The 57,060-nt window shown below is 59.3% G+C and carries 54 protein-coding genes, 1 tRNA gene, 1 other RNA gene and 1 pseudogene (2 of these 57 running past the window's edge); 23 read left to right on the plus strand and 34 right to left on the minus strand.

The features are described 5' to 3' along the window. Nucleotides 1-24, plus strand: the 3' portion of a protein-coding gene (locus CLAC_RS09090; RefSeq protein WP_053412646.1) for a hypothetical protein. It extends 288 nt beyond the left edge of the window; the window shows 24 of its 312 coding nt (coding positions 289-312); its start codon lies off the left edge, out of view; it ends in the stop codon at nt 22-24. Between the two features lie 1,021 nt (nt 25-1,045). Here CLAC_RS09090 and CLAC_RS13180 read toward each other — a convergent pair. The 6 genes from CLAC_RS13180 to CLAC_RS09100 form a co-directional block, all read right to left on the minus strand. Next, nucleotides 1,046-1,777 (minus strand): SDR family NAD(P)-dependent oxidoreductase, encoded by a 732-nt coding sequence (locus tag CLAC_RS13180; RefSeq protein ID WP_082313293.1) that lies wholly within the window; start codon nt 1,775-1,777, stop codon nt 1,046-1,048. Beyond that, nucleotides 1,770-3,422, minus strand: coding sequence for an ABC transporter ATP-binding protein (locus CLAC_RS09095; protein ID WP_082313295.1), 1,653 nt, complete (start codon nt 3,420-3,422; stop codon nt 1,770-1,772). The genes CLAC_RS13180 and CLAC_RS09095 overlap by 8 nt, the downstream gene beginning before the upstream one ends. Before the next feature lie 580 nt (nt 3,423-4,002). Continuing rightward, nucleotides 4,003-4,908 (minus strand): alpha/beta hydrolase, encoded by a 906-nt coding sequence (locus tag CLAC_RS13185; protein ID WP_425388822.1) that lies wholly within the window; start codon nt 4,906-4,908, stop codon nt 4,003-4,005. Nucleotides 4,909-4,969: 61 nt separating this feature from the next. Then, on the minus strand, nt 4,970-5,797 hold the full coding sequence (locus CLAC_RS12680) for an HTTM domain-containing protein (RefSeq protein ID WP_156324816.1): 828 nt from the start codon (nt 5,795-5,797) through the stop codon (nt 4,970-4,972). 544 nt (nt 5,798-6,341) lie between these two features. Beyond that, nucleotides 6,342-7,763 (minus strand): phytoene desaturase family protein, encoded by a 1,422-nt coding sequence (locus CLAC_RS12435; RefSeq protein WP_082313298.1) that lies wholly within the window; start codon nt 7,761-7,763, stop codon nt 6,342-6,344. A gap of 129 nt (nt 7,764-7,892) precedes the next feature. Continuing rightward, nucleotides 7,893-8,087, minus strand: coding sequence for a hypothetical protein (locus tag CLAC_RS09100; protein ID WP_245621851.1), 195 nt, complete (start codon nt 8,085-8,087; stop codon nt 7,893-7,895). A gap of 183 nt (nt 8,088-8,270) precedes the next feature. Here CLAC_RS09100 and CLAC_RS13055 point away from each other — a divergent pair, with 183 nt between their 5' ends. From CLAC_RS13055 to CLAC_RS09115, 3 genes are all read left to right on the plus strand, one after another. Next, nucleotides 8,271-8,399, plus strand: coding sequence for a hypothetical protein (locus tag CLAC_RS13055; RefSeq protein WP_281175538.1), 129 nt, complete (start codon nt 8,271-8,273; stop codon nt 8,397-8,399). A gap of 70 nt (nt 8,400-8,469) precedes the next feature. Next, nucleotides 8,470-9,626 (plus strand): IS3 family transposase gene (locus CLAC_RS09110; protein ID WP_425388796.1). Its coding sequence is split into 2 segments (ribosomal slippage): nt 8,470-8,746 and nt 8,746-9,626, totalling 1,158 coding nucleotides; the frame shifts between segments, so codons are not numbered across the junction. Nucleotides 9,627-9,751: 125 nt separating this feature from the next. Further along, on the plus strand, nt 9,752-10,042 hold the full coding sequence (locus tag CLAC_RS09115) for a hypothetical protein (protein ID WP_156324818.1): 291 nt from the start codon (nt 9,752-9,754) through the stop codon (nt 10,040-10,042). A 468-nt stretch (nt 10,043-10,510) separates the two neighbouring features. Here CLAC_RS09115 and CLAC_RS09120 read toward each other — a convergent pair whose 3' ends face one another. Both CLAC_RS09120 and CLAC_RS13190 read right to left on the minus strand, forming a co-directional pair. Beyond that, a complete protein-coding gene (locus tag CLAC_RS09120; RefSeq protein ID WP_156324819.1) occupies nt 10,511-10,915 on the minus strand; it encodes a hypothetical protein in 405 nt (134 codons plus the stop codon). 68 nt (nt 10,916-10,983) lie between these two features. Then, a complete protein-coding gene (locus tag CLAC_RS13190) occupies nt 10,984-11,337 on the minus strand; it encodes a pentapeptide repeat-containing protein (protein WP_082313300.1) in 354 nt (117 codons plus the stop codon). A gap of 839 nt (nt 11,338-12,176) precedes the next feature. Here CLAC_RS13190 and CLAC_RS09125 point away from each other — a divergent pair. After that, complete coding sequence (locus CLAC_RS09125; protein ID WP_053412640.1) at nt 12,177-12,941, plus strand: relaxase domain-containing protein; 765 nt, start codon at nt 12,177-12,179, stop codon at nt 12,939-12,941. Nucleotides 12,942-13,060: 119 nt separating this feature from the next. Here CLAC_RS09125 and CLAC_RS13195 read toward each other — a convergent pair. The 3 genes and pseudogenes from CLAC_RS13195 to CLAC_RS09135 all read right to left on the minus strand — a co-directional run. Continuing rightward, nucleotides 13,061-13,288: pseudogene (locus CLAC_RS13195) on the minus strand (terminase gpP N-terminus-related DNA-binding protein); the annotation flags it as partial. Nucleotides 13,289-13,488: 200 nt separating this feature from the next. Continuing rightward, a tRNA-Met gene (locus CLAC_RS09130) sits at nt 13,489-13,562 on the minus strand. Between the two features lie 146 nt (nt 13,563-13,708). After that, nucleotides 13,709-16,699 (minus strand): UPF0182 family protein, encoded by a 2,991-nt coding sequence (locus CLAC_RS09135; RefSeq protein ID WP_053412650.1) that lies wholly within the window; start codon nt 16,697-16,699, stop codon nt 13,709-13,711. 146 nt (nt 16,700-16,845) lie between these two features. Here CLAC_RS09135 and CLAC_RS09140 point away from each other — a divergent pair, with 146 nt between their 5' ends. From CLAC_RS09140 to CLAC_RS09150, 3 genes are all read left to right on the plus strand, one after another. Beyond that, on the plus strand, nt 16,846-17,412 hold the full coding sequence (locus tag CLAC_RS09140; RefSeq protein WP_053412651.1) for a PPA1309 family protein: 567 nt from the start codon (nt 16,846-16,848) through the stop codon (nt 17,410-17,412). A gap of 165 nt (nt 17,413-17,577) precedes the next feature. Continuing rightward, a complete protein-coding gene (locus CLAC_RS09145) occupies nt 17,578-18,417 on the plus strand; it encodes a GDSL-type esterase/lipase family protein (protein WP_053412652.1) in 840 nt (279 codons plus the stop codon). A 168-nt stretch (nt 18,418-18,585) separates the two neighbouring features. Next, nucleotides 18,586-19,173, plus strand: coding sequence for a DUF3887 domain-containing protein (locus CLAC_RS09150; RefSeq protein WP_053412653.1), 588 nt, complete (start codon nt 18,586-18,588; stop codon nt 19,171-19,173). Nucleotides 19,174-19,278: 105 nt separating this feature from the next. Here the strand turns inward: CLAC_RS09150 and ssrA are convergent. Both ssrA and smpB read right to left on the minus strand, forming a co-directional pair. Continuing rightward, nucleotides 19,279-19,662, minus strand: a transfer-messenger RNA (tmRNA) gene (gene ssrA / locus CLAC_RS12450). Nucleotides 19,663-19,766: 104 nt separating this feature from the next. Continuing rightward, nucleotides 19,767-20,270, minus strand: a complete 504-nt coding sequence (smpB, locus tag CLAC_RS09155; protein WP_053412654.1) for an SsrA-binding protein SmpB — start codon at nt 20,268-20,270, stop codon at nt 19,767-19,769. 168 nt (nt 20,271-20,438) lie between these two features. On the opposite strand from smpB, the gene CLAC_RS09160 reads away from it, so the two are divergent. The 3 genes from CLAC_RS09160 to CLAC_RS09170 all read left to right on the plus strand — a co-directional run bounded on the left by CLAC_RS09160 (nt 20,439) and on the right by CLAC_RS09170 (nt 23,987). Beyond that, nucleotides 20,439-22,097: an AbgT family transporter gene (locus CLAC_RS09160; RefSeq protein ID WP_053412655.1), complete on the plus strand. Its 1,659-nt coding sequence runs from the start codon at nt 20,439-20,441 to the stop codon at nt 22,095-22,097. A 169-nt stretch (nt 22,098-22,266) separates the two neighbouring features. Further along, nucleotides 22,267-23,031 carry an alpha/beta hydrolase family protein gene (locus CLAC_RS09165; protein ID WP_053412656.1) on the plus strand — a complete coding sequence of 255 codons (765 nt, stop codon included), beginning with the start codon at nt 22,267-22,269 and terminating at the stop codon, nt 23,029-23,031. A 23-nt stretch (nt 23,032-23,054) separates the two neighbouring features. Next, complete coding sequence (locus tag CLAC_RS09170; RefSeq protein WP_245621853.1) at nt 23,055-23,987, plus strand: cation diffusion facilitator family transporter; 933 nt, start codon at nt 23,055-23,057, stop codon at nt 23,985-23,987. A gap of 21 nt (nt 23,988-24,008) precedes the next feature. Here the strand turns inward: CLAC_RS09170 and CLAC_RS09175 are convergent, their stop codons facing one another. From CLAC_RS09175 to CLAC_RS09185, 3 genes are all read right to left on the minus strand, one after another. After that, on the minus strand, nt 24,009-25,703 hold the full coding sequence (locus CLAC_RS09175) for an AMP-binding protein (protein WP_053412658.1): 1,695 nt from the start codon (nt 25,701-25,703) through the stop codon (nt 24,009-24,011). Nucleotides 25,704-26,063: 360 nt separating this feature from the next. Further along, on the minus strand, nt 26,064-27,872 hold the full coding sequence (locus CLAC_RS09180; protein ID WP_053412659.1) for an ABC-F family ATP-binding cassette domain-containing protein: 1,809 nt from the start codon (nt 27,870-27,872) through the stop codon (nt 26,064-26,066). Continuing rightward, complete coding sequence (locus tag CLAC_RS09185; protein ID WP_082313302.1) at nt 27,856-28,410, minus strand: NUDIX hydrolase; 555 nt, start codon at nt 28,408-28,410, stop codon at nt 27,856-27,858. Before CLAC_RS09185 ends, CLAC_RS09180 begins: the two co-directional genes overlap by 17 nt. Nucleotides 28,411-28,554: 144 nt before the next feature. On the opposite strand from CLAC_RS09185, the gene CLAC_RS09190 reads away from it, so the two are divergent. After that, nucleotides 28,555-30,573, plus strand: a complete 2,019-nt coding sequence (locus CLAC_RS09190) for an acyltransferase family protein (RefSeq protein ID WP_053412660.1) — start codon at nt 28,555-28,557, stop codon at nt 30,571-30,573. Here CLAC_RS09190 and rsmA read toward each other — a convergent pair. The 4 genes from rsmA to metG form a co-directional block, all read right to left on the minus strand. Then, complete coding sequence (rsmA, locus tag CLAC_RS09195; RefSeq protein WP_053412661.1) at nt 30,570-31,451, minus strand: 16S rRNA (adenine(1518)-N(6)/adenine(1519)-N(6))-dimethyltransferase RsmA; 882 nt, start codon at nt 31,449-31,451, stop codon at nt 30,570-30,572. The two genes, CLAC_RS09190 and rsmA, sit on opposite strands and share 4 nt — an antisense overlap. Nucleotides 31,452-31,480: 29 nt before the next feature. Further along, complete coding sequence (locus tag CLAC_RS13060) at nt 31,481-32,620, minus strand: resuscitation-promoting factor (protein WP_053413380.1); 1,140 nt, start codon at nt 32,618-32,620, stop codon at nt 31,481-31,483. A 219-nt stretch (nt 32,621-32,839) separates the two neighbouring features. Beyond that, on the minus strand, nt 32,840-33,670 hold the full coding sequence (locus tag CLAC_RS09205) for a TatD family hydrolase (RefSeq protein ID WP_053412662.1): 831 nt from the start codon (nt 33,668-33,670) through the stop codon (nt 32,840-32,842). Between the two features lie 24 nt (nt 33,671-33,694). Then, nucleotides 33,695-35,527, minus strand: a complete 1,833-nt coding sequence (gene metG, locus CLAC_RS09210) for a methionine--tRNA ligase (protein ID WP_053412663.1) — start codon at nt 35,525-35,527, stop codon at nt 33,695-33,697. A 58-nt stretch (nt 35,528-35,585) separates the two neighbouring features. Between metG and CLAC_RS09215 the strand changes: the two genes are divergently transcribed. Then, a complete protein-coding gene (locus CLAC_RS09215) occupies nt 35,586-36,809 on the plus strand; it encodes an aminodeoxychorismate synthase component I (protein ID WP_053412664.1) in 1,224 nt (407 codons plus the stop codon). Nucleotides 36,810-36,821: 12 nt separating this feature from the next. Here the strand turns inward: CLAC_RS09215 and CLAC_RS09220 are convergent, their stop codons facing one another. Together CLAC_RS09220 and rsmI are read right to left on the minus strand one after the other, a co-directional pair. Beyond that, entirely contained in the window at nt 36,822-38,528 is a 1,707-nt protein-coding gene (locus CLAC_RS09220) for a BCCT family transporter (RefSeq protein ID WP_082313304.1), read from the minus strand. Between the two features lie 138 nt (nt 38,529-38,666). After that, a complete protein-coding gene (gene rsmI, locus CLAC_RS09225) occupies nt 38,667-39,551 on the minus strand; it encodes a 16S rRNA (cytidine(1402)-2'-O)-methyltransferase (protein ID WP_053412665.1) in 885 nt (294 codons plus the stop codon). 25 nt (nt 39,552-39,576) lie between these two features. Here rsmI and CLAC_RS09230 point away from each other — a divergent pair, with 25 nt between their 5' ends. After that, nucleotides 39,577-41,112, plus strand: coding sequence for a dolichyl-phosphate-mannose--protein mannosyltransferase (locus CLAC_RS09230; protein ID WP_245621854.1), 1,536 nt, complete (start codon nt 39,577-39,579; stop codon nt 41,110-41,112). Nucleotides 41,113-41,138: 26 nt separating this feature from the next. Here CLAC_RS09230 and CLAC_RS09235 read toward each other — a convergent pair whose 3' ends face one another. The 6 genes from CLAC_RS09235 to CLAC_RS09260 all read right to left on the minus strand — a co-directional run bounded on the left by CLAC_RS09235 (nt 41,139) and on the right by CLAC_RS09260 (nt 46,720). Further along, nucleotides 41,139-41,891, minus strand: coding sequence for a zf-HC2 domain-containing protein (locus CLAC_RS09235; RefSeq protein ID WP_053412667.1), 753 nt, complete (start codon nt 41,889-41,891; stop codon nt 41,139-41,141). Nucleotides 41,892-41,913: 22 nt separating this feature from the next. Next, complete coding sequence (locus CLAC_RS09240) at nt 41,914-42,318, minus strand: DoxX family protein (RefSeq protein ID WP_053413382.1); 405 nt, start codon at nt 42,316-42,318, stop codon at nt 41,914-41,916. 187 nt (nt 42,319-42,505) lie between these two features. Next, nucleotides 42,506-43,675: a divisome protein SepX/GlpR gene (sepX, locus tag CLAC_RS09245; protein ID WP_053412668.1), complete on the minus strand. Its 1,170-nt coding sequence runs from the start codon at nt 43,673-43,675 to the stop codon at nt 42,506-42,508. Nucleotides 43,676-43,832: 157 nt separating this feature from the next. After that, on the minus strand, nt 43,833-44,465 hold the full coding sequence (locus CLAC_RS09250) for a GNAT family N-acetyltransferase (protein ID WP_053412669.1): 633 nt from the start codon (nt 44,463-44,465) through the stop codon (nt 43,833-43,835). 17 nt (nt 44,466-44,482) lie between these two features. Then, nucleotides 44,483-45,754: a molybdotransferase-like divisome protein Glp gene (gene glp, locus CLAC_RS09255; protein WP_053412670.1), complete on the minus strand. Its 1,272-nt coding sequence runs from the start codon at nt 45,752-45,754 to the stop codon at nt 44,483-44,485. Between the two features lie 18 nt (nt 45,755-45,772). Then, nucleotides 45,773-46,720: a UTP--glucose-1-phosphate uridylyltransferase gene (locus CLAC_RS09260; RefSeq protein ID WP_053412671.1), complete on the minus strand. Its 948-nt coding sequence runs from the start codon at nt 46,718-46,720 to the stop codon at nt 45,773-45,775. A 138-nt stretch (nt 46,721-46,858) separates the two neighbouring features. Between CLAC_RS09260 and CLAC_RS09265 the strand changes: the two genes are divergently transcribed. The 3 genes from CLAC_RS09265 (at nt 46,859) to mscL (ending at nt 48,935) form a co-directional block, all read left to right on the plus strand. Further along, entirely contained in the window at nt 46,859-47,467 is a 609-nt protein-coding gene (locus tag CLAC_RS09265) for a 5-formyltetrahydrofolate cyclo-ligase (RefSeq protein WP_053412672.1), read from the plus strand. A 181-nt stretch (nt 47,468-47,648) separates the two neighbouring features. Next, entirely contained in the window at nt 47,649-48,263 is a 615-nt protein-coding gene (locus CLAC_RS09270; protein ID WP_053412673.1) for an SAF domain-containing protein, read from the plus strand. Nucleotides 48,264-48,518: 255 nt separating this feature from the next. Beyond that, entirely contained in the window at nt 48,519-48,935 is a 417-nt protein-coding gene (gene mscL, locus CLAC_RS09275) for a large-conductance mechanosensitive channel protein MscL (RefSeq protein WP_053412674.1), read from the plus strand. Between the two features lie 326 nt (nt 48,936-49,261). Here mscL and CLAC_RS09280 read toward each other — a convergent pair whose 3' ends face one another. The 6 genes from CLAC_RS09280 to CLAC_RS09305 form a co-directional block, all read right to left on the minus strand. After that, complete coding sequence (locus CLAC_RS09280; protein ID WP_425388823.1) at nt 49,262-49,759, minus strand: MogA/MoaB family molybdenum cofactor biosynthesis protein; 498 nt, start codon at nt 49,757-49,759, stop codon at nt 49,262-49,264. Between the two features lie 82 nt (nt 49,760-49,841). Then, nucleotides 49,842-51,134: a S1C family serine protease gene (locus CLAC_RS09285; protein ID WP_053412676.1), complete on the minus strand. Its 1,293-nt coding sequence runs from the start codon at nt 51,132-51,134 to the stop codon at nt 49,842-49,844. 71 nt (nt 51,135-51,205) lie between these two features. After that, complete coding sequence (locus CLAC_RS09290) at nt 51,206-52,648, minus strand: sensor histidine kinase (RefSeq protein ID WP_245622037.1); 1,443 nt, start codon at nt 52,646-52,648, stop codon at nt 51,206-51,208. A 134-nt stretch (nt 52,649-52,782) separates the two neighbouring features. Beyond that, nucleotides 52,783-53,475, minus strand: a complete 693-nt coding sequence (locus tag CLAC_RS09295) for a response regulator transcription factor (protein WP_082313561.1) — start codon at nt 53,473-53,475, stop codon at nt 52,783-52,785. A 201-nt stretch (nt 53,476-53,676) separates the two neighbouring features. After that, complete coding sequence (rpmF, locus tag CLAC_RS09300) at nt 53,677-53,850, minus strand: 50S ribosomal protein L32 (protein ID WP_053412678.1); 174 nt, start codon at nt 53,848-53,850, stop codon at nt 53,677-53,679. Between the two features lie 20 nt (nt 53,851-53,870). Continuing rightward, nucleotides 53,871-54,137: a type B 50S ribosomal protein L31 gene (locus tag CLAC_RS09305; protein WP_053412679.1), complete on the minus strand. Its 267-nt coding sequence runs from the start codon at nt 54,135-54,137 to the stop codon at nt 53,871-53,873. Between the two features lie 444 nt (nt 54,138-54,581). On the opposite strand from CLAC_RS09305, the gene rpmB reads away from it, so the two are divergent. The 6 genes from rpmB to CLAC_RS09335 all read left to right on the plus strand — a co-directional run. Further along, nucleotides 54,582-54,818, plus strand: a complete 237-nt coding sequence (rpmB, locus tag CLAC_RS09310; protein WP_053412680.1) for a 50S ribosomal protein L28 — start codon at nt 54,582-54,584, stop codon at nt 54,816-54,818. Between the two features lie 2 nt (nt 54,819-54,820). Further along, complete coding sequence (gene rpmG, locus CLAC_RS09315) at nt 54,821-54,985, plus strand: 50S ribosomal protein L33 (RefSeq protein WP_005511413.1); 165 nt, start codon at nt 54,821-54,823, stop codon at nt 54,983-54,985. A 3-nt stretch (nt 54,986-54,988) separates the two neighbouring features. Then, on the plus strand, nt 54,989-55,294 hold the full coding sequence (gene rpsN / locus CLAC_RS09320; RefSeq protein WP_053412681.1) for a 30S ribosomal protein S14: 306 nt from the start codon (nt 54,989-54,991) through the stop codon (nt 55,292-55,294). A 14-nt stretch (nt 55,295-55,308) separates the two neighbouring features. Next, on the plus strand, nt 55,309-55,560 hold the full coding sequence (gene rpsR, locus CLAC_RS09325; RefSeq protein WP_053412682.1) for a 30S ribosomal protein S18: 252 nt from the start codon (nt 55,309-55,311) through the stop codon (nt 55,558-55,560). A gap of 151 nt (nt 55,561-55,711) precedes the next feature. Next, nucleotides 55,712-56,647, plus strand: coding sequence for an AEC family transporter (locus tag CLAC_RS09330; RefSeq protein WP_053412683.1), 936 nt, complete (start codon nt 55,712-55,714; stop codon nt 56,645-56,647). Nucleotides 56,648-56,704: 57 nt separating this feature from the next. Then, nucleotides 56,705-57,060, plus strand: the 5' portion of a protein-coding gene (locus CLAC_RS09335; RefSeq protein WP_053412684.1) for a TIGR03089 family protein. It continues 376 nt past the right edge of the window; the window shows 356 of its 732 coding nt (coding positions 1-356); the start codon lies at nt 56,705-56,707; the stop codon falls past the right edge of the window.

Here is a 57,060-nt window from a genome sequence, read left to right on the forward strand (position 1 = left end):
ATCCGTCTATCCACGACTGGCTAAAGGCCAGCCCACATGCCTGCCCGCGGGCATACCGGCAATATTGCCCAGGCATAAGAAAAGCGGGGTCAGACGTAGCCATTAAGCAAATCACTATCCATTTGGCCAGCTAATGGGTCTGATATACTAACCTGCGGTTTCGCCCAAAGCTTCGGTTATTCGAGCTTTGGTGCGACTTCTGCGTCGACGTGCGGGTTATTTGCCACCGCACGCGATGGCTCGCCTGCACGTCAAACTGGCGTTGGAGAGTTTGTCGACACGGGAGGTTCATTATGCATCAGCATGAACAACCCGGCAGAGAAAGAAAAAACTCTGCAGTCAGATACGGGTGGCAATTCGTATCACTGACTAGCAGAGTTCTCTATATCTTTGCCGTTTTGGTCGAGCACCACAGCTGGATTGCTGAGATGCTTCACCAGCTTGGCAGTTAATGCCAAGCGTTAGTCCTAGTGGTTGCCGCCGCTAGGGCTAACTTTTTGACTAGGGAGAGCATGACACGTCCCTTTGTCAACGAGGCCATGCTAACACAATCAATGCCAAATTGAGATATTTTTTAACAACCGGGGGCAAATCTAGCATGACCTAGATCGCTTGCGCTCTAGGTCATGCGAGTACAGAGAGGAGAGGAGCAGTCATTTCGATGGCGCTGGTCGTGTCAGGCAATCGCTAGCGGTAGCTGCGAGCGTCAGGACAGGACAATCACACGGGCACGGAAGTCGCGGCCGAGGCATAACGATTAATCATCATGATTGATATTCAACAACTCATCATGCTTGTCTCGCTGATACCGAGTGAGGAATTCTTCCGGAATCCTCATACCCTTAATGTATTCAGAGAATCTAGTTCTTCCTCGGGCACGTGGGTTTGAGCACAGACTTTCCCATGCCAAGAATAGGGTTACTCTTGCCTCAGAGGCACACTTGTAAAATAGCTAAGCGCGCTCTGACTAGACTCCTCCTGAGTTTGTTGAGCCCATCGATATGGAACAAGTCCTGTGTCCTTTCCCATCCGGGAAATTACTCTGCTAAAACAAACCACCGGACACATTCAGTATATCTCCGCTCACCCAGCGATTATCTTTCCCCAGCAATGAATAAATAGCATCGGCGACATCATCAGGGTTCGCTACTCTTCCTAGGGGCGTAGCCAAGCATAATTCGTCTATAACCCCTCCATCTGGCGCCTGTGCCGTAAACCCCTCCGTCAGAGTCGGCCCCGGACGAACCACGTTCACCCTAACCCCAGCCGGGCCAAGCTCACGAGCTAAGACTCGAGAAAAAGATTCGAGCGCAGCTTTGGAAGCCGCATAGGTGCTCATCCCTTCCTGACACACAGCAACATTCGGAGAAGACACCATGACGATAGCCCCATCCGCTCCCAAGGAAGGACCGAGTCGAGAGCAAAGAATGAAAGGACTAACTAGGTTAATATTCAAGGGCGCCATCCAGTCTTGGACGGTCAGTTCCGACGCCTGAGTTGGAGTAAAAGTCGTGGTAGCACAGTGGATAATTCCGTGAAGGGGCCTCTTCTGCGACAACACATCCGCTAACTGGCACGTTTGTTCAGTGTCCGTCAAATCACACTGGTATGGGTATACGCTCCCATCGAATTGAGAGGCCTCCATTTGAATGTTAGAGGCCGCTTCATCTGAGGAAAGCCATGTGTAGGATACGTCATATCCCTCTCTTAATAATCGGGACACAACTGCCCGACCGATACCCCTGGTTGCACCGGTAACGAGAACGTGTTTACGCATTTGAAGACTTCCTACTATTCGGTGAATTTTCGACGATTCTGCCGTCGACAACTACTAAAGTGCGTTCTGCTAGATTCACGATGTTTGCATCGTGGGAGGTAAAGATGACCGTAGAATCGGTCTCCAAGAGCCTGCTCATCGATAACTCTGCTGACGCTGAATCAAGAGCGGATGTCGGTTCATCCACAAGGATGACCGGTGCATTTTGAAGAACAGCCCGGATAATGGCAACTCGCTGCCGCTCCCCGCCCGACAAACCACTGTTACCTGATCCTACTGACCTACTTAGTCCATCAACGCTGGCGAAATTCTCCAGCCCGAACTGACCTAGCATTGCGATAAGTGTTTCGTCATCGAAGCTCTCCCCTGTCCCGAGGATCAGGTTCTCTCTGAGAGTGCCCGAGAGTAAGTCAGGCTCTTGTTCAACATACGTAACCATAGCCCGAAGATCCCTCCTGTTCCAGTCTTCGAGGTCTTTCCCTCCAATACGGATATGACCGGCCGAGACGTCGTAAAACTTCAGAAGAAGACTGAGTATGCTGGTTTTTCCGGAGCCAGAAGCTCCTGTGAGTGCCACTTTCTCGCCTGATTTAACCGTTACGGTTGCATTATCTAAGATAGTTCTTTTTTCTCGGACATACGAGACCGCGTCAAACTCGATAGTTCCTAGAGGGGTGGGCCCAGTGCACAGAGACGAACTGCTCTCGGTTGAATCTTCAACTTCGAGCCTAAGAAGCTGGTTAATTCTGTCCAGCGCTCCTCTAGCCTCAAAGAAAGCTCCAAGGGACTGAGATACCTGCACGATAGGGGCAAGCATCAGAAAAAGCGCGGTAACGAAGACAGTAAGTGCTTCTCCCGACAAATCACCGTTGCTCAATCTAATAGACCCGAACAGAACGACCGCGAGAAGTGCCATGTAGGACGCTACAGTACTCAAGGGCTCAAGAACGGCTTCTACAAAACTCATCCTTCTCCGGTTTCGGTAGGCATGGTCGATCTCAGCCGACAAGTTGCCAATGACCTTCGTCTCTACTCGAAAAGCCTTAATAGTTCGAATTGCCGATAGGGCCGACTGCAGGATTTCACCGAGCGCTGCAAGATGATCCTGAACCTTCGACGAGAGGTTTTGCAAAGAACTTGAGATAGACACAATAATCGCTAGGGCTACCAGCAACACTGCAATAACGACCAAGAGCAATTTCCAATCCACCACCGCCATATAAATGAGAGCACCGATGATGACAGTGAAGCCCCCGACGAAATCAGTGAGGGTGGAAGAAAAAGCAGTACTGACGATGGATGTGTCTGAAGTTACCCGTGTAGTAAAGCTACCTGATCCCCCTTTTTCAAGCTCTCTCACCCTCAGGTAAAGAAGGTGATTCGTGATTTTTTTGCGCATATCACGGACTGTTCGATCCGCAGCGATGGAGACCACGTACATTGTGGCAGCTGTCAAAACGGATGTACCCAGAACAGTTAACAGCAACAGCATGAGAGGTTGCTGGAGCTCTCCGCTACTCACTCCGGATATCAACTGGCCGACAAGTGCGGGTTGGAAAAGAGTAACAGCGGTAGATAACAATGATAGGAGTATCCCTAGAGTAATCAGTCCAGCATTGTTTCGCAGAAGGTTAAAGGCTGTCATTGCGTCAATTTTCTCAGTTCAGGCTCTTGCCGAGGAATGGGGTTAATGTGGTGCGTCAGCAATTCCGTTTCGGACCGCGAAACGGTAGTAAAAGACAGGATCCTCATCTTGCGCGTAACCTGCAGCGCGAACCAGCATCACCTCATACTCAGATGTGTGGGGAGAAATTTCGTCGGCATTGACTACCATAAAATTGGCAATCGCCTGACGTCCTGCTTGAATGACATTGCAATCTGTCCTAGAAAGAGTGGGACTGGCTAAGCTCTCTAAGGTGGAAAAGATATCGATGATACCTTTAGATCTCCGAGACGCCCCAGAATAAAAAGGAGACAACCACGCTGGACCGTCATCGTTGCGAGATGTAACTACCTCTTTCCAAGGGGAGAACTCATTCCCTTCCCGAACCCTGTAGAAGAGATGATCGTCATAGACTCCCGGATTGGGTGCAAAGAAAGCCCAGTTGGGCATAAATATAGTTGAGCTCAATCGAAATAGAAGGCCCCTACTCCGATGGTTTCCTCCTGGATGCTGTCCGAGAAAAGTTAGCGTAAACCAAGACCCGAACACGACCTCAATAACGTTACGCAGCATGAATGGAACCACCGTTCACTATTTGGGAAATCCGATTCACTGCGTCCTTGTCAAGGACAATCGTGTCATGAGACGTCTCGCCAAGAATAGTCATATCCGCAGGGGAACAAATGTACTCGGCAAAAAGTTCCTTTTGTCTAACATCCCCCACAGACCGTGCGGAGGCGACCACATGGACTTTTGCTGATGGCTGAGGCGCACGAATTACGGTACCATCAAAGAGCAACTTCGCTAGCGTAGTAAATTCTCGTCTCGTAGCACGTACACAGCGGCTACTCCGACGCTCCCTCCTTACGGCATCAACATGGGGATGACGTCGCCCGTCAAGAGCGCGTGGACCTATCGATGCGTCTAAAAGCTCCCCCCCAAATGGGCTTAGAAGATGACGTCTGTTCAGTTCCTCCACACCGAGCATCACCCCCAACATACGTTTTGGATCTCTCCTAGCCTCATGTAGATGTGAAGGCTCAATAAGTAAAGCATTACACCAGCTGGGTTCCTCTAGACCCATTAACGCTAGGTACGCTAGCAACCCACCAAATGAATGTCCTACGACAGTAACCCAATGATACTGCTCATGCAGCCACCGAATAATCTCGGCCAACTCATCCACCGACTGAGTGACAGAGTAGGGAGCATCTGTGCAAAATCGAGAAGCTCCATACCCGGGCCTATCGTATCTAATCACCGTCCTGCCTGTGAGCTCCGATATCTCTTCCCCAAGTCGAACAAGCGACACTGATGAATTTCCCATTCCATGAACCAAAAGAATACAGCCCTGGGAATCATCGACGCCCGCCCGCTTATACACCGCAACCTCATTACGCGCACAAGTCTTCCGCATATGACGAGGCCAATTCCTAGAGAATCGATCCGCGTAGAACGCCCCAAACATCTCTCCCGCTTTGAGAGCCCCGAGCGCACCACCTGTAATGAGAGCGGTTTTTCTATAGAAATCAGTCACTAAATCGTCCTTTAAGCCGATTGGTGGAATTCATAACAGCTGGATAGGTGGAGGTAAACACTATAAAAAATCGACCCAAGCCCATAAGAGGAACATTTGCCGCATGAAAAGCAAACATCGAAGCAAGAGCCACTTTCCTCATCCCCCGATGCAGGAGTAAAAACGGGAAAAGCATTTCCACCACCACTGTGGAATAGGTAAGCGACTCTGACAATCGGGGATTTCGTCGCAGAAAACGGTAGAAAATTCGGTTCCCATAAACTTCGGTGCGGACCACCCGTTCAACCGCAGTACCATTGCGCCATTCTCTCCCCAGTGACTTGACTGCACCGGCAACAAAGTAACTGAATGCCGTCTGCGCTGCAATGAAATCAACAGCCAGATCCCGGTTCTTCCCACCATCTATCCGGCCTAAAGCCGATGAGGCTAAGATAATAGCTGAATACTGTTCTGCACCGTCGCTACCGTTGATCGTATACCGGTTTCCTAACAGGTAAGATAGTGCACTCACTGAACTTGCTACCAGTCTGGTATTGTTACCAGTCGGTAGCAAAAGCACTACTGACGCACCGATGCGTGCTGTAGCAAGACAACGGACAAAAATCTCTCGTACCCCAGCGTCGGAAATTCCACCCCCAGAGTTAAAAAGATACTTGGTGTAATCCCAATCATTAATCCCCCCGAACCGTCGCTCTTTCGGAGATATTCCTTCCAACGTTGCGAGAAGCTGGGAAAATGCCGAAGCCCTTTCAGCAAATTCAAGAGGGGCCTGCAGAGGCTTTTGTACAACCCTCTGCAGGCCTTTCAACGCGTCAATCATTTTTAGTTAGTACCTAGACAGCCACCAGGGTTTCTACACGGTCAGATGCAGCAGGCTCGGCGCCGCGTACAGTACGCTTAGTAGCACGCATGATACGGACGGTAATCCGAACAGTCACAGTTGGTGTACAGGTCATCGGAGCGGATCCCATAGAGAGAAATCCGTCATAGTTGGCGGGGATCAAGCCTCGGTCTTGAGCAGAATTAACTGCAGTAGCGAGCATACTGACTACCTTCCATTCTTAGGGGGCGTGTGATTTGAGAGCACTTCTTTACATAAAATGCCCGTAGTGAACTATCCCACTTCTGTGGGTGCTAGAACCATATCACGGTTCGAATACGGTCGCAGGACTATATCCACATTTTCTCATCACGTAGAGTTGCGAACTCCCTTTTGCTGGTACTTATGCGCAGCTATGGGATATACTCCCCCTCATTCCGATCCGTGTTCTCAAGTTAGTGGGAAGAAAAGGGGTGTTCACCTGCATATTTATCTAGACCCGCATGGCAGAAATTTTCAATCATCCGATATTCGCAAGCCTGGACTACCTTATCTGCATAAGAGCCTCTTCGGCAGCCCACCATCCAGGCATGCCATGCACCCCTGCCCCCGGTGGGGTTGCAGCAGATGCCAAATAAAGTCCTTTTCCCAAGCGGTGTGGATGCACAGAGAATGTCGGACGAGCTAGTGATTGCATACCTCCCATAGCACCACCAGCAATGTCACCGCCAATGAGATTTGGATTCCACCTTTCTAACGCTGCGGGGCTCGTGTCATGGGTCTCCAGAATTACATCCCTGAATCCAGGGGCAAAGCGTTCGATTTGACGAATGATTTTGTTGCGGACCTCGCCAGGGAACCTCTCGATGTATGCATGGGGAACATGAGCGTATGTCCACAGTGTCATTCCCCGTGAAGGATCGGCGACATATTGCTGACAAACCATAACGAATGGTTTCTCCGGCATTCTTCCTCTCGCAGCTTCTTCTTCAGCACGAGAAATTTCTTCTACGGTACCTCCGACATGGACGGTGCCAGCTTTTGCCACTCGAGGATCACTCCACGGGATAGGTTCACTTAGCTTAAAGTCTACTTTGTAAGTGGCAATTCCATATTTCCAGCGCTTCAAACCCAACTTCTTCTTATGAGGGAGGTTAACGCCTTGCATTTCAAGTACTTGCCTCGGGGTTAAATTTAATATAGTGGCATCGGCGCGGGGAATATCACGCAAATCAGTGATTTCACAGTTGGTATGAATACGTCCTTCATGGGAAAGGATAACAGCGACCAAGGCGTCAACGATTTTTTGAGACCCCCCTTCTGCGACAGGCCAACCCCGAGTCATACCAAGGGATCCAAAAACTATTCCGAATGCACCGGTGAACGTCCTTCTAGGAGAATCAATGGCGTGAACTGCACTGCCGGCTAGGAGAGCACGTGCCTTTGCGGTAGAAAAATAAACCTTGCCAAGCAAACTCGCAGACAAAAGTGCAGGCGGCCCAAATTGCGCCATACGTACAGGGTGCGGTGGCCAGCCTAGAACTGGTCTCAACAAATTAGCTAAGTGTTCATTGATATGGTCAACAAAGGGAGAATGTAACCGAACCCAAGCTGGGGCATCAGCGCCTAGTAGTTCGGCAGTTTCAGCAAGCGAATTGGTGAGTAATCCAGATTCTCCATCTTCGAAGGGATGAGCCATTTCATAGGGAGCGTTGTGCCATCGTAATCCATACTCTTCAAGTCGAAGCGCTTGGAAAGCTGGACTTACAACACCAAACGGGTGGCTGGCAGCACCCATATCAACAACAGTATCTGTAAATATTCCTGAACTTGATGTCGCCGCTCCCCCAGGTTTTTCTGCGCGCTCATAAACCTCAACGTCCCACCCCTCAAGTGCCAGTCTTGCAGCAGCAGTGAGCCCATTTGGGCCAGCTCCAACAACAACAGCTTTAGGCTGGTAAAACATTGGCTTTTCTCAATTCTGCACCATAATCAGCGCGTTCACAGAGGTTCACTTCGAGGGGCTTTAGCTTCTCTAATAACTTTACCGAGGATGAAGGCCGGTATTTACCATAGAGACACGTTTTACGCTGCATTAAAAGAGGTAGATGTCGCGGTCGTTGACGTCGAAGCAGTTGAGCAGGTCTCCCCAGAGCTGTTGGTCGTGACTTGACTCGGTCGCAGGCCGGTTTTCCGCCTTCCACTGCTTAATGTGGTCAAGCCACCGGAGTTTGAACTCGGTGAGGTTGTGGCGAATGGTAGCGCGGTCAAAAACAGTCGTAGGGGCCATAACCATCAAGCATATAAGCCCACACACTAGCCGCCCGCCAAGCAAGAGCTTTAAGCCACTTTCCTACTCGGGACGGCTGTATATCGCCTACGGCATACACACTCTTATTCTCAGAAAAATGCAGCACACAGGCTGTGCACACCCTCCCGATAGGATAAGCCCCAGCCCCAGAAAGGAGAAGTAATGTATGTAATCATTGTCCTGGCTGCACTGGTGTGCGCCGCCGTCCTGGCCGTCCAGACCATCCGCCGCGAACAGCCACAAGAACGTATGCGCGTCGCCGTGATTGGAGGCGGAACTGGCCCGGGCTGAAAAAACTAGACCATCTGGCTTGAGAGTGTCTTCCGTGACAGCCCCGGTTGGGGCAGGAAGACTGGAGAGCATGAAGAAGTTCTCGAAGCACACACCCGAACAAATCGTGGTGAAGCTCGACAAGGCCAGGTCCTTGAAGGAATCTGGCAGCACCGTGGCAGAGGTTTGCCGTGAGCTTGGCATCAGTGAGGCAACGTATCACCGGTGGCAGAGACAGTACGGCGACATGACTCGCAGTGAAGCACGGCGGTTCAAGGAGCTGCAGGAAGAAAACGAGAAGCTCAAGCGGTTGCTTGGGGAGGCTGAACTCGAAAAGTCGCTGCTTAGGGAGTTAGCAGAGGGAAAATTCTGACCCCGGAACGCAAGTACAAAGCGATTGACCATGCCCTATCGTTGGGGTACTCAGTGCGCTTGGCATGCCGCGTTGTCGGGGTTTCCCGCGGGGCGTACTACAACGCCCGACGCCACACAACCGGGCCTTCTGCCACCGACAAGCACGCCTCGTTGCGCAGCTGGTTGGTGACCTTCGCTGCATCCCATCGTCGCTGGGGCTACCGCCGCGCGTGGGTTAAGGCTCGTGAGGCCGGGTTTGACTGCGGCCGCGATGTCGTGCGCCGCATATGGCGCCAGGAGGGTCTGCGGGTGTTTCCACGCAAGGCTCCCAAGCGGCGGTGTCTGCCCCTATCCACCCCTCGGGTTGAGCCAGCTGCGTGTCCCGGTGATGTGTGGGCATTGGACTTCCAGTTCGACACTGACTACCACGGTAAGACGTTTAAGATCTGCAACGTCATCGATGAGTTCACACGTGAGCACGTGGGATTCGAGGTCGGGCGGTCTATTACCGCCGTGTCAGTCATTGAACTGTTGAGCAATCTTGCTGCCTCCAGAGGTGGCCGTCCGCGAGTGTTGCGCATGGATAACGGCCCTGAGTTCATCAGCCACGAGCTGAACAAGTGGGCGGCCAAGGAGGGTACTGTTGAGGCGTTCATACCACCAAGACGGCCATGGCACAACGGATTCGTGGAGTCGTTTCACAACCGCCTCCGCGATGAGCTACTCGAAGACGAGATGTTCGACGACCCGGCCCACGCCAGCCACTGCCTCAGGTTGTGGTCGAAGCGCTACAATACGTGTCATCCGCACTCAAGCTTGGGCTTTGTCCCGCCAGCGCAGTACGCCAAACAATGGCACCTAACCCAGGGAGGCCCTCAAGCCGCCCGGTCCTAGATTTCAGCCCGCTCCAGACTGAAGTTCCCTACTCAGTTTGGACCGTCGCAACGAATGGTAGTCCAGTTCCGGTATCCATTGTGCGATCGTGGGGTCATGATTTCCCCTGTACTAGGTATCTAAATGTGGCAACAGGAGACGAAATCTTTCTATGCGCTTCAATGAAGAAAATCGCAGGAAAGCTCTACAATCCGGCACTTGCTCACTTCATTGTGCTGAAGCGGTTCGGAGCTACGGGAGATATTGTTGATTTAACTCAAGTCATTGAATCAACAGGTGAGTTTCCTCTCCGCGAGGCACAGAATCCAAACACTGAATACGCGGAAAAGATCGCCAGTATGAAGCGTGTGGAGGAATTAATTGGAAAGCCTGTGACAGATTCTGATTTCAACCGGGGCGAGGATAGCTGCACCTAACACCTAAAACAATCGTGGCTGTTCTAACGGGTTAACAGGCCTACGCGCGGCACGAGCGTAGGCCTGTTCATTCCACCCCCCCCTGCCAACGCCGCACGAACATCACGCGAGCGCTGCACCCGAGACCGATTCTGAGTGTCCAACCCTGGGCGCTGGCCACGTGCTCGACCGGTCAGCGAAGCGTATCGCGCATTTGCCTCCCGCGTCGACGCGATTACATGGCGCGAGTCAATACGGACACACAACGGTTCATTGCAACGATGGTCTGCTACGACCTCAGAATCTGAAATATCTGTGCCAGACAGCATCAGCGCGAAACGATGCGCTGACACCGAATACTGCCGACCATCAACACGAAAATTAATCCGACCATAGCCATCAGGCGAAGAAATCGCTCCCGTGAAAATCCAACATCCATCAGGAGACGGACTTTTCACCACCTTTCTCCAAAACGACTCAACGACACGATTAGGAATTGTTGCTGGCAGCCGAGTCATTGGCATCCGGCTCCGCGCCTGCAACCCCATCAGAGTTGGACTCCTCTACCTCAGTATCGTCGTCTGCCTCATCATCGCTGTCCGGTTTCTGCTCAGTTTCCGCTTTGCGGGCGTGCGGTGAACCAACGAGATCAAGCGCCTCATTAATCCGGCGCATGGGAACAGTGAAGTCCTTCGCCAGCTTTCCCTTTTTCTCTCCCTCGCCCAGCAACTTATCAAGCGCCAGCCCAAATGACTCAAGCGCGTCGTCCAACGCTTCTAACGCGATGAATGCGTCAGTACGCGCTGACCGCATACGGGCAAGACGGTCGGCTTCTTCCTTTTGAAGCTCGCGCGCACGACGGCGGGCTTGTGCTCTTCTGTCTTTAGTCACCATGCCCAAAGAAAAACACCGCGCAGAAACAAAGTTAAGACGCTACCCCCCACAACAAGCGCTAACACTCACTAATTTCCATCTGGACGGTGTATATCAACGGAGGATGTGGCCAGTCCTATGCTGTTTCTGAACTGCTCAGGTTCAGCATAAACCGGTAGAAGACAAGCGTCGAAAAACTTCGCTCCATCAAGTACCGCGCCCCGAAAATCAACCTCGCTAAGGAATGCGCCTTCAAAGTCTGCATCAATTAGGTTCGCATTCCTCATGTTAGACCACGCCAGCATTGCTCCTCGGAAGGAGCATCCCTGGCACTGGGAGCCTTCAAAATCAGCGGCGGATAAATCATAGTTTGAGAAATCTTTACCCCTCAGGTCTTTTCCTCGTAATTCTCGACGAGAGGATTCTGACATTTCTCTGTACATCGAGCACCTACTTCAGCTGAGGAGAATTGACTACCCAGTCAGGACAGCGTCCCTGTACCCATGGGCAGTATGTTGTTACAACACCATATGGTCGCCCATCGGTGACCTTGTTGAATCCAACTACTGCCAGAACATCCCGAGTCTCCAGTTTGCGGCATTTCCTGGTCGGCCCCCATCCCTCACATCGAATATGATCCATCGGCAATCGGTATTCGACTCTATCTCCGCCGTTAAAGGTTTCAATCTTGGGAGCATACTGGGTAACTACTCGCGGTGCATTAGCACTAAGCCCGTGTTTTGACTGAATCTTTGACCGAGCACGTTCACGCATCACTACTCGTCGGCCATTCTTGTCGTCCCACTCTCCGACAATCCGATAGCCGTCTCCCCCGCCTGACATAAAGGCTGTTCTAGCACCACGTAGAAGTAATTCCGAACTTAACGAATCTTCTGAGACCGGCAGTCCTTCAATGCTTCCAAAATCCGTTACCTCCGAAGATGCCTCAGCGATCGGAGCATGAACCATCATTGCGCCGAATGCGACCAAAGCAATGATGCCTAGTCTTTTCCTCATTTGAGCACTTTCTCTCGTGTACTAACTTCGAAGATCTGTGCTTAAGCATATCCACCAAGTCACTATCAGTACATGCCTTACCGTTCTTGTGGTGTTTTTCACATTGCTCCTAAAGAGCAACACACCTCTGGCAGATATACATCTGCGACTTCTTGTGGGTGACCTGCGTGAACATAGGCGGGTGCCGAAACGCCCAAGGTCGTCATCGTTCGGAAGGCAAAAGTAGGTCTTAACTTTTCGCCGCATCATTCCTAACCTCTGGCCCATGATGTCGATTCGAGTGGTCAATGCAGGCGATGGGTACGCCTATCTGCTGCGCAATGTGGCAACCTCCGACGTCGACACCTCCGTCGGAACTCGACTCGGTGACTACTACCAGGAAACCGGAACCCCACCCGGGCGGTGGTTCGGCCGAGGAATCGCCGGACTGCATTCAACGGTCGTCACTGACGGCTCTGTCGTGGACAAGGAGCACATGGCGGCCCTCTACGGTGAGGGGCTACACCCGGAGGCAGATGCGAAAATCGCTGCCGGTGCCGCCATTGCTGATGTCCAGTTGGGCCGAGCGTATCCGATTTACAATGGCGGCGACGAGGTCCTGGCTGAGATCGCCAAGCGCGAAAAGCAGTTCCGCTATGAGCACGGTCGGCGCCCTGACACCGACGAGCGCAACACCATCGCCGTTGACGCCGCCAGGGCTCAGTACGCGGCAGCAACCGGATTTGATCACGCGTCGCCACGGGAGATTTTGGCGTGGGTCAATGAGAAAAAGAACTCAGTGCGGCAGGCAACCGCTGGCTTTGACCTGACATTTTCCCCAGCAAAATCCATCAGCGTGCTGTGGGCACTTGGCGATGAGGACACCCGGAAAACGATTGAATCGGTCCATGCCAAGTGCGTCAACGACACATTGGACTGGGTTGATAAGACGGCTCTTCGCACTCGGTGTGAGCTAACCCGGGATGACGCTGACGTCTTTTTTACAAGTTCCAGCTCCTTTTCCAAAACAGCCTTGTCAACAAGCAGTTGAGCCATTTGCTTTTTCAATTCTGCAGGATCATCGGCTAATGATTTCTCGAATGCTGCTCGGGTGGGCATGCGAGTGTGCTCTTTGCGTTCTCTTTTCGACATCAAACCCCATTTTCCCTCTTCACGGTGGCGTTGTGCCCAAGAATAGACACTCATCTTTGAGCGCAGCCCGCATTCCACAGCAATGTCAGCTGGCCTCCAACCAGCGTTGAAGAGCTCAACAGCACGAAGCTTGACCTCAAACGGGTAGCGGGTCAATGTATTTGACTGTTTGCGGGGGTCGACCAGGTTTGGCGGGTTCACGCAACCATTTGTACAGCGTCCATCGCCCTGGATAACCAAGTTCACGGACGGCCTTGGTCACCGATTGAGTGCGCTTGTAAACCTGCAGAGCTCTGCGTCGCTGCTCCTTGGTGTATGAGCGGTTCATGATGGAATCCTCCAAGATTCCGTCCGCATCCCCTTTTGTCCTTTAACCCTCCCCCGTCGCGTTCCTCAGACGCAAGAAACCCCCGATTCGCTTTCGCGAACCGAGGGTTCCAACTTAGTGGCGGGGGCAGGATTCGAACCTACGACCTCTGGGTTATGAGCCCAGCGAGCTACCGAGCTGCTCCACCCCGCGTCAACTGCCTAGCACTCTTTCGAGCACTTACAGCGGGTGCTGGCCGCTTCCGACCAACGAGAAGAAACTTTAACACGACTTGCCGAAAAAACACCAATCCCCAGCTCATAAGCGGTTTTGCTACGAACTGGGGATCAATGACAGACCTACTGCCCGTTGGACTTCTGGTAATCGGCAGCAGCCTTATCCAGCTCCGCCAGCGCCTGCCCCTGGGCAGCGTAGTCCCCGGACTTCTGGGCGTCGGAAAGCTTCTTTAGAGCGTCGGAGATGCGGCCGGCGGCCTGGTCGCGTGCGACGACATCGACCTTGCGCTCCTCCGCGGGGGCAGCCTGCTCAGAGTCCTTGGAGTCGGCAGGCTTGTTCTCGTCCGTCTTCTTATCCGCGCCCGCGTCCTCCTCACCACGAACCTTGGTCACGGCGGCCGGATCGATGCCGACCTGGCGCAGCGCCTCGGCGACCGTAGCGCCGTAGCCAACCTGGCCTCGATAGGAAACGAGGATACGAAGCAACTTAGGGAAGGCTGTCGCCTGCTCCTTGCGCTCGGTGTATACCGGCTCAACGTAGAGGATCTCTCCGTCGCCGACGGGGAGCGTCAGCAGGTTACCGTTGGTGACCTTGTTGGTGCCCTCCAGCAGCGTGCGATCCTGGGCGACCTTGTCCGCACTCATCATGGTGTCCTGCGCCTGGCGCGGACCCATTGTCTGGGTATTCGTCGGCAGCGCCCGGATGGTGATCTGGCCGTAGGTCTCCGGATCGGAGGACACGGCCATATGAGCGGTGAGGAACTCGCGCTCGAGGCCTCGGTAGGCGGAAATCAGCTGGAAGCTGGGCTTACCTGTCTTCGGGTCAGATGCCACGACGTAGTACGGCGGCTGCGAGAGCTTCTGCGACTCGGGTGCGGTCGGGTCGGACGGGACAGACCAGAAGGAGTCGTTCGCGAAGAAGACGCCCGGGTCATCCACGTGGTACTTCGCCATGAGTTCGCGCTGAACCTTGAACAAATCCTCCGGGTAGCGCAGGTGCTCACTCAGCTCCTTGGAGATTTCCTTCTTCGGCTTGACGACGCCCGGGTAGACGCCCTCCCAAGCCTTGAGCACGGGGTCGGACTCATCGAATTCATAGAGCTCCACGGTGCCGTCGTAGGCATCGACAGTGGCCTTCACCGAGTTGCGGATGTAGGCGACCTCACTGTTCGGAAGCGGGCGCGGGGTACCGTCCGGGTTCACCGAGTCCTGGGTCGTCTGCTGCAGGCTCATACGCTGCGAGTACGGCATCTTGCTCAGGGTGGTGTAGCCATCGACAATCCACTTCATGCGGCCATCGACCACGGCCGGGTAGGTCTTGGTGTCAGTGGTCAGCCAGGGGGCGACCTTCTGCACACGGTCGCGGGGATCACGGTTGTAGACGATCTTGGATTCCGGACCGATGCGGTCGGACAGCAGGATGTTCAGCTCCTGGTAGCGGGTCGCGAACATCGCACGAGCAAAGATATTGCCCACACCCACGCCGCCGGTGCCGTCATAGGTGAAGTTACGGCCATCGGCGTCGTACTCGGAGTCCTTGCCGTCACCATTGCCGCCGACGATGGCGTAATCGGCGTCGGAGTTGGCGATTACGGGACCGAAGTAGATGCGCGGCTGCTTCAGGTTCAGGTTCATACCGTTCGGATCCTCGGACTCGAACAGGTCCGCCACCGTGTAGAGCGGGTAACCGCCGCGGGTGGAGCCGGACTCGGAGGCAACCTCATCGACGCGGTTCGCGGGGGCGGCGACGAATCCGTTGCCGTGCGTGTACACGGTGTGCCGGTTAATCCAGTCGTTCTGGTTGCCTTGAAGCGTGCGGGGGTTGAGCTCGCGGGCCGCGACGACGAAGTCGCGGGTCTGGCCGTCGACCTCGTAGCGGTCAATCGCCAGCGGGTCGGAGAAACCGTAGAAGTTCTTCAGCTGGCGCTGCTGCGTGAAAGTACGAGGAAGGACCTCCGGATCCAGGATGCGGATGTTATTCAGGGTCGCACTGTCACGGGAGATGGAGTTAGCGCCCTCCTCCGCGGCTTTCTTGTCGCCCTCCTTTTCCACGGGCACGCCCCAGTCGCGCTCGATGGCCACCTTGTCGTCGGTCAGACCGTAGTGGTAGCGAGTCGACTCGATGTTGCGAGCGATGTACTCGCGCTCCTTGGTCGCGCGGTTCGGATTGACGGAGAACTGCTCGACCGCCAGCGGCCAGGCAACACCAATAAGTCCCGCAGAAACCAGCATCAGCACGGTAGCGAACGCGGGGATAGAGAGGTTGCGCAGGAATATTGCCGCGAAGAAGGCAGCAGCCACGACAATCGCGATGACCAGCAGCGTGATCTTCGCCGGCAGCAGGGCGTTGATGTCGGTGTAGGAACCGCCGGTGAATGTCTGCTGCTTGTTGTTGAGCAGCTCGTAGCGATCGAGCCAATAGGACGCAGCCTTGAGCAGCATGAACACGCCGGCCCAGGAGGCCAGCTGCGCCCGGGCGGCACCCGAGACGCGGGTCTTCTCACCCGTCATCGGATTGCCCGCGCGGATACCGCCGAGGAAGTAATGTGTCACCAGCGAGATGAGAAACGCAACGACGACGATCAGAACAAGGGTCGAAACAATGAAGGACCATAGTGGCAGCTGGAAGGCGTAGAAGCCCAGATCTTTGCCGTATTGCGGGTCAGCCTTACCGAAGGACTGCCGGTTCAAGAAGAGCTGTACGATTTGCCAATTGCCCTGCCCAACCAGTCCACCGAGGATTCCGAAAATCAGCGGCAACACGACGAGGACCGACTTAGATCCTGACTCCGCCATCCGTCGATAAGCAGCCTGCGGACTGCGCGGGTCCATCATTCCCAGGTCTGCGGGTCGAGCGCGCCATGCAAACCACATCGATGCGAAGGTCAACGCCGCGGTGATTAGCCCCACGACGATGAAGAGGATGATCCTCGTGACCCAGGTCGTCGCGAAAACGCTGCGGAATCCGACCTCTCCGAACCACTGGAAGTCCGCGTAGAGGTTGACCAGGATTGGGATAACAAAGCTGAGGACGGCGATTGCCATAATTGTTATGGCAAGCCATCCGGGGCGGCCATTGCCCGCCTTGGGCGGCCGGGTCGCGTTGAAAGACAACGTCTCTCCTATTCAATTGGGTGACGCAAGCTGGGGATAACGAGCGTTCAACCGGGGAGTCGATTTTGGGTTGTTCCTCATCTACTCTAAATAAAGTTTTTGAGAATTGACTATGACCTTCGGTCACCCCCTGAAAGTAGGCACATATGGGCACACTCGATCACACCACCCAGCAGGCTCTCAACCGCGCAGTCCGAGAGACCGTCGAGTATGTCCACGCCGAGGGATGGGACCGCTCCCCTAGCCTGTTCGCACTGGTCCCCACCGCCGCGCTTGCCGACGCCCTGGATTCCGACGTCCTGGATAGTTCGCCGCTAACGGTAATTGCACAGGATCCTCTCCCCGAAGGCATCGACGGCGGAAGCCCCGAACTGGCAGACTTTATTGCCCGCACGAGCTGGCCCAGCGGTGTCGTCGGCGCGGTACTTGCGCAAGAAGTACTCATCGTCTCGCCGGAACACGAAGAGATTATCGACGGCGCATCGCTGGACGAAATTAGGGCACATGCCAACGGGAGGGTGGCGCGGCAAGCTCGCCTTTTCACGGGAGTAATTTCAGACGGTCCGAACCTCACACTGATTCAGCCGCGCCCCACAGAAGCTGAGCTCGAAGCCGCTGGCCCCTTTGCGGAAGATGATATTGAGCTGAGAGACGGCGCAGGCCTTGCTAGCGGTGTAACCCATGCGCTTTATGGGACATTTGATGCGAATTAGCACTATTGGGGCTAAGGTTGTGAGTTAACGCCGGTTGACATTGCTGGCAAAACCGAGTTGTATAACAGAGTGATAAAGACGCGCCGACTAAGCGTCTTCTTAGTATTTAGTGCAGACCCCGCTCCGAGGAACGCACTCTGAGTCTTTTCAAGAGGTTTATAAATAATGCAGAAGAACGTTGTTCGTCGCGCCACAGTACCGGTTGCCGCCGCAGCAGCCATGGTCACTTCCCTTCTCTCCGGAGGCGTCGCCAACGCACTGCCGGCAGGCAAGTACGTGGCCTTCGGAGACTCTTTCCCGGCAAACCCAGGCCAGATGGATCCGGCAGTCCCGGGTCGCGGCGGCTGCCCGGTCTCTTCCTCGAATATCGGCAAGCACGTTGCCGAACAGGCCGGACTGGAGCTGCACGACTACTCTTGCAACGGAACCACCGTCTTCATTCCAAACCAGCCGCAAAAGTCCGTCATCGGCCAGGTCGACAATGCGATTGCACAGGGCTCCCTAGGCCCCGACACCCAACTGGCCACCTTCTTTGTCGGCGCAAATGACACTATGCAGGCTTCCATCCTGCCGGTTCCACTGCAGGATGACCTCTACGTCAAGAACCTGACCGAAGCAATCCGCAAGGCACAGGCAGTTGCACCACAGGCCCGCATCATGGTCATTGGCTACCCGGCCTTCACCTCTGCAGATGAGACTCACTACGCCTGCCCAATTAACGCCAACGGGTTTGCGCCCCACATTCCTGCCAGCCTGCTGCACACCGTCGAGATGAACCTCCAGAATCGCCAGCAGCGTGCCGCTGCCGAGACCGGCGTCGGCTTTGTCAACCTGAAGGAAGTTTCTCACATCGATGTCGCAATGTGTGGCAAAGACGGCGAGCGCCAGGTCTCCGCAATCCTGGATTCCGACACCGCTTCCTACAACATGACCAACCACCCAACCTTCCACGGTTCCCAGGTCATGGGTACCACCATCGCCAACGTTTACAAGAGCACTTTCTAATCACGGGCTCTAGCTCCGCACCCTTTCCGAAATTACGCCATCAGCCTGATTGCCGGTGGCGTTTTTGCGTGCTTGTAAGCCGATTGCCGAGCCACTACCCGACAAGCACCAACCCCAGAGTGTCAACTATTAGTTGACGCTAGCGTCAACCCGTGGTTGACTGCAGGCATGGATCCATTGACAACTATCCGCCACCGCCTTCAGGCGGTAAACATCGCCGAATACGAACTAGAGGATGCCGTTGCCCATGCGCGCTCGGCAGGCCATTCGTGGGCAGACATTGGCAGAGCCCTCAATATCTCCCGCCAGGCAGCCTTCAAGCGATTCGGCAGTGTCCACGACCCTATTTCAGGAGAGGTTATGACAGCAGCCCCGACGCCGCATATTGCCAAACTTGGCGAGAAGTTTTTGCGCCACATCATCAACGGAGAAGAAGCTGACACCATGGGCATGATTCTGCCTAAGCTTCGCAAGAATCTACCTTGGTCTACCATTTCCGAGGTCTGGAAGGACGTACTGACCGAAACTGGCGAGTTCGAATCCTTCGAAGACACTCAGGTCACCAGCCTGAAGGGAACCCGGAGCCACGAACCGCTTTACTCGAAGCTCCAGTCCAAGATCCTCGGTACCTGCGTCGTCATCTCAACACTCAAGCACGAAGCCGGAGAGTGGATGGCTCGAGTGGCATTCGACAGGAATGGAAATGTCATCGGCTTACTCATCCTACCGACCGATGCCACAGATTTTCCCTTCTAATCCCCACCCCAGGAAAAGGCATATCGGCTAATCCGCCCAGCCTTCAACAAAAACACGAGCGCGCAGACTAGAAAATCCCTGGTCAAACGACCAGGGATTTTCCAATTGTGGAGCTGCCGGGAATTGAACCCGGGTCCACCGCCAACTTGCCAGGGCTTCTCCGTGCGCAGTTCGCGCATTCGCCTCTACTCGGCCCTTCGGCTCAGGCAAACATGTCCGAATGACGGGCCCAGCCACAAGTAAGAAGATCCCCTGTGAGCCTTGCGGCACACTCACCGGGCGAGCCCTTTTTAGTCGATGCCAGGGTCCGGGCCAAAGGGCAGACCCGGTCTGACAGACACGCTAGTCGCTATTAGGCAGCGAGAGCGTAGTCGCGCTGAGTGTTCTCGGCGCTTAATCAGTTGCTACGACGCTTCAAACGGTGGTCTCTAGCCTGCACCGGCACGCTTCCCCTGGCTCACTGCACGGTGTCGAAACCATATCAGCCCCTTGCAGTTTCCCTCGGGCGCGGGATTGTGCTCTCACCCGATGGATTTCTTAGCGTATCGCTTGCCGACGGTCCCAGTCAAAAGGCCACGCAAGTCGCTCCGCCTCTACCCCTTGATCCCCTTGACGCGGCGGCCCAGCTCTCGGGTTGCCTCACGCTCCTCGGTGCGACGCTTGATGTCCTGACGCTTGTCGTAGTCCTGCTTACCGCGGGCGAGCGCGAGTTCAACCTTCAGCCGGCCATCGGTGAAGTAGAGCTTCATAGGCACAAGTGTGTTGTTGCCGTCTCTCACCTTGCCCCACAGGGAGTCAATCTCACGGCGATGCAGCAGGAGTTTCCGGCTCCGCCGGGGCGAGTGGTTCGTCCACGATCCGTACGAATATTCCGGGATGTGAAGGCCTCGCAGCCACACTTCACCATCGTCGATTGTGGCGAAGGCGTCGTTAAGCGATGCCTTGCCCTCGCGCAGGGCCTTGACCTCGGTGCCGACGAGGACCACGCCGCACTCGTAGGTGTCGAGAATGTTGTAGTCATGGCGGGCACGCCGATTAGTGGCCACCACCGAATTGTTGGCGCTGACCTTTTCCTTTTTCGACTTCTTCTTGCCCATAACGTCGCTAACTCTAGCTAAGAACGCGCCGGCGAAACAAACATCCGCAGGCAAAGTTCGGAGGCTGACGGGAAATCCACAAAGCAGCCGATTCACAGCGTTCCTTTGTGACTTACTTAACTTTCCCCTACTCTTTTAGCCACAACTAACAAAAAGGGGTTTAGAGAAATGTCCACATCAACCACCGCGACCGACGCAGATCAAAACCGGCCGAGTCCACCGCATCAGTCGCCCAAAGGATTCCTCGCAACGCTGGAGCGCATCGGCAACGCGCTGCCGAACCCGTTCTGGCTCTTCGTCATCCTGGCGGGTGTTGTCATCGTCTCCTCCTGGATCGGCGCCGCGGCGGGCATGCAGGCAAAGGACCCGTCCTCGGGAGAGATGATCAAGGTCGAAAACCTTGCCACCTCCGAGTACCTGCAAAAGATGATCTCCGAGGCAGTCACGAACTTCACTGAGTTCGCGCCCGTAGGCCTGATTTTGGTCTGCATGCTGGGTGTGGCAATTGCGGAGTACTCGGGCTTCATCGGCTCGGCAATCCGCGCGGCAATCGCGAAGGTGCACTCCCCCGTCCTGCTGACGTTCATTGTCGCGCTCGCGGGTGTCACCGGCTCTATCGCGTCCGACGCCGTCTACGTCATCCTCATCCCGCTGGGCGCAGCCTCTTTCGCGGCGGTCGGCAGGAACCCAATTGTGGGCGCGATGGTCGCCTTCGCGGCGTCTTCCGCGGGCTTCAACTCCTCCCTGGTGCTGAACATCACTGACGTGCTGCTGGCGGGCATCTCCACTCACGCCGCACAGTTCGTCGACCCCGAATACGTGGTCTCACCGCTGGCGAACTACTTCTTCACCATGGCCTCAGCCATTGTCTTGGCGCTGATTATCACGGCCGTAACGGAGCTCTTCATCACCAAGCACGTCGAGAAGACTATCCACGACGATCACATCGACCATGAGGCAGCCGAGTTCACCAAGCCCGGCGGGAGCGAGAAAGAAGCCACCGAAAACGCCAAAGATGCCGAGCGCAGCTTCGGAAAAGAATCTTCCACCGGACGCGACAAGCTAAGGCTCTCCAACGATGAGCGCCGCGGCCTGCGATTCGGCAACACTGCCGCGGTCCTCTTCCTCGCCGCCTGGTTCGCCGCCCTGTTCATTCCGGGCTCGCCACTGCGCGGTGAGGGCGACGGCATCCTGAACTCGGTCCTGCTTACCGACGTCGTTGTCTCCATTGCCCTTTTCTTCGCCGTGACCGGCATCGCCTACGGCCTGGGCGCGAAGACCATCACGTCCTCAGCGGACGTGCCGGCCTTCATGGAGCGCGGCCTGGGCACCCTGACCACGATGATGGTTCTCTTCTTCGCAGTCGCGCAGTTCACGGCCTACTTCAAGTGGTCTAATATCGGCCAGTGGACCGCCATTAAAGGTGCGGAATTTTTAACCAAGGCGGACCTGCCGCCGCTGCTGCTCTTCGCCGCCTTCGTGCTGATGGTCGCGGTACTGAACCTGCTGATCACGTCGGGGTCCGCGCAGTGGGCTCTGATGGCGCCGGTCGTGGTGCCGATGCTGATGTACGTCCAGGTCACCCCGGAGGTCTCCCAGCAGCTGTTCCGTATCGGAGATTCCCCGACGAACATCATCACGCCGATGTCGCCGTACTTCGCGCTGGCACTGACCTTCCTGCAGAAGTACTACAAGCCGGCGGGTGTCGGCACCCTGATGTCCCTGGCAATTCCGTACTCGATCTGCATGCTGGTCGGCTGGTTCCTGTTCTTCGTCGTCTGGTACCTTGCGGGAATTCCGCTCGGTCCGGGAGCGCCGGTGCGCTAATTTAAGGTGCGCTAGCTCACACAGGAGTACTCAATGCGGGATTGGTCGATTTTTCGGCCAATCCCTCACTTGTCTGTACCGATCACGCTTAGTATTGCCTACGGTCACCCAGACACCGGGGCGAAAATACAGAGCGAAATTTTTTCACACAAAGAGGCGCTAGAAGTCAATGCCAACGAAACATCTGACCTTTGCGGGATCCACCGGCGAAACCCTCGCCGCTTCCATCGATCTGCCGGAGGGGAAGCCCCGCGCGTGGGCGCTTTTCGGGCACTGTTTTACTTGCAACCGTATGGTTCCGGGAGCCTCTCGCACCTGCAAGGCCCTTGCGAAGAAGGGCGTCGCCGCGTTCAGGTTTGACTTCACCGGACTGGGCCAGTCCACCGGCGACTTCGGCGAGACCACTTTCCAGACCAACATCGACGACCTCAAGGCCGCCTACGCATTCATGGAGGCCGAGCTTGAGGCCCCGTCGTTGCTCGTCGGCCACTCCCTGGGCGGCGCCGCCGTGCTCAATGCCGGCCGCGAGATGCCCGCGGTGAAGGCAGTCGCGACGATGGGCGCCCCCTTCGACCCGGCGCACTCCATCGTTCGCATCGCCGGCGATATCTCCACCGTCGATGAGCACGGCACCCAGGTCCTGCAGATTGAGGGCCGCGGTATTCCGATTTCCCGCGAGTTCCTCGAGGTCCTCGCGGACTACAACCCGGAGGAGTACATCGGCCGGCTGCGCAAGCCCCTGCTCATCCTCCACTCCCCGACCGACCAGACCGTCGGCATCGACAGCGCGCAGAAGATTTTCCAGGTCTCCCGCTACCCGAAGTCGCTGATGAGCCTGGACCGCGCAGACCACCTGCTCACCCGGGCTAAGTCCGCAGCTCGCGCCGCCGACCTCATTTACGCCTGGGCCGACGCGTACCTTCCGGAGGCCTAACCGCCGCCTATAGGATTGAGGCCGTGGAAGGACACGGTCACCATTCTCATCACCACCATCATCACCACCCCGCCAGCTTGCCGACGCGCCGCCTGCTGTCCGTCGCCGCACTGACCCTGGCGGTGTTCCTCGCCGAGCTGGTCGGCGGGCTCATCTCCGGGTCGCTGGCCCTGCTCGCAGACGCGGGCCACATGGTCACAGACTCGGCGGGCCTCGTCATGGCCCTCGTCGCGATGCTGATCGGCAAACGCGCCCCGGACCAACGCACCACCTACGGATATCGCCGCGTGGAGGTACTCACAGCGCTAGCCAACGGGCTGACCGTCTTCTTAATCGCCGGTTTCATCCTGTGGTCGGCGGTGCAGCGGTTCGGTTCCGCAGAGCAGTCTCACATCCAGACGACGCAGATGCTCGCCATCGCGGTCATCGGCCTCGTCACTAACGTGGTCGCCGCGATCGTGCTGGCTGCTCCCTCGCGGGAAAGCGTCAACGTCCGAGGCGCCTACCTCCACGTCCTCGTTGATGCGGCAGGCTCCGTCGCCGTTATCGTCTCAGCGCTGATTATCGCCGCGACCGGTTGGACTGCCGTCGACTCCGTAGTGTCCATCATCATTGCGCTCGTCCTCGTCCCCCGCGCGTGGCAGCTTATCCGCGAGTGCCTGGACATCCTGCTCGAGCGCACGCCCCGCGGCATCGACACCGCCGCGATCACCGCCGACTTAGGCGCGCTCGACGGCGTGATCGAGGTCCACGACCTGCACATTTGGACGCTATCTGGCACAGACGCGATGGCGTCGGCCCATCTCGTGATCGCGGAGGAATTGTCGTCGGGAAGCGAGCACACGCTCCTCGACCGCGCCCAACTTCTGCTTCACGACGCCTACGGCATCGAACATGCAACTGTGCAGATAGAAAAAGCCGGGCACTCCGATCACGAGTACCCGGCCCACGGCTAGCGCACGAATCAGCGCAAGGGGCTAGTGCTTGCCCAGCATTGCGTCAATCTCACGGGGAACGACCTTGCCGACTGCGTTGCGCGGCAGCTTGTCCACGAAGATGACCTTGTCCGGCACCGAGTGGTCCGCGAGGTTTTCACGGACGTACTTCTGCAAGTACTCCTGGGTCAGGTCCTCGCTCACCTTCGAGCCCGAACGAACGACGTAGAGGTAGAGGTCGGCGATGATTTCGTCATTCTGGACGCCGCGACAGTAGCAGTCGGCGATGCCCGGCAGGCCGCCAACGAGCTCTTCGACCTCGCGGGGGAAGACGTTCTCGCCGCCCTTGATGACCATGTCATCGCTGCGGCCACTGATGTAGAGGTACCCCTCTCTGTCGAGGTAACCGCGGTCGCCAATCTCGAAGAGGCCGTCGATGGTGTTGAACTTGTCCTCCGGGTTGAGGTAACCGGTGAAGCTGGAGTCCTCGCAGGCGAAGATACGACCGACCTCGCCAGCTGGGAGCTCCTTACCGTTGTCATCGTAGATACGGACAATTGCGCTCATCGCCGGGCGGCCCGCGGAATCCGGGCGCATGGTCAAGTCCTGGCCGGTGGCAATCGAGGTCAAGCCTGCCTCGGTGGAGCCGTAGAAGTTGCAGACGACGGGACCGAAGCGGTGGGTCAGCGCACGCACCAGCCATGCCGGGATGGCATTGCCCGAGGAGACGATGAACTTGAACGGGCCCAGCTTGTAGACCGGGTTGTCATCCAGCTCGTCCTTGAACTGGCGCAGGAAGAACGCCGCGGAGATGATGCCGTTGACGCCGTACTGCTGGCACTGCTGCGCCATCGTCTTGCCGTCGAACTGGCGCATGGTGACAATAGTCGCGCCGGTGCCGAAGGCGATCAGGACATTCGCCCAGCCCCAGGCATGGAACATCGACGCGGACTGGTGGACGACCATGTTGCGGCGCCACGGGATGCGCTCACAGATAGCGCCGACGGAGTTCGGCAACTTCGGCTCGTCGCGCAGGACGCCCTTCGGCAGGCCAGTGGTTCCGGAGGACATGATGATGATGCGGCCCTGCTCCGGCTTGAACTCGAAGTCGTCGAAGGTGCCGTTGTTGTTCTCCTTCGCGAGGTCCTCCATGAACAGCCAGTGAGACGGAACCTTGTTGCGGGTCTCCGGGTCACTGACGTGAGTAATCACGACGTTGAGGTCCTTGCGGTCCTTCGGGATGCGGTCGATGAACTCATCATCGATGAACATGAAGGAAACGTCGTTCTGCTCGACAATGCCGTCGACCTGCGCCTCGGAGGAGCCGACGTTCATCAGCATAATCTCGGAGCCGATCAGGCCCTTAACCGCCATCGGGACAATGATGCCGCGGCCGTTGCGAGCGATGATGCCGAACTTCGTGTCGCGGCTCATGCCGCGGGCCATCAGGGCCAACGCCACACGGGTGCACATTTCATCGAGCTCGCGGTAGGTCAGCTCGCCGTCATCATCGACCAGGGCCAGACGGTCCGGGTAGCGCTGTGCGTCCACGTGGACGAGGCTACCGACGGCGAAGCGCCAACGGTAGAGGGAGCGCAGCATTTCCAGCGATCCCTTGGGGTTATGCGGGAGCGGGAAGTAAAAGGCACCCGTCTTCAGCAGCGGCGGGACTGTCCTTAGGAAAGCCTTCAGCTGAAATGCGAGTGGCAAGCGCGGAGGCTGAGCCGAATTCGACATACCGGAAAAATCCTCTTCTCACAGTGTTCCTCGGCGCTGCAACCCCTTAGATGGGGTAAATCTTACGGCGTAGAACATGCAAATCTTTGCGAACAATTATTATCCCCCGCCACCTTGCCTGTAGACCTCCGTCCACCCCTTTTAATCCGGATGAACACTGATAAAAACTGTGTAGTGCAGCATTTTTGAGACACAAACGCAACATGAACGGGATAAAACAGTGATAACTTTACACCCGGCGGCACTATTTTCACATCTTTTACTCAGATTCCCGGCTTAATCACTAAAGCGTTTTAGCTTTACATCCGCCCAAACGTCTACCCCCCGAAACAAGCAACACCTAATCTAAATCGGAAATTGCTATCCCTCGAGCTGCTCGCCGAGTTCCAGCCATTCCATCTCCAGCTGCGTCCTTTCCTCGGCAACCTCGCCAGCCCGGCGATCGAAGTCCGCCAACTTCTGGGTATCCAGGTTCGAGATATCAGCGCTCGCCTCAGCCATCTGCGCATGCAGCTCACTTTCCTGCTGAGCCAGCTTCGACATCTTCCGCTCCAAGGCACTCATCTTCTTGCGCAAGGCATGCGACTCCGCGGCCGAGAGCTTCGGCGCTTCTGTCTCGGCATGCCTCTGCACACCTGCCGACTGAGCACCGGTTAGCTGCGAGGCAGCCAGCTGCGCGCGACGCTCAAGGTACTGGCCAATCCCGCCGGGCAGGTTGGTCAGCTTCCCATCGCCAAAGAGAGCCCAGGTAGAGTCGGCAATCCTTTCAATCAGGTAGCGGTCGTGGGAAATCACAACCAAGGTTCCCGGCCAGCTATCGAGGAGGTCCTCGAGCTCCTGCAGCGTATCGATATCGAGGTCGTTCGTGGGCTCGTCGAGAAGCAAAAAGTTGGGCTCGCGCATCAGCACACGGGTGAGCTGGAGGCGGCGGCGCTCACCGCCCGACAGATCCGCGATTGGCGTGCGCTGCCGCTTCGGGGAAAAGCCCAGGCGCTCCGCTAGCTGCGAGGCGCTGATTTGCTTCTTGCCCACCTCGATGTAGGTGGCGACGTCCTCTACCGCCTCGAGAACCCGCATATCCAGCGGCAGGTCGTCCAGCTCCTGACGCAGCCAGCCCAGCCGCACCGTCTTGCCCTCTACTCGGCGACCGCCGCTCAGCTTGTAATCGCCGGCCAGGGCGCGGAGCAGAGTCGTCTTACCGGAACCGTTAACACCGACGAGACCAATGCGCTCGCCGGGGGCCAAACGCCAGGTGGCATCCTCCAGAAGAGTGCGCCCATCCGGGGTTTTGAGCTCCGCATTTTCCAATTCGACTACAACTTTGCCCTGCCTCCGCTTGGCAAAAGACATCAGCTCCACAGAATCGCGCGGGGCTGGGACATCGGAGATCAGAGCCTCTGCGGCCTCGATACGGTAACGCGGCTTCGAGGTACGCGCGGGTGCGCCGCGACGCAGCCACGCCAGCTCCTTGCGGGCCAAATTCTGGCGCCGCTGCTCCGCGGCATCGGCCTGGCGAGCGCGCTCGGCGCGGGCGAAGGTCCAGTCGTTGTAGCCACCGTCGAACATATCGACCGCGCCATCGTGGACCTCCCAAGTCCGCGTCGCGACGGTGTCCAAAAACCAACGATCGTGAGTAACCACGACCAGCGCGGTACGACGCGAAAGCACGTGGTCAGCCAACCACTGCACGCCCTCGATATCCAGGTGGTTAGTCGGCTCATCGAGAATCAGGAGGTCAAGGTCGCGAACCAGGGCTGCAGCCAGATTTACGCGGCGGCGCTCGCCACCGGAGAGGCTACCCACCCGGGTGTCCATTCCGAGGTCGTTGATACCAATTCCCGCGAGAACCTCGCGAATTTTCGCACTGCCCGCCCACTCGTGCTCCGCAAGCCCCAACGGCGCGATAACGCACTCGAACACCGTCGCATCCGGATCCAGTTCGGCTCCCTGCGTGACATGGGCCATCCGCAAATCGTTCGCTCGCGAGATACGACCAGAATCAGCCGGCTCAACGCCGGCCAGTATCTTCAGCAGCGTCGACTTTCCCCCACCGTTGAAACCGACGACACCAATTCGGTCGCCGTCCTGGACTCCGAGGCTGACCCCGTCCAGCAGGGTCTTCAGGCCGAAGGACTTCGAAATATTCTCGCAATTAATCAGATTCGCCATGATGAGTATTAATTGTGCCCCAATCGACGTCGGCAAGCACACGTCGGATGTACCAGACGACGGGCAGCTCATCGAACTGCTCACGGGTGGCCCAGCAGAAGTTCGGATGCTCGTCGCTAAGCCGCACGGCCGCGGTGTCATCGGATTCGACGGCGCGGTACGTCACGGTGTGGAAGCGGAAGTCGTCACCTTGAACGTCCGGGTTGGAGTAATGAGCCAGCTCGACGACCTCCGCCGCCTCGAGGCCCGCTTCCTCGCGCAGCTCTCGCCTCGCCGCTTCGTCGGGTTCCTCACCCGGGTCCAGCTTCCCGCCCGGCAAATCCCACTGTCCACCGAGAAAGCCCTCGGGGTCGCGCTGCAGGAGAAGCACGCGCCCCTGCCGGATAACCACGCAGTTGCAGACCCAGCCGTCGGCGGCAGGCCAAAAATCCAACGCCGCCTTGCCGTAAGGCTCCAAGCGCCCAGTCAGACGACCCCACTGGTCGCGAGGCAGGCTGGTGTCCTGCCCCCTCGCTCCATTCCTGTTGTTGCCATCCATGCGCTTCGCCTTAATTAGTACTAATTTTTACTCGTTCATTATCGCGCAGAAATTCGAACTGAATATCCTTCACTAATTCGTGTTTCTTTGGTTAAAATTCTTCCCGCTGCATTTTTTCATCAAAAGAAAGTCCCCGGCCTCATCATGCCCCGCCCTACAAAGCACCCCGACCGGTACGTCCCGGCCCTCGACGGGTTGCGCACAATCGCTGTGACCCTTGTAGTCCTCTACCATCTCGGTGTTCCGGGCTTTGGCGGCGGGCTGATGGGCGTAGCCGTCTTCTTCACTCTTTCTGGATACCTCATCACCACCAACCTGGTGAGCACCAAACTGCGCCACGGGACTTTCCGTCTGGGGACCTTCTGGTTCCGCCGCTTCAGGAGGCTTTTGCCAGCTGTCATCACGACGCTAGTCGCGGTCCTCTTCCTCACCGTGGCCTTCGACTCGGGCTCGCTCGGCACGCGCGCGGCACAGGCGCTCTCCGCCCTGTTCTACGTCAACAACTGGCACACAATTGCCGCGGGCAACTCCTACTTCGACCAGTTCGCCGGGTTAGGCCCGCTGGACCACATGTGGTCGCTGTCTATTGAGGAGCAGTTCTACATCTTCTGGCCCCTTCTCCTCGTCGTGCTCTTCGCGCTGCTCCGGGGCCGCAGGCGCATCGTGACCGCGACCTTGGCACTGACGGCCACATCCTTTGCGTTGATGTGGTGGCTCGCCGCAGGCGGCACCGATCACACTCGCATCTACGAGGGCACTGACACTCGCGCCGGCGGCCTGCTCCTCGGCGCAGCGTTGGCCATTTCGCTCGTTTTCCGACGACACCAGGGCAAAACCGCGGTCGCGGGCAAGGCCTCGGCCCTGGTAATCGGGCTAGTTGGCATGGCCGGGATATTCGGGCTTTCGATTGCGACAACCCAAAACGGCATCTTTCTCTACCAGGGAGGCCTGGCGCTCGTGACCGTGTGCACGGTCCTCGTGATCGTGGCGGCTCTCAGTATCGACGGCCCCTTCGCCAAGGTTTTGGGCGCCGCCCCTCTACGCTGGATTGGCGAACGCTCCTACGGCATCTACCTGTGGCACTTACCGATTATCGCGTTTCTCCCCCGCACTTGGCTGCCCGGCGCGGCAGCAAACGCCTGGGTGGCATGGGGCACCGCCCTACTCGTGTGTGGCATATCGGTTCTCCTCGCCGCTATCAGCTGGCGCATCCTGGAAGATCCGATCCGCAGACACGGCATTGTGGAGCCAATCCGCACCTATTGGCGTGCCCGTCGGCACGAAGTCGCACCGGCGCCGCGCCAGCACATGGGCGCGTTCCCCGCGGCCTGCACCGTGTCGATGCTCGCCCTTCTGCTCATCGGTGTACCAGTTTTAGCCGGAGGCGGCTCCTACGGCGCTAACGCCGGAACGAAGCCCGGTGGATCCCCGGCCATGGAACTGCCAAAAAATGCGGCCGCGGGCCAGAAGGCGACGAAGAAGGCCCCGAAGTCCGAGACTATGCGCTGCACGACGGTCATCCACGTAGGCGACTCCACCTCGATCGGGCTCTTCGACACCGGGCAGCTGCCCGAAGGGGCCGACTCCGGATTCCAGACCTACCTCAACCACGGTGCCGACGAAGTCGTGGACAGCGTCTTTGGCGCCCGCGCCACAGCGCAGGGGTACGAGGAATACCCTTCGGCAATTACCTCGGTCAGCGAACTATTGGCCATGGGCCAGGACCCCGACACCTGCTGGGTCATCGCGACGGGAGTCAACGACGCCGCGAATTACGCCGCCCTGCCCGACTACGGGTACGAACAGAATCCGGACGAAATCAAAGGAAATATCAAGGCCATGCTCGATCTCCTAGACGGGTACAAGGTCATGTGGAACACAGTCGGCACCTACCAGCCCGGCAACCCCTACTACGACGACTCCAACATGCAGCTTTTCAACAAGCTTCTTCGTGAGGCCGCCGACGACTACGACAACGTCGCGATTTGGGACTGGGCGGCCGAAGTGGCCGAGTACCCAGACTGGTTCATCCCCGGAGACGGCACGCACTTCATCCCAGAGGGCAATGCCCAGCGGGCCGAGCGCTTCGCCGCTGCCCTATCGAACGCCTTCCCCGAAAACGGCACCGGAAATTCCCCTGCCGCGAAAGTCGTGTCCAGCTAGGCGGTATCGCCCGCCTGGACCAGGCGAACAAAGTCCTCGATAGTCAGCTTCTCGCCGCGTAGCTTCGGATCAATCCCGGCCGCAACGAGAGCTTCCTCCGCGAGCGCCCCGGAACCGTAAACGCCGGATAGAGCCGCCCGCAACGTTTTGCGACGCTGGGCGAAGGCGGCGTCGATAAGCGGCCAGAGGCGAGCCCGGAACTCGGGCGAAATCTCCCAGGGGGCCTCCCCCGCCTCCGGAGTGCCGTAGCAGTCGATGCGGACCAAACCGGAGTCCACCTTCGGTACGGGCCAGAACACATGGGGGCCTATGGCGCCGGCGCGGCGCACCTTGCCGTAATAGGAGGCCTTTACGCTGGGTACCCCGTAAATCTTGGAACCAGGTTGCGCGGCCAACCGGTCGGCGACCTCCGACTGCACCATCACCAGTACACGGCGGATAGTGGGCAGCTCGGCAAGCATATGCAGCAGCACCGGCACAGATACGTTATAGGGCAGGTTCGCGACCAGCGCGTCCGGGTCCTGCGGGAAGTCTTCGCGAGCGACAGTGAGCGCGTCCTTGTTGACCAGGTGCAGGTCCGTTCCGGCGGCGCGCTCGGAAACAGTCTGTGGCAGCCGCGCTGCCAGGCGAGAATCGATCTCGACGGCGGCGGCCCTACCGCACTGCTCCAACAGCCCCAGGGTCAGAGAGCCGAGGCCTGGGCCGACCTCGACCGGGTAGGAATCCTCGGCGAGGTCTGCGGCCGCGACGATGCGGCGGACCGTGTTGGCATCGTGGACGAAGTTCTGCCCGAGCTTCTTGGTCGGGACAATATCCAACTCGGCGGCCAGCTCGCGAACCTCGACAGGCCCGAGGAAAGAAACGTCAGCTCTAGTCACAACTAGTTAGTTTAGGCGACGGCGCGGGGTTAGCGAATCCCCATCGACGCGGTGCACGCCGGCCATGCTCCCCAGCCCTGACCAGCCTGGACGCGCTCGGCAACGGCAATCTGCTGCTCGCGGGATGCCTGAGAAGCACGCGGGGCGTACTCGGTACCGCCGTAGGCTGCCCAGGTGGAATCGGTGAATTGCAGGCCGCCGGAGAATCCGTTGCCGGAATCGATCGCCCAATTGCCGCCGGACTCACACTGAGCCAGCTGGTCCCACACGCCGTAGCCTGCGGCGGGAGCCTCGACGCGCGACTTGGTGCCCTGGCGAATAATCGAGGTACCCGGCGCCTTCAGCTCGGTTTCCTTGACGACATCGCGGGCGAGCTCCTGGCCGTCGCGGGAGGTGATCTTGACCGTCATTTCCTTCTCACCGGCCTCGCCCTCCTGCTCGACGACCCGCTCGTCTTCGAACATGCTCTCGTCCTCGATGACCTGTTCCAGCGGCGCAACCTCGGCGCGCTCGGTGACGGTCTTTTCGATTAGGCGGGAGACGACGACGTGAAGCCCCTCGGTCAGCGGGGTCTCCGGTGCCGGGGTAACGGTGTCGTCGGCGCCCAGCTCGATGCCGCGCTGCTTCAGCAGCTCACCGACGTTAAGAGCTGCCACGGTCATCGGGGTGTCCTTGGCATCGTCCGTGAGGACGACGTTCTTCGCGCGGGTAATCTCCAGCTTCAGGCCTTCGGCCGGGATCTTACCGTTCGGAGCCTTTACTCGGTCCTGGGCCCCAACGGACTTGTCGGCGTTCAGCGCGTCCAGCAGCTCGTCGACGGTGATCGCGTTGGTCTTAACCTCACGCTCCTGACCGTCGACCACTAGCGTGACCGGCTTAGCGGAGCGGTAGACCAGCTTTCCGCCATCTGCGGGGTCGCCCTGACGCTCAACTACATCGCCCTGGGCGACGGTAACGCCGGCCTTTTCCAGGATACTGTTGTCGCTGTCCGACCAGGAAGAAACCTGCTGAACCTTGCCGTCAATTTCGACGGTCATGGTGTCGTAGGACGCCGCAGCAACGGTGCCACCGGTTGCAAGGGCAGCTACAAGAGTCCCTGCGGCAACCTTGGAGGTGGTGGACAGTCCGCCACCGGCACGGTTCAGATAACGCTTCTTTGCAGCACTCACTTGGAAAATCACAGCCTTTCCGAGGTTCTCAAGGGGCCCGCCACACCCCCTAGAAAAAATCTCGGGCGGGCAACACTTGAAGTAACGATACGGTAAAGAAACTGTGATGTCTAAACATTTCCTGAAAAAGTGACAATCACTACAGGATTCTGTTGCACCTGTTAATAGAAGTTTCTTCCGTGGCGCTTTTGGCTCGCCTTTGGCTATGGCGCAATTTGCCTAAAGTGAGATGCCGTAGACGCGGGCGGCATTATCACTCAAAATCCGCGACATCTCCTCGGCCCCGATACCACGCGCCTCGGCCATCGCGCGGGCCTGCCAACCAATGAAGGTGGACTCGTTCCTCGCACCGCGGAAGGGCTCCGCGGTCATGTACGGAGCGTCAGTCTCAACAAGCAACTGCTCTGCGGGAGCCTCAGACACCGCCTGCCGCAGCTCCTCGTTGCGCTTGAACGTCACATTGCCGGTAAAACTCAAGATGTAGCCGCGCCCGAGCGCCTCGCGCGCAACCTCGATAGACGAAGAAAAGCAGTGCAAAATCACCGTGTTGCCGTAGCCGTCCAATGCGGCCATGAGCTCTTCGTCAGCGTCTCGGTTGTGAATCATCAATGGCTTGCCGACGCTTTCCGCCAAGTCCATGTGCCAGCGCAGCGCGGACAGTTGCTCCTCTTTAGAGGCGCAGCCGTCCAGGGAGTCGAGCCAGTACCAATCGAGCCCCGTCTCGCCGATGGCGACGACACGCTCATCCGCGGCCATCTCGGCCAGCCGGGCCTTGGCGGCGTCGTCAAGCTCATTGGCACGGGTCGGGTGGATGGCGGCGGCGGCCCAGACGCGCGGGTGCGAGTGGGCTGCGGCGAAGGCGAGCTCGGTCTCCGGCATGCCGTCGCCGACCGTGCACACGCCGACCACGCCAGCGGCCGCGGCGCGGTCCATTAGGGCGGCGATTTCCTCCGGCTCGCGAGCGCCGCAGGAAGCCAGGTGGGTGTGGGCGTCAAACAGCGGGGTGACAAACTCCGCCGGCTCAGCGACCTTGCGCTTCTTCTTCGCCATGCATGCCTTTCCGATTGCTCCCGTTTAGTCCTTCTTGACCTGCGCCCACTCAGGGCCGTTCTCGGCGAGATCCGCATCCAGCTTCGCGAAGATGGGCTTCGGCTTGGAAAGCGGCGTTCCGGGCTCCATATCGAAGCGGCGCCAGGCGGCCTTCTGGTTGACGTAGTCGCCCATGATTACCGGGTAGGTGCGCCCGGCCTCCGGGATACCGACGCCGACCGGCTCGACAGGCATATCGTCTTCGACCTCGCGGACCTCAGGCATGGCAGCCCAGATACCCTCGCCGCCGAGGGTCTCGAAGACCTTCTGCGCAGACGAAGGTAGGTAGGGGGTCAGCATCACGTTGGCATCGCTGACGATCTGCAGCGCGGTCCACAGCACGGTAGCCAGGCGCTCGCGCTGGGACTCGTCCTTGGCCAGCTTCCAGGGCTCCTGTGCCGCGATGTAGGCGTTAGCCTCGCCGACCAGGTGCATGGCAGCGGTGATGCCGGCGCGGAAACGCGAATGCGCCAGGGCCTCGCCGGCCTCCGTGAAGGTGCGGTCGGCCAGGTCGAGCAGCGCGCGGTCTGCGTCGGTGATCTCCCCCGGGGTCGGAACTTCCTTGAAGTTCTTGTACGCCATGGACACGGTGCGGTTAACCAGATTGCCCCAGGAGTTCGCCAGCTCGTTGTTGACGCGGCGGACGAACTCGTCCCAGGTGAAGTCGGTGTCCTGGTTCTCCGGTCCAGCGACCGCAATGAAGTAGCGCAGCGGATCCGGACCGAACTCGGCCAGGAAGTCCTTGACGTAGATGACAACGCCCTTGGAGGAGGAGAACTTCGAGCCTGACATGGTCAGATACTCCGAGGAGACAACCTCGGTAGGCAGCTTCAGCTTGCCATAGTCACCGGTCTGGCCGCCGCGCGCGCCCTCTCCGCGGTAGCCGAGCAGTTGCGCCGGCCAAATCTGGGAGTGGAAGGTGATGTTGTCCTTGCCCATGAAGTAGTAGGACGCGGCCTCCGGGTCGTTCCACCACTTGCGCCAGGCCTCCGGGTCACCGATGCGGTGCGCCCACTCAATGGAGGCAGACAGGTAACCAATGACGGCATCGAACCAGACGTAGAGCTTCTTCGCCCCGTTTTCCTCCCAGCCCTCGACCGGAATCGGGATACCCCAGTCGATGTCGCGGGTCATCGCGCGCGGGCGGATGTTCTCCAGGATGTTCAGGGAGAACTTCAACACGTTCGGGCGCCAGTCCTTGCGCTCCTTCAACCACTCCGTCAGGGCCTCTGCCAGCGCGGGCAGGTCCAGCAGGAAGTGCTCGGTCTCGACGAACTTCGGAGTCTCGCCGTTAATCTTCGACACCGGGTCGATCAGGTCGGCAGGGTCGAGCTGGTTGCCGCAGTTGTCACACTGGTCGCCGCGGGCGCCCGACGCACCGCAGATCGGGCAAGTTCCCTCGATGTAGCGGTCCGGCAGGGTACGCCCAGTCGACGGCGAAATCGCGCCCATCGTGGTCTCTTTGACCATGTAGCCGTTGTCGAAGAGACCTCGGAAGAGCTGCTGTACGACCTCATAGTGGTTGCGCGTGGTCGTGCGCGTGAACAGGTCATAGGAAAGACCCAGCCCGGCCAGGTCCTGGACGATCTGGCGGTTGTAGCGGTCCGCCAGCTCCTGGACGCTGACGCCCTCCTTCTCGGCCTGGACCAGAAGCGGCGTTCCGTGCTCGTCGGTTCCGGAGACCATCAGCACGTCATTGCCGATCATGCGCTGGTAGCGCGCGAAAACGTCCGAGGGGACGCCGAAACCTGCAACGTGGCCGATGTGGCGCGGGCCGTTCGCATACGGCCACGCGACTCCAGTAAAAATGCGAGACATGATTCTTAGGGTAATAGATGGATAGTCGCCCGGCCCACACGCACTACTGTTAAGGATTATGTCACCGTCCGCAGCCGCCCCCGCCCTAGAAGTTTTGCGCCACCTCATCGCGGCCGGGCACCGCCCCGCAGCTCTCATTGGCAACTGGTTCGGGCACCGGGCCGTCGTGGCCGCGGACGTAGAGATGACGCCATGCGCTCCCGCGGATCTCTTCGCCGCCCCCGCTCCTTGCGCAGGCGACCCGTGGAGCTTCGGCCACCGCCCCTACTCCGGCCGCGCCGCTCAGGGCGTCGCCGACTGCGTAGCCCTGCTTTCCGACGACGGCACCTGGTCGCTTTCCGGCCCCGCCTCTTCTAACGAGGCCGATCCTGCGCGGGGCGCGCTTCTGGAGGCAATCGCCGCTGCTGAATCCTCGGCAATGAACGAAGGCGAGGACGGGGCGGGCATCGTCAAGCTGGGCTGGGACGGCGGCGACCGCGCGAGCCACCGTCGGGCGGTGAATGACTGCAGGCAGGCCATTGCGGCGGGCGAGGTCTACCAGGCGTGTATCTCGACGCGGTTCCATGCTCAGCTGCCCAAAGGTGTCGAGCCTCTGGCGCACGCGGCCGGGTGGTTCTGCGAGCGGGCGCTACACTACCAGCCCGCGCGCGCGGCGTTTCTGCCGGGGAACCTCGATGCGGGCGTGCCAATTGTGGCCTCGCTGAGCCCGGAGGAGTTCCTCATCCGTTCGGGGCGACGCGTGTCGGAAACCCCGATTAAGGGCACAATCCCGCTGGATCGAGACCCCCGCGAGCTGCTGGCCAGTGACAAGGATGTCGCGGAGAACATCATGATTGTGGACCTGGTGCGCCACGACCTGGGCCAGGTTGCCGAGGTCGGAAGCGTCGAGGTCACTGACTTGCTCAGCGTCCGCCCGGCCCCCGGCGTGTGGCACCTTTTCTCTACCGTCGAGGCGCGGCTACCAGAGGGGCTATCTCACGCGGAGCTACTCGAGGCCTGCTTCCCTCCCGCTTCCGTCACCGGCACCCCGAAGATTCGCGCGGCGCAGCTAATCGAGCAGTGGGAACCGGTAGACCGCGGCGTCCACTGCGGGTGCATCGGGGCCGCTCACGGCGAGGATCTAGAGCTAAACGTTGCAATCCGGACCGCGGAATACGAAAGCGACCCGACCTCGGGTGAGGTTCGGGTCGCGGCGGGCGTCGGAGGCGGAATCACTATCGGCTCCGACGCCGATGCGGAGTGGGCCGAAATCGAGGCGAAAGCCACCCCACTACTCGAATAAAGGGGACGCGCCCTAATCCGCGTTCCCGCGAAGGGCACGCATCCTGCGGCGCTCCTTAGTCGCGGAAGCCTCGGCCAGGCGACGTTCGCGCGCCATTTTCAGCGCGAAGCGCCGTTGCTCCTTGTCATCTAGGTACATCGGGTCATCGGAAAGCCCCTTAACCAAGGCCAGCATCAGAGCGAGAATCACCAGCACGAACGGGCTCGCAGCCAAAATAGTGATGTTCTGTAGATTCGACAGAGCATCGCTGCCGCCGGTGACCAACAGAACAATCGCGATTAGAGCGGTGAAGACACCCCACATAGCAGTGACGGGACGAGATGCGGTGAGGCGACCCGACTGGCTCATCGTACCCATCACGGTCGAGGCGGAATCCGCCGAGGTAACGAAGAAGGTGGCCAGCAGAATCATCGCAATAGCCGAGGTGACAGCCGAAGCCGGAATTGTATCCAAGAGGTTAAACAGCTGGCTCTCGGCCTCTCCGTCGCCATAGATGGACGACCCCTGCTGCTCATGGGTAATCGCGGATCCGCCGAAGATGGAGAACCATACTGCGGAAACCAGCGAGGGAACCGCGACGACGGTGAACACGAACTCGCGAATCGTGCGACCACGGGAAATACGGGCAATGAACATACCCACGAACGGAGACCAGGACACCCACCATGCCCAGTAGAAGATGGTCCACGTTGACAGCCACTCTCCTGCAGTGCCATCAGCAGAGGCACTGGAGCGAGCGGCCATCTCGAAGAAGGAGTTGAGATAGGAACCAATCGAGGTCGGAATCAGGTTCAAAATCACGACGGTCGGGCCGAGTACCAGAACCAACAGCGCCAGGATGCCAGCCGCAACCATGTTGAAGTTCGAAATGTACTGAATACCCTTGCCGACGCCAGAGAGCGCGGAGACCAGAAACGCCGCGCCGAGGATGACAATGAGGCCAATCCACAGGGTCGTACCCTTAATCGCCTCGAACCCATTAATCTCAAGGCCTGCGGAAATTTGCAGTACGCCGACACCCAATGAGGCCGCAGTGCCGAAGACAGTGGCAAAGATAGCCAGCGCGTCGATTAGCTTTCCCAGCCACCCCTCTGCTCGGCGAGCACCAATAAGGGGAATGAACGCCGCGGATATCAACTGCTTGCGCCCCAGTCGATACGACGAGTAGGCGATAGCCAGGCCGACGATTGCGTAGAGGGACCACGGGTGCAACGTCCAGTGGAACATCGTCGAGGCCATGGCGGTGCCGACCTCCTTCGCGCGGTGCCCGGGGACACCGTCGCGGTAGAAGGACAGCGGCTCGGCGACACCGTAGAACATCAGGCCGATTCCCATGCCTGCGGCGAACATCATCGCGATCCAGCTCGGAGTGGAAAACTCCGGCGACTCGTTGTCCTTGCCCAGTCGGATGTGGCCAAATTTGGAAATCGCCACCGCAGCAATGAAGAAAACGAACACTGTTCCGGCGAGGATGAACAACCAACCGACATTATCGACGACCCACGTCAGAGATGTGGAGGCAAAGGATGAGAAACTCGACGGGCTAATCAAACCCCACATCACGATGGCGAGGATGGCAATGACCGCAGGCACGGTCACGCCGAGGTTCAGCGGCGCGGTTTCACCATCCGCCTGAGGCTCCGTCAGCGGGGAGTCGAGCACATCCGTCGCACCCGCTCCCTGTTCTGCTTGCGAATCTTTTTCTGGTGGATTTGTCATTCCTTTACCATGTCCAGGTTTGACCTGGCATTTCAAGTGAAATGAACAGGTTTTCTCAGCGAATACTCATTTTTCACGGTCCGGCCTTTCGCGTTTCCACTGGTTAGGCCGGAAAGCCCCGCGATAGATAACAATCGGCTAACGATTTTCCTCGCGTGCCGCCAAAACGGCCTGGTAAAGATCCCTATGCTTGCTCAGCCCCGCCTCAGCTGCCACCTTCTTGCAGGCGTCCTTTAGCCTGTCTCCCGCCGCCGCGAGCTCCTCGACGCGCTCGACGAGATCCTCCGTCGAGACCTCCCTCATGGTTTCGCCGGCCCCCTCAATCACCACAGTGATCTCTCCGCGCACACCGTCAGCCGCCCACTCGGCCAGCTCCCCCAGCGTCGCCCGCTTGGTCTCCTCAAAGCGCTTCGTCAGCTCTCTGCTCACCGACGCCCTGCGCTGCGGCCCCAGGATTTCAGCGGCGTCGGCAAGCGTCGTCGCCAGGCGGTGCGGGGACTCGAAGAAGCAGCAGGCCCTCTTCTCTGCCACCAGGGATTCCAGCCACGCCCGGCGCGCCCCGGACTTGCGCGGCGCGAACCCGTCGAAGCAGAAGTGCCCCACGCCGAGGCCGCTGAGCGCCAACGCCGTCGTCACTGCGCTTGCTCCGGGGATGCACGTCACGGGAACCTCAGCGTCGTGCGCCGCCGCCACGACCGCGAGGCCTGGATCTGAGACCACGGGCATGCCGGCGTCCGTGACCACGATGACCTTCTTCCCTGATTTCGCCGCCGCGATTAGGGCGCTGGTGCGGGAATCCTCGTTGTGGTCAAAGTTAGACACGAACTTGCCGCGGGGTTCAATCCCCAGAGCACTCGCTAGGTTCCGCGCCCTGCGGGTGTCCTCCGCGGCGATAATATCGGCGTCGGCAAGTGCCTGGCGAAGGCGGTCCGAGGCATCGGCGATATTGCCCAGCGGCGTGGCGACCAGGTTAATCCCCGCGGGCAGGGTGTGAGTATCAGCAAGCGGCTCGGAGTGGGTCATGGTTCCATAGCTTAAACTGGCAATCGTGACTACCGGCCTGCAGACCCCTCCTCATCCTCCCGAGCCTGTCCTACTTCGCCAGCGGCGGCCGTGGGATCGGTTGGATACGTGGATCTTCGCGGTGCTGATTACCCTTACTGCGCTGGCCCGGCTGGTGGGGCTGACATACGCGACCGATAACGGCACCCCGCTTTTTGACGAAAAGCACTACGTCCCCCAGGCCTGGCAGGTCCTCGAGTCCACTCGCGATCCCGTCTCCGGCGGCATCGAGGATAACCCCGGCTTTGGTCTTATCGTCCATCCTCCGGTAGGAAAGCAAATCATCGCGATTGGCGAGTGGATCTTCGGATACAACGCCCTGGGCTGGCGAATCACCTCCGCGCTCGCGGGAATCGCCGTGGTCGCGATGCTCATGGACATCGCCCGCCGCCTCACCCGGGGCTCCCGAATCGCCGTGGTAATCGCCGGAGCTTACGCGCTTGCCGACGGTGTCCTGTTCGTCTCTTCACGGGTCGGGATGCTGGACATGCTTCAGACGCTGTTCATCGTCGGCGCCGTGTGGGCATTGCTGGTGGACCAGGAGGACGTGGAAAAACGGCTGCACGCAGCTGCGTCGGGCTCGGTTCTCGGCGCCTACGGCCCGTACCTGGGCTACCGCTGGTGGCGGCTGCTGTCCGGGGCGTTCTTGGGGCTGTCGCTCGGCATCAAGTGGTCGGGGTTGTACTACATCGCAGCCTTCGGTCTTTTCAGCGTCTTCTCCGATGTGGCGTTGCGCAGGCGCTTCGGGGCCCGTCACCCGGTTCTGGGCGGCCTTGTCCGCGATACCGCTCCCGCGCTGCGCGACCTGGTGGCCGCGCCGCTGGTGATTTACTTTCTCAGCTGGCGCTCCTGGTTCGCCGAGGAAACCTCTGTCTACCGGCACCTGCCCTCCGGCGACTTGGATGGTGACCTCACTGCCCTGCCGCTGTTCGACAAGCTGCCCGAGGCGATCCGCAACTACCTGCATTACCAGTACAACGTGCTGCAGTTTCACGCCGAATTGACCACCTCGAACGGACACAACCACCCGTGGGAGTCCAAGCCCTGGCACTGGTTGGTCAGCTACCGGCCTATGCTGTACTACTCCACCGACACCACGTGCGCCGGCGGCCGGGAGTGCAAGGGCTGGATTATGCTCTTCGGCACCCCGCCCATCTGGTGGCTGCTCGTCCCAGTGGTGCTGTGGGCCGCGTGGCGCTGGATCCGCCACCGCGACGGCCGCTACGCCGTGGTCGTGACTGGTTTCTTGGCGTCGTGGCTGCCCTGGGCAATCTCCTACGACCGCCAGATGTACTTCTTCTACGCCACAGCGCTGATTCCATTCGTCATCATCGGCTACGCTCTTATCGCCGCGGACCTGGCCGGGTGGAAGTTCCGTGAAAAGCCTGCGGGGCGCGCGATAGTCACCATTCACGCGGCGCTAGTCTTGGCCGCATTTATATTCTGGCTTCCCATCATGACGGGCATCCCGCTGCCCACGGAGACATTTAACCTGCGCTTCTGGCTGCCGTCCTGGAGCTAGCGCCAGCCTCACCCGATTTGTCCGGGCTACTTTTCCTGCGGCGGCACTCCCGTGACTGGAAGCCCGGAGGCCGCCCGCCACGCCTGCGCCAGAGCGGTCGGGGTGTAACCGCCGAGCCACACGACCGCGAGAGCGACCGCCGACAGGAACATCAACAACAGTCCCGCTAGCTCGCCGGGTTCGTAGGCGCCTACGATAACGTCCCTGATCCCGAAGCCGATGCTGAAGGTCGCAATCGCGCCGTAGACGGGGGCCATGCCCATCGCCGCCCGCGGCCGCCACGCCGCCCACAGCATCCCGACGCCCAGGGCCAGGCGAATAGCTGCTAGCTTCACGGCCAGAGTCGCCCCTTGTTCCATCGGGTCGACTGTCGCGGCGGATCCCGCGCTGGGCACCTGCCCCGGCACACCCGGGCCGTGGGCGGCCTGAAGCATGGCCGAGGCGTCGGAAAGCGTGAGCACAGCCCAGGCAGACCACAGCACCGCGAGGACAATCAGCACGGCGCGGGCGGTGCCGGCGGCAAGGTTCCAGGTGCGCTCGCGGCGCCTGCGCTCAGGCTCGATCGTCAGCAGAATCCGCTCCGACAAGTCCACGCCCGAGAAGTCAGGGGCCACCGCAGGCCCCACGGTCAGCGCCCGGTTGACACTGACTGCACGCTCGTACCACTGTCGGCACTCCGCGCAGACGCTCAAGTGGGCGTCGATGACCTCGTCGGCGATAGCCGCCGGCTCACCGTCCAGGCGCGCGGAGAGCGCTGCACGAATATCCTCGCACTCCATGAAAAGTCCCTTACCTCGCCTTCTACTTCGTGAACTGGCGGTCGAGGCTGAACCTGCCGGCGCCAAAGACAAACACCACGAAGAGGCCGCCGATAAGCGCCAGAACCAGCTCCGCCCCGTTGTCCCGGACGAAGAGACCGTTGCCCAAATGCATCGACCACCACGCGCCGACCATTTCGATAATGAAAACCATGGCGACGGTCGGGGCCAGCAGGCCGAGGATAAGTAGGGCCCCGCCGATTAGCTCGACCAGCGCGACCACCCAGACGGTCAGCTCGGCCTGCGGTAGATTTGCGGCGACGAAGTATCCGGTGGTCTTGTCGATACCGGTGATGAAAATCTTGTCCCAGCCGTGGAAGATAAAAATGACGCCCACGATGAGGCGAAGTATCACGAGCGCAATGTCGCGCATTACCGGACGATCCATGAGGGTCATGCTACCTCACGAGATACGCAAAAAGGCTCCTCCCAACCCCTCGGGAGAAGCCTTTCGCCAAACACACCCGGTGTGTCATGTCTTAGGTAGGCATATCGTAACAGGCAATTGAAGCGAATAAAAAATCGCGTTGACGTGCTCAGATTCCCTTAAGCTTCAATTGAGCCTTTAACTATCTTTAGCTGACTCGGGCACGGTGTTCCGGCTGGAAATCGCCCTCGTCGAACTCGTACTCCGCATAGGGCAGGTCCGCGAAATCCGGATCCTCATCGTCAAGCTCCACTACGACCATGCCGGGACGGCGCAACCGCTGCGGGATGCCCAGCTCGTCATCATCGCGGTGGCGAACGCCGAGGCGAGCCATCTTCATGCGACGAATGCGGCGGGCGCGCAGCTCCTGCTCCGCGCGGACGGTTCGGCGCAGATTCACCAAGTACACCGCCATCAGGCCGACGCCCAGCAGCGGAATCCACCAGGTCCAGCTTCCGACGATAACGCCGAGTAGGATGCCCGCGACGATGAACGCCGCAAGGCCGGCCACGGAGCGACGGCGTCGCGCGAAGCGGGTCTCCGCGTAGTGAGCGTCGGAGACCGGGTCGAAGCCTCCACGACCGCGACGCTTCTCCGCGAAAGCGTAGTCGTCGTCGGTAAGGGTGTCGTCGACCAGAACGCCTTCCTCAGCATCGGACTCTTCTGCTTCGGATTCCGCCTCGTCGGACTCAGCTGCTTCTGCCTGCTCTGAAGGGGACTCGGCATCGTCCGACTCCGTCTCCTCGTACATCAGGTCATCGGTATCGACGAACTCACCGCGCACAGTGGCGAACGCGGAGGAGGACGCATCGGAGGAGTCAGCACGGATCTGCTCGTCATCGCGCTCAATTTCGTCGTCCGTGACCGCCTCGAGCACTGCGTCCGGCTCAGACTCGGCTCGGGACTCCTCGGGACCGTCCTCGGCCTGGGCCGCCTCGGCATCTCCGGGCTCCTCGGGCGCCTCGGCCGCCGCCAGTTCGTAGACGACATCGCCCTCGACAACCTCCGCAACCTCGGGCTCTTCCGGGGCCTGCGTAACATCGTCAATCAGCACGTCGCTGCCGTCGAACTCATCATCCACCTGCGCATCAACCGTCTCGAGGGAATCATCGACGTCCTCGGAGACTCGGATGTCGGATTCCTTGAACGCAGGGCGACGTCGGGTAGCGGAAAGTTTCTCCCCGCCTCGGTGCAGCACGCGAGTCTTACCGAGCGCGTCCGAGGTACGGCGAATCGGCTTGCGGGTGTTAACCACAAGCGGCATCAGCACAAACAGCCACACGACGACGATAAGTATCAGCAGCAGCGAACTCGACATAATCACTTCTCCTCGCGCTTTTCTCACTCCTGCCCCGAGTGCACCGCGGGTGAGCCGATCCCCGCAGCAACCAGAAAGAAGCCGCCCACCGAAAGGGCGAAAAGCGCACAAATCTAGAGTTTCAACTCACAGTATCGATACGCCGGGCCCGGCTCAGTCAGGCGCGCCGCTCGGTGGGAAATTTCTCTCCCTGCTCGTACGCAGCGAAGCCCCTGCCCACAATTGACTCGACCGCACTCGCCGCGCTCACGCGAGCGTAAGTCTTGTGGTCGCGCCACGCACCGTCCATGTGGAAGGCCTCGCGCGCGATCCCCTCGAACTCGAAACCGCACCGCTCCAAAACGCTTTCCGACGACCCGTTGGTCTCCAACACCGTCGCCTCAATCCGGTGCACTCCCACCGTAGCGGCGTAATCGCAGGCCAGCGCCACCGCAGCGGTGGCCACGCCCCCGCCGGTAAAAGAACTGCCGACCCAGTAGCCGACCCAGGCGTGAGCAATCGGAAAAGGCACGATGGAACCGAGCGTGAGCATCCCCGCGAACCGGCCGTCGACCTCAATCACAGCGGTGACGCCGGAGCCCTCCTTCTCCGCAGAGCGCCAGGTGCGCAGGAGGCGTCGGAAAGCGCGATAGGAATGCGCCGACTCCCAGTCCATGTCGAGGGTGGGCTCGACGGGGCGGAGGAGGTGCTCATCTAGCAAGCGGAGGTCGCGCCAATCCTGAAAGTCACTCCGCTCGGGGGCGCGAAGCCGAACGCGGCCACCCCGCGTGACAAGGCGCGCGCTACGCACAGCAGAAAATCCCCACGCTAGGACTGTCGGGCCATGAACAGGACATCTACGACATCGCCCGGCCGCACACGGATGACATCCTCCGGCACGACAATGAGGCAGTTCGCCTCGGTCATGCCGGCGAGCAGATGCGCCTGGGCGCTGCCGGTGCCGCCCAGTGGCTGCACCATGTACTCGCCAGTCTCGCGATCGCGCATCAGCTGGCCACGGACGAAACCACGGCGCTTCTCCGCGGACTCGATTGGCCCAACAGCACGAGCCGTCACAGCCCGACGACGCGGGTTGCGCTTACCCAGAGCCATCCTGATCAGCGGGGCGACCATGACCTCAAAGACCACCAAAGCACTGACCGGGTTGGACGGCAGCAGGAAAGTCGGAACTTTGCCGTCACCCAGCGTTCCGAACCCCTGGACAGAGCCCGGGTGCATGGCGATGCGGGAAATGTCCACCTCGCCGAGCTCCTCGACAACCCTGCGGATATGCTCCCCCGCCTCACCGCCGATTGCGCCGGTGATGACGACGAGTTCGCTCTTAATCAGTTGTCCCTCGATGATCTCGCGGATGCGACGTGGCTCTCCGGTTGCGATGCCCACCCTGTGCACCTCGGCGCCCGCGTCGCGGCCCGCCGCGGCCAGGGCGTAGGAGTTGACATCGTAGACCTGCCCGAGGCCCGGGGTGCGGTCGACGTCGACCAGCTCGTTGCCGATTGAAATCACAGACAGCCGCGGCTTCGGGTGGACCAGGACTTTCGATCGGCCAACCGCGGCGAGAAGACCGACCTGGGAAGGCGAAATTACGGTATCGACGCTGACCGCGATATCACCGGGCTGAACATCCGCGCCAATCTTGCGGACGAAGTCGCCCGAGTACACCGGATGAAGGACGTTGACTCGCCTGCCACCGCGATCGGTCCAGTTCAGCGGGACCACGGCGTCGGCAAGCGAGGGAAGGGGCGCGCCGGTCTGGACACGTACAGCCTGCTTGGGCTGCAGGCGCATCGGGTGGTGGGAACCCGCGGCGACCTCGCCTACGACGGGCAATTCCACCTCGCGGAAGTCGACATCGCTCGGGCGGGCATCCGCATGCAGCTGGCCTGCATGCCCCACGATATCGACCGCACGGACAGCATAGCCGTCGATAGCCGACTGGACGAAGCCCGGAAGAGGCTGCTCAGCGAGGACATCTTCGGCGCACAGCATGCCCAGGGACTCGGAAATCGCAATGCGAACCGGGTCCGGCATGACTGCATGCGCGGTAATCGCCGCCAGTTGTTCTTCGACTGAACGCATCGGTGCCTCTCTTCCTCGCTACTGGTCCTGCTCCAGGCGCTCCTCCATGTAAGCACGCAGACCCGCACCGTAGTCCGGGTGTCGCAGACCGAAATCCACGCACGCCCGGATGAAGCCGCCCGGGTTGCCCAGGTCATGGCGGAAACCGTCGTGGACCACCACGTGAACCGGGTGCCCCTCCTGGATTAGCAGCTCAATGGCGTCGGTCAGCTGGTATTCCCCACCTTTGCCGCGGGGGATGCGACGCAGGGCGTCAAAAATCGCGCGATCGAGCAGGTAGCGGCCGACCGCGACGTAGTTGGAGGGGGCATCCTCGGGATCCGGCTTTTCCACCATGCCGCGGACGCGCTTGACGTCAGCAGGCGAGTCCTCACCCTTCGCACCTTCGCCACCTGCGGGTTCGATATCGAAAACGCCGTAGTTGAAGACCTCTTCGTGCGGAATCTCCAGCGCACACAGCACCGAGCCGCCGAAGCGCTCGCGGACCTCACGCATGCGATCCATCACTCCCATGGGGAGCACGAGATCGTCGGGAAGCATAACTGCGACGCAGTCCTCGTCATCATCGAGGAGAGGCTCCGCAACCAGCACCGCGTGCCCCAGCCCCAGGGGTTTGTTCTGGACCACGGATTCCACGCGGATTACCTCGGTGGCACGGCGAACCTTCGCGGCGATCTTGTCCTTGCCACGTTCTGCCAGGGTCTGCTCCAGGTCGGGGCGCGGATCGAAGTGCCCCAGCACTCCGTCCTTGCTGGGCGCGGTGACAATCGCCAGACGGGAGGCCCCCGCCGACGCCGCTTCCTCAGCAATCATCTCGATGCCCGGCGTGTCCACGACGGGCAAGAGCTCTTTCGGCACCGTTTTAGTGGCGGGCAGGAACCGGGTTCCCATTCCTGCTGCAGGGACGATTACGGTGCGGACAGGATTTCCATTGCCGTTGCCCGAGTCTGGAGACGAAGTGACCATAAAAGCCACGATACCCAGATAACTAAAGTTTGTTCGGCAATCTCCCCGGCGAGTGGTGACGATTACCAGGATTCTTTTCTCTCCCCCGTGCCTCCCCGCTGGGTAATCGCCCCGAAGTCCCCGGGTACCGTGTGGGGCATGGACAAAGCAACACTCCGGCCCCTGCTCCTCTCCGCGCGGGAGCGCAGGACTGTCGACCAGCGACGTCAGCTTGACGAAGCCCTTGTCCTCAACATCTGCGCCTGGATCCGCGAGGAGCTCCCACCCGCATCCCTCCCTAGCCCCATTGTCGCTGCTTATGTCCCCTCCCTCGACGAGCCCGGTGGCAGCCTCGGCGAAGAGTTCCTACGCCGAATCGCCTCCGCCGTCCCCAAAGCTCGCCTCCTGCTACCCGTCTGCCCGCCCGGGCCACCTGCTCCTCTCAGGTGGGGTTTCTACTCCGGCTACCTGATGAAGGGCCGCTTTGGGCTCCTAGAGCCTATTGCCGTAGCCGACTCGCTTTCCCCCGATTCCCTCTCGCTTGCCGACGCCGCCATCCTCCCCGCGCTCGCCGCAAACCCGGCGACGGGGATACGTATCGGCCGCGGGGCGGGCTACTATGACCGCAGTCTCGCATACTTCCGGGGGCGCAGCGCGGTGACGGTATTCCCCGATGAATTGCGCCACGACATCCCTGCTGACCCGCACGATGTCGGCGCCGACGCGGTCATATCGGCCGACGGGATCGCCACGACGGAGCGCCCTTAAGGAAACGCCACTGACTCCCCGCATCTCTTGGGCTAGGCCCGCCGATGGCGACAGCAAAATCTCGGGAACCAAAGCGGCGATTCTCGCGCCTATAGCTATGCGGGGGTAGCTAGGCGGCACCTTTGGCTCGACGATTACTCCCCGCGCCTCCAATCGCCGGACTAGTAGGGAGATTCGCTTCATGCCCGTTTCAACACGCAGGCCGTGGCTTAAAGGCCTCGGCCGCCCACGCCCGATTGCGATCCGCCGTGGGCTCGGAATCTTTGTTCTTCTGGTAGCCGCTACACTCGCGGCCGCCGATCTACTCAACCCGGATTCTGGCTACGTCCGGGTCTTTGCCAGCGCCCGGGACCTGCAGGCCGGCAAGACTATTGAGAAGGCGGATATTGTTCAGCGCGATTTCCCGCGGGACTTGGTGCCCAAAAATGCCCTGCGGGAGGAGAAGGATTTGGTCGGCAAGACCGTCGCCCTGCCCGTGTCCGCAGGGGAACTTATATCGCACAACAGACTCGTTAGTTCCCAGCTCGCGGAAGAGTTAACCGGGGAGCAGAACAGTAAAATTGTGGCGGTTACTCCCGCCGAAGCGGGTGTTGTCGCGGTACTTCACGCGGGCGATTTGGTCGACATCATCGCCGGAGAAACTGAGAAAACGAGCACTGCGCCGCTCGCCCATGGCGCCCGTGTTGTCAACATCATCGAAGAAGAGATTGTGTTAATTGCATTACCCTCGGGTGCCGCGGAATTGGTTGCAACAGCTTCACTAGATTCCCCGCTGACCCTGCTCATAACTGGATAACCGCTGGTAAATCACCTCATTCAATGTGGTGGACAGTATTATTCAAAGCCCTTTTAGCCCCTCGCATTTTCCGGACCTAACCTCGAAAGATCAGCGGACGAATACTTTTGGCGAAAACCGGGCTCGGCTGTATTGCGAAACAAAGTACTTCCGTCTATCTTGAATTAATCTGAACCGGTAAAACTCTGCCGGTCTCTGCCAATCATCTCCGGGGTGGGCATCCCGCCCTCAAATTGAACAAAGTTAGGTATGAAGATGCTCAAGGGCTTTAAAGACTTCATCATGCGCGGTAACGTCATCGACCTTGCAGTCGGTGTTGTCATCGGTTCCGCTTTCACGGCCATCGTCACTGCTTTCACCAAGAGCCTGCTCGAGCCGCTGCTGAACACCATCGGCGGCGCTGAGGTCAAGGGCCTCGGTTTCGAAATCATCTCCGGTAACCCGTCGACCTACCTCGACTTCGCTGCCGTCATCACCGCAGCGATCAACTTCCTCCTCGTTGCAGCGGTTGTGTACTTCGTCATCGTCGCTCCGATGAACAAGTTCAACGAGATCCGTGAGGCTCGTCTCGAGACCCCGGCTGAGCCGGAGGTCACCGAGGCCGACCTGCTGACCGAGATTCGTGACCTGCTTGCTGAGCAGAACGGCAAGCCGAAGCACGAGCTGAACTAACAGCTCGCTGGTAATCCGGTATCAGCAGATAAACAGATAATAGGCGCCGAGGAGAACAACTCCTTCGGCGCCTTTTTCGTCGTCGTTCTGCCCTTGCACAGAGTTGAGGGACCTACCCCCAGTGCGGCGGGCGCTGACTCTTCCAGAAATCTTCGTCGAAACTACGAATATCTTCGGGCGACTCTACTGCCCTGCCCCCGCTCGACCCGGCGCTGGCCGAAGCACGCCGACTTCGGGGCCTGCGCTGGGAGGAAAACTGTTTGGAGGGCGCCCCGGCCCTGCGGCGTTTCCGCCGGCCTCTTTCGTCTCGAGACAGTGCCGACAACTTATACGCTCCAGCGGCACAAATCGTCCAGAACGTGCGCTACAAGTGGGCCGGCTGTGGCCATGCCATCGCGAATGGCTTCGCGAGTCTCGGCGAGATTGACAATCACGGTCTGGCCAGAGACCCCAGCCAGACCTCGGGACAGGCCGACCTCGAGAATTCCAGCCGCGAGACCGGAGGCGCGAATAGCCTGTTCGAGGCCATGCACTCGGGTATCGAGAACTTTCCGTGTCGCTTCGGGAGTTTTCGCCCGCGGACCCACGCCGACACCGCCCAGGGTGACTACGAGGTCAGCACCACCGACAACCGCGGTATCGAGAGCCTTACGAATCTCGCGCTTAACCGCGCCCGTGCTCACGACGGCATCCACCGAAAACCCTTGCTCTTCCAACAGCTCAACGATCAGCGACGCTGCGCTATCGGCATCCTCGAAATGGTCGCCCACAAGCACGACAAACGCGTTTCGGGACCGGCGCTCCGCAGAAATTAGGCGCTCCATCTCTGCCAAATTAACGTCGCTCGGTTCTGCCGCCGTAGTATACGCCATCGCTCGCTCTCCTTCTTAGTCCCTGCCGGGAAGATTAGCTCGGGGCCTCTCCGAGCGTGACATCTACGGTCCGCTCGTTGCCTCCGTTTTCGTCCGTAACTGTAAGTGTGACAGAGTCCCCGATGCGATGCGACCGAATGGCGGCGATTAGTGCAATACCGTTATCCAGGACCCGATCGTCGACCTTCTTAATCACATCTCCGCCCTTGAGACCTGCCTTTTCCGCAGGGCCACCCGGGGTCGTCTCCCGTACCAGTGCTCCATTGGTAATCGGGCGGGTATCAATTTGCGCCCCAATCGCAGGCATCCGGGCATGCCCATTCTCAATGAGGTCCTCTGCAATGCGGCGAGCCTGGTCAATGGGAATGGCGAAACCAAGGCCAATGCTGCCGGCCTGCTCAGAACCCTGCTTCATCGACGCAATAACACTAGGAACACCAATTAGGTTGCCGTCCATGTCCACCAGCGCGCCACCGGAGTTGCCCGGGTTAATCGCAGCATCAGTCTGAATCGCATCGATGACCGACGATTCCCCGTTCTCGGCAGCTGCCGAAACCGGCCGGTTCTTCGCCGAAACGATTCCCTGCGTCACGGTCGAGGTCAGGCCCAGAGGAGAACCCACCGCAACGACCTGCTGGCCGACCTGAACCTGCGAGGAGTTGCCTAGAGAAATTGGACGAAGACCATTGACGCCTTCAATACGAATGACCGCGATATCAGTTGCCACATCACTGGCAACGACCTTGGCCGGGTGCGTCGATCCGTCGGAAAGCAGGACCTGCATTCGGCCGCCCTCCTCGGAGCCTGCGACGACGTGGTGATTAGTCAGCACCAGGCCATCGGAGGAGAGAATTGAACCGGACCCCGAAGCAACGCCCGCCTCAGTTTCCGTGGTGATAGACACGACGCTGGGCAATACCTTCTGAGCGACCTCTTCGACCGAACCCGATGGAGCTGCAGCCTGACGAGTCTCAGCGGGCTCCTTCAGGGCATTTTGCGTAGTCGACGAGCTATTAGAGTTAGCCACTACGAGCGCCGCTGCACCTCCGCCGACTGCGGCGGAGCCCAACATCAGCGCCGCGATAGCGAGCGCGCCCAGCCCCTTAGAACCAGAATGACGGGACTGGGGCGGATTCTCATTGGGATTTCCGGACAAGTCCTGCCAATCCTGCTGGATGTTAGGCTGTTGCGCTTGAGCTGATTGACCTGCTGGGACGTTTCCGGCCTCGCCGACCCCGGAGTTGGTACCGGCCTCGGCCCCAGAGGCCGGGCGCCCCCACCCCGCACTCCCCGATTCGCGGGAGTTGTCGTCAAAGAAGTTTGTCATACGCTATACCTTGCACTGCGCGTCTGACAATAGGCTGAGAACTGTCTACAGTCTCGCCCAATTTTGACGAATTATTCCGCTACAGGGCCGGAGTGCTCACTGGTCGAATCGGAAAGAGCCTCCTCAACGAGGCTCCCGTCTCCTGCAGGTTTAGGACTGCCGGGAAGCGAGACCCGCATAAGAGCACCTCCATCATCCGACTCCTCTGCAGAGATAGTGCCACCGTGGCGCACAATGACGGACTTAACGATCGCCAGGCCCAGGCCGGATCCAGGCATCGACCGCGACTTAATCGAGCGATAGAACCTTTCGAAGACCTTTTCGCGGTCCTCCTTTGGAATTCCAGGACCCGAGTCGGCGACCGTAAACTCCGCGACGGCATCGCTCTTGGAACGCAGCCGGATACGCACCGTGCCCGATTCCGGAGACCATTTCGCCGCATTGTCCATCAGGTTCAGGATCGCTCGACCAAGCCCCGCGGGATCGCCGTAGATAAACCACGGTTCCTGCTGCACGTCGAAGGTCAAATCAGGCCGACGACGCTCAATCCTCTCCAGGGAAGAAGCAATAATCTCCTCTAGGTCAATCTCTTCGATGACCTGCTGCGGGCCATCCTCGCGAGCCAGGTCCACCAGGTCGCCGACCAGGGTCGACAGCTCTTCCAGCTGCGCGATGACATCGCTTTCCAGGTCCGCGCGATCCTTCTCCGATATCGCAGTGCCGCTCCGGGAGGCCATCATCAGCAATTCGATGTTAGTTCGCAGCGAGGTCAACGGTGTCTTCAGCTCGTGGCCCGCATCCGCGACGAGCTCCGCCTGCTTCGTGCGCGAGGCCTGCAGAGCCGCCATCATTTCGTTGAAGCTCCGCGTGAAACGAGCCAGCTCGTCGTCTCCTTCGACCGGGATCGGACGCAGCTCATCCGTAGCGGTGACGCGCTCCGCGGCGACCCGCAATCTCGACACAGGCCTCAAACCCGTGGTCGCAACCGTGATGCCGGCGCCAATCGCAAACAGCACGCCAATAGCCGAGATAGTCAGCAACACGACTCCCAGCGCCTGCAGAATAGACTGCGTCGAAGTCAGGTCCTGAGCCAGAATTAGCGTCGCACCATTCGGGTCGCGGATAGCGTAGACCCTGCGCCCATTGAACTCGTCAGTGCGCATCGACTCATCCCGGTTACCACGTAGGACAGCCAGCTCGGGGCCACCGATCGAAATCGTATCGCCCTTACCCGTGACGCTATTCCGGGCGAAGTAAACCGCGTCGAGATCAGGATTCAGAATCTTCAACGACTCCGCCGACACACTCGGCTCAATCGCGAACTCCGATGCGTACGGCGACTCCAGAAGCTGTTTCGCCTGGTTGCGCAGATTGTTGTCAACCTCCCTGTAAAGAGTCGCCTGCACCGTAAAGAACGCCGCCAGGGTCATCAACCCCACCGACGCGGCAACAATCAACGCGGTCAGGATGGTCAGCCGCCAGCGCAGCGAGGGGATGCGCGAACGTCGCGGCAAATCACCGCCGTCTTCGCCGGAAGCCCTTCCGCTCTTTCGCCCACCCCCCTGCTTTACGACGGAAAGAGGCCCCGTAATCAGACCCGGGGCCTCTTTTTCCAGAGTGTCACTGGAGGTACGCCGCCGGCGTAGAATCACGGCGCAGTCTCCCGCATCACGTAGCCAACACCGCGGACAGTGTGGATAAGGCGAGGTTCTCCTTCAGATTCAGTCTTACGGCGCAGGTAGCCGATATAGACCTCGAGGGCGTTTCCCGATGTCGGGAAATCATAGCCCCAGACATCCTCAAGAATTGCGGTGCGGGAGAGCACTCGGCGCGGATTGCTCATCAGCAGCTCAAGCAGCGCGAACTCAGTACGGGTCAAACTAATGCGACGTTCACCGCGGAAGACCTCACGGGTCTCAGGATCCAGCGTCAGATCCTCGAACTGCAAAGCGGTAGCCTCAGCGGAGGTAGGACCGTCGAGAGCGGAGCGACGCAGCAGGGAGCGAACGCGCGCTAAGAGCTCTTCCAGGGCAAACGGCTTCGGAAGGTAATCATCCGCGCCCGCGTCCAGGCCAGCGACGCGCTCGGAGACCGAGTCACGCGCAGTAAGCATCATGACAGGAAGGTCATCCCCCTCACTGCGGAGTCGACGACACACATCCAGGCCGTCGAGCTTAGGCATCATTACGTCCAAAATTGCCAGGTCCGGACGGTCCGCTGCAATCTTTTGCAGGGCCTGTTCACCGTCTTCGGCCAAGTCGACCGTGTAACCGTTGAAGGTCAGCGAGCGGCGCAGCGACTCGCGCACGGCCTGGTCATCATCCACTACCAAAATCTTCATAACGTCCATTGTGCCCTGATTAGTTAAGGCCGTGTTAAGAGAGGTACAGATAATTCGTTAAATATTCAGCCGATTCACCGCGCGCAGCTACTTTGGCGCTCCAAGCGCAAATCAAAGGATAAATAAAGCCCCGTCCTCAAGGCGCCATGGAGAATTTCCGAAGCCTCGGGGACGGGGTGATTAAAAGCTTTAGGCTCGCGACTAGAACTTGTCGACGTCGACCAGACCGAGCTGAGCGGCCTTAGCGATACGACGAGGAACGTTGTAAACGCGACCGCCGACCTTGATCTCCTGGAGAGCAACGTTGTCGCTCTTCCACTGGGAACGGCGTGCGCGAGTGTTAGCACGCGACATACGACGCTTAGGTACTGCCATTTTCTATTCCCCTCCTATCCTTAGTTCTTCTTCGAGCGGCGAATGCGGTTGCCGTAACGGCGCTGGAACTTCTCGACGCGGCCAGCGGTGTCCATGACGCGCTGTGCACCGGTCCAGAACGGGTGCGACTCGCTGGTGACGTCAACGACGATCAGCGGGTACTCGTTGCCATCTTCCCACTCGACGGTGCGGTCGGAGGTGGCGGTGGAACGGGTCAGGAAAGAGTGGCCCGTGCTTGCGTCCTTGAATACCACCGGGTGGTAGTCAGGGTGAATGTCCTTCTTCATGAAATCTCGTTTCCCTCAGGATTGAACTTCAGGTCGCTTTCGCGCCGCCCCTCCACAATGCCTATCTAAATAGGACTGAGCGAGACTACTTACTTCTCCTATAAAACATAGGAATACGGGCGAATCGTGCCTGAGTTGGGTACGAACAAAATATGGCACCTAAATACTTAGAGGTGACACTCGTGGGAATATTACAGGCTAAGTACCTGAAATTGAAATTCCCATGGCCAGGTGGCGGCCAGAAAGTCGCAACGCAGCACCCTTCGGCAGGCGATTAGGTTTTCCGGACACCCCTGTGTAAACTTTCCTCTCGCTGTTGTCTATTTATTCGTTTACGCGCTCAGTGTCGGATGTCAATGCGCAGCGCCCCGGGGGAAGCATCCTTTCCGGTGTGGCGCGCCAAAGGTACTCGGCAGTGAGCGGCAAGGAAGCAAAGGAATCCCTATGTCGGCGATTTGCCAGGTAACGGGACGGAAGCCGTCTTTCGGCAAGACCGTATCCCACTCCCACCGGCGCACGTCGCGCCGTTGGAACCCCAACGTGCAGCGTAAGAAGTTCTACCTCGCCTCTGAGGGTCGCCACGTTACCCTTAACGTGTCCCCGAAGGGTCTGAAGACCATCGACAAGCTCGGCATCGAGGCAGTAGTTGCTCAGATCCGTGCACGTGGGGAGAAGATCTAAAAATGGCACGTAATGACATCCGTCCAATCATCAAGCTGAAGTCCACTGCGGGTACCGGTTACACCTACGTGACCCGTAAGAACAAGCGCAACACCCCGGACCGTATCACCATCAAGAAGTACGATCCGGTAGTCCGCAAGCACGTCGAATTCCGCGAGGAGCGCTAATTCATGGCTAAGAAGTCCAAGATTGCCAAGAACGAGCAGCGCAAGGAAATCGTCGCTCGTTATGCAGAACGCCGCGCTGAGCTGAAGCGCATCATCAAGTCCCCGAACTCCACCGACGAAGAGCGCATGGATGCGCAGTACGAGCTGAACCGTCAGCCGCGCGACGCATCCCCCGTTCGCGTTCGCAACCGCGACGCTGCAGACGGTCGTCCGCGCGGATACCTCCGCAAGTTCGGCCTGTCCCGTGTTCGCGTCCGTGAGATGGCCCACCGTGGCGAGCTCCCGGGTGTCCGTAAGTCCAGCTGGTAAGTCGAGGAGCACCAATGAAGCGCAATCAGCCTAACAAGAAGGCGCGGATGGAGCAGTCCCGCCGCCCGAAGAAGAACCCGCTCAAGGCCGCAGGCGTTGAGAAGGTTGACTACAAGGACATTAACCTGCTCCGCCAGTTCATCTCCGACCGCGGCAAGATCCGTTCCCGCCGCGTCACCGGTCTGACTCCGCAGCAGCAGCGCCAGGTCGCTACCGCTGTGAAGAACGCCCGCGAGATGGCTCTCCTGCCGTTCACCAGCCGCTAAATCGGCTGGCGGGGAGCTCGCACCGAGAGCAGCTCCCACACGGCTAATTTCGCGCTGGGTCGCATGGTAAACATGCACAACAGCGTTTAAAAGGCCCGCAACCAATACCGTTTAATCGGTAGGTTGCGGGCCTTTTGTATGCTTAATACCTATGCTCAACCTCACCGAAATTCTCACAGGCTTCGGCTCCGTCGCCGTGTTAATCCTGGTGGGTTGGCTCTTTGGCCGCAGTGAAATCGTGGACAAGAAGGCATCCTTCACCCTAAACATGGTGGTGTTCTGGATAGCGATGCCCTGCATGCTCGCCCATACACTCGCTACCGCCGATGCCGGCGCAGTATTCGGTGCGCCATTCGCTGTCGCAGCAGTTTCCGCCTTGGCCACTGCCGTGCTCTATAGGATCGTGGCTGCTCCACCGCTGCACCAACGCGGTGCCGACGCGATGGTCGGGGCCATGTCGTCGTCCTATAACAACGTCGCTAACCTGGGTATCCCCATCGCGGTCGCAGTGCTTCACGACGCAACCGCAGTCGTCCCCGCCCTCATCTTCCAGATTGCCTTTTACGCGCCTTTGTCGATGATAATCCTGGAAGTGCTAACCCGTCGAGGCCGCTTTAGTATCCGCGCGACGCTGACCGCACCGCTGAAGAATCCAATTTTCCTCGCGGCAATGGTCGGGCTTTTCGTCAATGCAACCGGGGTTTCAATCCCTGAGGTTGTCACCAAGCCGGTAGGGTTACTCGGCCAAGCCGCAGTTCCGATGGCGCTGCTGGCCTTCGGCATCAGCCTTCACGGGATGCCCTTCATGGAAGCCGGACGCTCTCCGCGCCGAGCCGTCGTGGTTGCTTCGCTAATGAAGCTGGTCGTCCACCCTGCCCTCGCCCTACTCGTTGGATGGGCCGCCTTCGGACTCTCCGGTAAAGCGCTCCTAGCCGCCGTCGTTATCGCTGGCTTGCCGACGGCCCAAAACGTCTATACTTTCTCCACCCGCTTTGGCTGCAACCTCGAGCAGGCCCGCGACTGTGGCGTAGTCACTACTCTGGCCTGTTTGCCAACGATTTTCCTATTCACGCTCGCGCTCACCTGATTCTTTGCGACGTCCGTCCCTCAACGCAGCGCAGCAAAGGTCGCTACCCTGGAGGGCGTGGAAATTCTCAAGACTCTCCTCGCCTCAGACCCGTCCATTCCCCGACTGACTTGTTACGACGAGACTACTGGCGGCCGCACTGATTTGTCCGCAATCACCCTGGATAATTGGGCCTCCAAAATCGCCAACATGCTTCACGATGAATTCGACGTGGAACCGGGTGACAGCGTCTGGATTGATCTCCCTCCAATTTGGCAGGTTGCATGCATCGTTCTCGGATGTGAGCGCGCTGGAGTCCGGGTAGACGCGAAAGATCCCCTGGTCGTGTTTACGAGCGTCGGCAAGCTGAGCGAGTGGGAAGAGACGCAACCAGATGCCTACTTGGCGGTGGTGACCGATGATCCTTTCGGGCG

The organism is Corynebacterium lactis RW2-5 (genome assembly GCF_001274895.1).
GTDB lineage: Bacteria > Actinomycetota > Actinomycetes > Mycobacteriales > Mycobacteriaceae > Corynebacterium > Corynebacterium lactis.

Bases quoted from the DNA above. Each gene is read 5' to 3' on its own strand.
- CLAC_RS09095 (WP_082313295.1), bottom strand. From the start codon at position 3,422: ATGACAGCCTTTAACCTTCTGCGAAACAATGCTGGACTGATTACTCTA.
- CLAC_RS09240 (WP_053413382.1), bottom strand. From the start codon at position 42,318: ATGGATCGTCCGGTAATGCGCGACATTGCGCTCGTGATACTTCGCCTC.
- CLAC_RS09215 (WP_053412664.1), top strand. From the start codon at position 35,586: ATGTCACCGTCCGCAGCCGCCCCCGCCCTAGAAGTTTTGCGCCACCTC.
- CLAC_RS09220 (WP_082313304.1), bottom strand. From the start codon at position 38,528: ATGACAAATCCACCAGAAAAAGATTCGCAAGCAGAACAGGGAGCGGGT.
- CLAC_RS09265 (WP_053412672.1), top strand. From the start codon at position 46,859: ATGGACAAAGCAACACTCCGGCCCCTGCTCCTCTCCGCGCGGGAGCGC.
- CLAC_RS09295 (WP_082313561.1), bottom strand. From the start codon at position 53,475: ATGAAGATTTTGGTAGTGGATGATGACCAGGCCGTGCGCGAGTCGCTG.
- metG (WP_053412663.1), bottom strand. From the start codon at position 35,527: ATGTCTCGCATTTTTACTGGAGTCGCGTGGCCGTATGCGAACGGCCCG.
- CLAC_RS09330 (WP_053412683.1), top strand. From the start codon at position 55,712: ATGCTCAACCTCACCGAAATTCTCACAGGCTTCGGCTCCGTCGCCGTG.
- CLAC_RS09190 (WP_053412660.1), top strand. From the start codon at position 28,555: ATGCCCCGCCCTACAAAGCACCCCGACCGGTACGTCCCGGCCCTCGAC.
- rpsN (WP_053412681.1), top strand. From the start codon at position 54,989: ATGGCTAAGAAGTCCAAGATTGCCAAGAACGAGCAGCGCAAGGAAATC.
- rpsR (WP_053412682.1), top strand. From the start codon at position 55,309: ATGAAGCGCAATCAGCCTAACAAGAAGGCGCGGATGGAGCAGTCCCGC.
- CLAC_RS13055 (WP_281175538.1), top strand. From the start codon at position 8,271: ATGTATGTAATCATTGTCCTGGCTGCACTGGTGTGCGCCGCCGTCCTG.
- CLAC_RS09160 (WP_053412655.1), top strand. From the start codon at position 20,439: ATGTCCACATCAACCACCGCGACCGACGCAGATCAAAACCGGCCGAGT.
- CLAC_RS09270 (WP_053412673.1), top strand. From the start codon at position 47,649: ATGCCCGTTTCAACACGCAGGCCGTGGCTTAAAGGCCTCGGCCGCCCA.
- sepX (WP_053412668.1), bottom strand. From the start codon at position 43,675: ATGTCGAGTTCGCTGCTGCTGATACTTATCGTCGTCGTGTGGCTGTTT.
- CLAC_RS09100 (WP_245621851.1), bottom strand. From the start codon at position 8,087: ATGGCCCCTACGACTGTTTTTGACCGCGCTACCATTCGCCACAACCTC.
- rpmG (WP_005511413.1), top strand. From the start codon at position 54,821: ATGGCACGTAATGACATCCGTCCAATCATCAAGCTGAAGTCCACTGCG.
- CLAC_RS09165 (WP_053412656.1), top strand. From the start codon at position 22,267: ATGCCAACGAAACATCTGACCTTTGCGGGATCCACCGGCGAAACCCTC.
- rsmI (WP_053412665.1), bottom strand. From the start codon at position 39,551: ATGACCCACTCCGAGCCGCTTGCTGATACTCACACCCTGCCCGCGGGG.
- CLAC_RS09235 (WP_053412667.1), bottom strand. From the start codon at position 41,891: ATGGAGTGCGAGGATATTCGTGCAGCGCTCTCCGCGCGCCTGGACGGT.
- CLAC_RS12680 (WP_156324816.1), bottom strand. From the start codon at position 5,797: ATGATTGACGCGTTGAAAGGCCTGCAGAGGGTTGTACAAAAGCCTCTG.
- CLAC_RS09305 (WP_053412679.1), bottom strand. From the start codon at position 54,137: ATGAAGAAGGACATTCACCCTGACTACCACCCGGTGGTATTCAAGGAC.
- CLAC_RS09175 (WP_053412658.1), bottom strand. From the start codon at position 25,703: ATGTCGAATTCGGCTCAGCCTCCGCGCTTGCCACTCGCATTTCAGCTG.
- rpmF (WP_053412678.1), bottom strand. From the start codon at position 53,850: ATGGCAGTACCTAAGCGTCGTATGTCGCGTGCTAACACTCGCGCACGC.
- glp (WP_053412670.1), bottom strand. From the start codon at position 45,754: ATGCGTTCAGTCGAAGAACAACTGGCGGCGATTACCGCGCATGCAGTC.
- CLAC_RS09280 (WP_425388823.1), bottom strand. From the start codon at position 49,759: ATGGAGCGCCTAATTTCTGCGGAGCGCCGGTCCCGAAACGCGTTTGTC.
- CLAC_RS13185 (WP_425388822.1), bottom strand. From the start codon at position 4,908: ATGTTTGGGGCGTTCTACGCGGATCGATTCTCTAGGAATTGGCCTCGT.
- CLAC_RS09205 (WP_053412662.1), bottom strand. From the start codon at position 33,670: ATGGCGAAGAAGAAGCGCAAGGTCGCTGAGCCGGCGGAGTTTGTCACC.
- CLAC_RS09260 (WP_053412671.1), bottom strand. From the start codon at position 46,720: ATGGTCACTTCGTCTCCAGACTCGGGCAACGGCAATGGAAATCCTGTC.
- CLAC_RS09120 (WP_156324819.1), bottom strand. From the start codon at position 10,915: ATGGTGACTAAAGACAGAAGAGCACAAGCCCGCCGTCGTGCGCGCGAG.
- smpB (WP_053412654.1), bottom strand. From the start codon at position 20,270: ATGGGCAAGAAGAAGTCGAAAAAGGAAAAGGTCAGCGCCAACAATTCG.
- CLAC_RS09125 (WP_053412640.1), top strand. From the start codon at position 12,177: ATGATGTCGATTCGAGTGGTCAATGCAGGCGATGGGTACGCCTATCTG.
- CLAC_RS13190 (WP_082313300.1), bottom strand. From the start codon at position 11,337: ATGTACAGAGAAATGTCAGAATCCTCTCGTCGAGAATTACGAGGAAAA.
- CLAC_RS09140 (WP_053412651.1), top strand. From the start codon at position 16,846: ATGGGCACACTCGATCACACCACCCAGCAGGCTCTCAACCGCGCAGTC.
- CLAC_RS09180 (WP_053412659.1), bottom strand. From the start codon at position 27,872: ATGGCGAATCTGATTAATTGCGAGAATATTTCGAAGTCCTTCGGCCTG.
- CLAC_RS09185 (WP_082313302.1), bottom strand. From the start codon at position 28,410: ATGGATGGCAACAACAGGAATGGAGCGAGGGGGCAGGACACCAGCCTG.
- rpmB (WP_053412680.1), top strand. From the start codon at position 54,582: ATGTCGGCGATTTGCCAGGTAACGGGACGGAAGCCGTCTTTCGGCAAG.
- CLAC_RS13180 (WP_082313293.1), bottom strand. From the start codon at position 1,777: ATGCGTAAACACGTTCTCGTTACCGGTGCAACCAGGGGTATCGGTCGG.
- CLAC_RS09150 (WP_053412653.1), top strand. From the start codon at position 18,586: ATGGATCCATTGACAACTATCCGCCACCGCCTTCAGGCGGTAAACATC.
- CLAC_RS12435 (WP_082313298.1), bottom strand. From the start codon at position 7,763: ATGTTTTACCAGCCTAAAGCTGTTGTTGTTGGAGCTGGCCCAAATGGG.
- CLAC_RS09285 (WP_053412676.1), bottom strand. From the start codon at position 51,134: ATGACAAACTTCTTTGACGACAACTCCCGCGAATCGGGGAGTGCGGGG.
- mscL (WP_053412674.1), top strand. From the start codon at position 48,519: ATGCTCAAGGGCTTTAAAGACTTCATCATGCGCGGTAACGTCATCGAC.
- CLAC_RS09145 (WP_053412652.1), top strand. From the start codon at position 17,578: ATGCAGAAGAACGTTGTTCGTCGCGCCACAGTACCGGTTGCCGCCGCA.